This is a genomic window from Aquimarina sp. TRL1 (assembly GCF_013365535.1).
In the GTDB taxonomy this organism is placed as follows: Bacteria; Bacteroidota; Bacteroidia; order Flavobacteriales; family Flavobacteriaceae; genus Aquimarina; species Aquimarina hainanensis.
Genome location: NZ_CP053590.1, coordinates 4,709,500 through 4,767,170, shown reverse-complemented (window position 1 = coordinate 4,767,170; position 57,671 = coordinate 4,709,500). Strand labels below are relative to the sequence as shown.

Sequence of the window (57,671 nt, the reverse complement as noted above, 5' to 3'; positions counted from 1 at the left end):
ATTGCAATGAATTTTCATGCAGAATTTCCAGAAGTATGTATGGATTTTGATGATGATAAAATTCAAAAAATTATCAATAATCTATTGTCTAATGCCATTAAATTCACTCCGGAAAAAGGAACTATTAAAATAGAGGTAAAAGTAAGAGAAAATCAATTAGTACTAATTGTATCAGACACAGGTATTGGTATTAAAAAAGGACAATTACCTTTTGTTTTTGATCGGTATTATCGGGCAAATCAATTTACAGAAACCATGGGAAGTGGAATCGGCATGGCATTGACCAAAGAATTGGTGGTTTTATTAGAAGGAATAATTGAGGTACAAAGTGAGCTGGGACAAGGAACTACTTTTGTGATTTATCTGCCGATACGAAATGCATACCCCTCAGCGAAGGAAGCAGTACATACAATGCCGTTTATCAGTCGGCAAATGAAAGCAAAGGAAGAAGAGCCTTCTAATACTATCCGGTCAGAAGTATGCATTCTGGTAGTAGAAGACAGTGATGAAATCAGGTCGTATATGAAAGAACTATTGGGAGCAAAGTATACCATATTAACAGCGAATAATGGAAAGGAAGGACTCATAATTGCTCAAAAAAGAGCAATAGATTTTATCATTAGTGATATTATGATGCCGGTTATGGATGGTTTTGAGTTCTGTAAGCAATTAAAAAGCGATGTAGGAACCTCTCATATTCCTTTTGTTATTCTCAGCGCCAGAACAGAAGCATCGGACAAAGTGAAGGCATATCAGTATGGTATTGATGCCTATTTGCCAAAGCCTTTTGACGAGGAGGAACTAATGGCGATTATTGCTAACCTGATCAAAAAGCAAGAAGAAAGGAATCGTTATTTTGGAAAATTATTACAACTGAAAGAAACTGCTATTGAAGAGAAAGACATAAAAAAACAAGAACTTGATTTTATTAAAAAGGTACAGGAATATGCCTTGCAAAAAGATCAAAAACTAAGTATTGACCAGTTGGCTAAAGAATTGTATACCAGCCGTACCCAATTGCATCGAAAAATTAAAGGGCTAACAGGAAAGTCAACCACACATTATATCAATCATATTCGCATAGAAAAAGCCAAAGAATTATTACTGACTACTTCTTTGCATATTGCGGAAATCTCATTTGAGGTGGGTTTTGATACCCCAGCGTATTTTTCGAAAATATTTAAGAAGATAGAAGGAAGGTCCCCATCGGAGTATAGAAAAACGAAAGAATAACCCATCAGAAACAATAGTACTACTCATTGGAACAATAGCTATAGTAAAAAAAAAGGCAGTAATATAGGTTTGTATGGTACAATCAAAACTATGCAAGCTATATGTATTTTGACACAGATAACAAGCAAGGATTACTTCAGTTTTTTGAGGAAGAAATAGTAAAGACAATAGGGAAGGAGCATATACAAGCATTATCCATACTTAATTATTTTGCCACTTCCTTATTTGATAAACATTCGGTACATGAGGTATTGTGGAGCATTACAGAAAACTGTATCTCCCAACTCAATCTGGAAGACTGTGTTATTTATATATTGGATCATAAGTCGAATACATTGGTACAGAAAGCAGCCTATGGCAAAAAAAACAAAAAGGAAAGAAAGGTAGTAAGCCCAATTGTAATCCCGTTACGTCAGGGAATTGTGGGACATGTTGCGACGAGTGGAGTTCCAGAGATTGTAGATGATACAGAAGATGATGAAAGATATATTATTGATGATAAGCCCCGAAGTTCAGAATTAACGGTTCCTATTTTTTGTAATAACCAAGTGATAGGAGTGATTGATTCAGAACATTCTGAAATAGGTTTTTTTACCAAACACCATCTACAGATGTTTCAACTGATAGCACAGTTATTAGAAAAAAAAATGACCCACCTATTCGCACGTAAAAAAAACGTTTATACAGATGATAATTCTTATTTCCAGGCTTTTTTAACGCTTGTGGAAACAAAAAAAATATATAAAAATCAAGATGTGAGTTTATCCATGGTAGCAAATATGCTGGGAATCAGTGCTAATTACTTATCTCAGCTGATTAATAAGCTTACTCATGAGAATTTTACCCGATGTATTAATACTTATAGAGTAGAAGAAACATGTAAAATGCTTAGAAGAAAGGAATATGCACATTATTCTATTACGGGGATTGGTTTGGAGTCCGGATTTAAATCCAAATCTACTTTTTATAAAGCATTTAAAAGAATTAAAGGAATCACCCCCCGGGATTATAAGAACAAAAGTGCCATACGATCCTCTCATTTTTTAGAAGTATAACTTCAGCATGCTTTTTTATATAAAGAATACCAGTAAATATTGAATCTGATATTTCTACATATATATTACAGGATAGGTTTCACAGGGAGGTGACACATTTATTTTTTTATGACGTCTTTGTAGTATTAGTTAAAGGGAAAATCTATATATGAAATAAGATGAAATATTTCTTTTAGACCACTTTCGTAGTTTTATTCCCGAATCACAAATCAATCAATGGCCGTATGAAGGTTTACACTACATTTTTTATAGGATTAATCTGGGTATTTTTTTTAGGTTGTGACCGAATACATACGACTATGTTATTAGACTATGCTGAATATGCTGAATATACAATGCCAATTGCACCACTAAAAGAAGGAAGACATACAAGAATACTCAATACTACGATAGAACAATATGGTGAATCCATTCGATTAGATAAGAAAACAGGCATTATATCGCTATCACCAGGATCCTATAATATTAGTGTTAGCTCAACACTTACAGATTCTTCAATGCCAGCCATAGTATTAAAGAAAGGAGGATATTGTTTATTGCGGTATGTAGGAGTAAGCGATGATGAGCCTATTGCAATTGGATCGATATCAAAAACCACTAAAGAAGCGAGTACGATTGATACCTATTTTAATACAGATGTACCGGTTCGAATCTTTTTGTCATATGAAGTAGAAGATTCATTAGAAAAAATAAAAGAACAAGTAAAAAGAGAAAAGGAGCAAAAGATGACATTTTCTCATATAAATATTCAGCAATTATAGTTCTTTATCATCAGTATGGCCTAGATACTTAACTTTTTCTTTCCTAATTTTTATGACATGTTATTTTTTCTAGTTTCCACATGATATTTATCATATCTGAAATGTAAGAGAGATATTACTTTTGTTTATATATAATGGCTAAATAACCCCACTCTTTTCCTGACATGATTTCTAAGTCAAAAATAGCTAAGTAAACAAATTGTAAATCTTAAAACTTATATTAAATGAAATTAACACTCGCCCCAAACAAAAAAATACAATATCTGCTGATCATTAGCTTGGTGTTTTTAGGAACCAGTATTTCAGCTCAATTAAACACCAAATATGGTTCTTTAACATATCATAATGCAGTAAATGTAGCAGGAAAACAACGGATGTTAAGTCAAAAAATGTCTAAAGCATATTTATTTTTATTAAGTAAGCCGAATGCGCAACAAGCAAAAAAGGATCTACTTTCTAGTCAGATCATATTTGAAGAGCAAAATCGTGTATTATTACAAAATGCAAGATCTAAAAGAACTAAAGATCGAATAGAAGTAGTTAATCAGATGTGGACAGATTTTAAGAAGTTAATAGAATCTACCCCTAATTATGAAAATGCAAAAAAGATAATAGATACAAATACAGACTTATTACAGGCATCTAATGCAGTAGTGTTATCAATTATATCAGACTCTAAAGAGTCTCATAAAAATATTTCTAATGAATTAGAAAAAACATATTCTGTAGAAGATGAATTGGAACTAAATATGACTATAGATATATCGGGAAGACAGCGAATGTTATCCCAGCGCTTAGCTTTTTATTATTATGCAAATCAAATAGCTCTGAAAGATAAAAACTCCGATCAAATGCTTACCAATGTTTTCCATGAATTAGATGGCTCAATTAATAAGTTATTAATTTCGAAATTTAATACTCCACAAATAGATGAAAAGATAGGTTTAGCTTTTTCTAAATGGAATTCAATAAAAAAGAATAGATTAAAATTGATGGATCATGGTTTTGATGTGAATGATATATATAAAATTAGTAATGAATTAACCAGTGTATTTAATGAAATCACAGTTTTGTATGAGAAAGTAAAACTGTAAACTTTTAAAAAAGGATACAGCTTTAAACAAACATTTTTTAAGCTTAACAAAAAGAGCGCATGTAATGCGCTCTTTTATTTCTATGTTTCTAATTGTTTATTACAGTAACCTTCTTTTTAAAAGAGTAGGTAAAGAATGAATTATTTTTGTGATACATCGAATAAATAATTCTCCATTTTGCTTTATTATTAGTTCCGAATTTTGGAAATTTTAAGGAGGTAATATTCGAATCGACTTCAAAAGAATCAACAGGATCCCATTCTACGTCCGGTTTTGCAGGGTTTTTTACCTGAAAATAAATCTTATACCGTCTTTTATTAGGAGGAATATTATTCAATGCTGTTGGATGTCCGTGATATGCATACGTCACGTTTTTCAATGCTTTAACCTTTTTGGGACCATATAAACCCGGGGCAATTCCAATCACCAGATTTTTATTTTCTTTGCTATCTATGATTTCTACCTGTCCGGTTTTTTCATCTTGTTGGAAATCCATAGACTCGTTTACTTCATCCTTATTACAGGCGGTTAATGCCATGATTACGGATACTACGGATAGATACATTAATTTTTTCATTTTAGTTCGTTTTTAAATAATGATTTGCCTCTGTGTGTTTTTATACAGATAACAGAAGATAATCTGTTTTTAGAACCACTGATTCTAAACAAGTGTTGAGACAAATGTATATATGCCGTATAGATTGAGATTCCAGCATTATTGAACTTCAATATAATGGGAATCGTTAGCGTCTTTTTCCTCTAAAATACAGGGGGAAATCCCCTATATACGATATAAAAAAAGAGCATGATACATGCTCTGATATAGGAAGGAGGGTAGTAAGATTTGTTTTTTATTAGATCGTATTCATTTTTGTTAATTCACGAACCCATTTTAATTTTCCTTTTTTCGAATAACTCTCTGTACGAATGATACCGATGCCTTCTACGTACCATTCTACACCAGATCCTCGAAACTTAATAAAGCCCATTTCGAACAGGTAATCAAATTTCATTTTATATCCTTTAAAAGTTCCTGCAGGAGTTGTAAGGTCACTTCGTTCTATTACTTTTCTGTTTAGGACCTTCATTTCGGAAATAGAGAGAGAAGCATCGCTATCTCCAATTTGTAAAGAAATAGTCCCGTCTTTTAGTACTGTTTCTGTAGTCATATTAGGAGGAAATTCTAAAAAATCTCCCTTAGCATTGATACTAAATGACCCCTTCTGTCCGTTTTGGTTATGAGAGATATAATTAGCCATATCGATAAAAAAATTTCCATCTTCACATCGCAGAATATAGGTATTATTCCCCGCTTTATTTTTTCCTTTAAGCATGGAAGTTTCTATATGAATAGCTAGATTTCCACTAGTATGATTGACTTCTTTTATAAAATGTTTTTCAACAGAGGTAACTTTACCTTTTTTATTGTAATTCGTGTACTCTAATGACATCCCCTTTTTATAAGGAGAAATGGCTTCGCAGTTTTGAGAAAAAGAAAATTGGATACAGAACAATAGTAATACTGCAAGAAGAGAAGCTCTCTTTTTTTTCATAAAAGTTCGTTTTGTGATGTTTTGTTTTCCTTTGAATTGATTAAAGATAAAGATACATTAAAAATGAGTATTCAAAACAACAGATGTGAATTCACTATTAGAAGGTTAGGAATTACATGAATTTATATGGAATTTCATTTTATGTTTAAACAAAAAAACACTTAAAATTATCTAAGGTATTGGAAATTAGTATTGTGCTGGTTTTGCGCTGATAAGAAACAAGTATTACACATAAAAATTGTATGGATAAACTATTTTTGAGTCAGGATGAATATTAATACCTTAGAAGTATCATAAATGAAATCCTTTAAATGATACGTTTTTTACTTCTTTTGTTAGTGTCATTTAACTAAAAGAACATCACCGTAAAAAGTGGTGTTTTTTTGCTTTATAGCATACTAGAACTGTCAGTACACAGGGGCAGTGTTTATCGATTGTATCACGCGTAATTATATAAGAACCTGGTAGGGCAATAAATATGTACATGATAAGGTGCTCATTCTTTGAATAATATATTTTGTTTAATGTTTTTTGAAAAAGATTAAACAATTTTTGTAACTTTGTAATGAACGATTTAAAATAAAAAATTATGAGTCAGCATGTTGAGGTGTCGGATAAAATGAAAATAATGGAGCATTATATGGAATATGTGCTTACAAATGGGAAAGCTCCTGATAATGTATTTGTATTTGCAGCTCATTGTGATATTTCAGAAGCCACATTCTATGCTTCATATACTTCTTTTGAATCGATTGAAAAAAGTGCATTTTCTGCATTTTTAGAACATACGTTACAATTATTATCAGAAAATGAAGCATATAGAGATTTTCAGCTAAAGGATAAGTTACTCAGTTTTTTCTATACTTTTTTTGAAATTTTGACGGCTAACAGAAGCTTTGTGCTTTTTGTTTTAGACAAGCAAAAGACCCCGTTAAAAAGCATTCATTTTTTCTCGCAATTAAAAGAAGAAGTGAAAGCATATTCAAGAGACTTAGCGTTTAGAAAAATAGATTTCAAGAATAACAGACTCAATACGTTTCAGGATAAAGGCTTTGATGAAATGGTGTGGGGGAAGCTGGTTATGTTTATCAATTTCTGGAAAAACGACACTTCTCCTGGTTTTGAGAAAACAGATCTTTTTATAGAAAAGTTGCTAGTTGCTTATTTTGATTTGGTTCGTATAGAACCTGTTAAAAGTGTTGTAGACTTAGGGAAGTTTTTATGGAAAGAAACATTAAAAAAGTATTAGATGAAGACAATTAATTCTATTCCGATAGGGAAAATACAACGAGCTTCAAAATTACTTCAAACAGGCGCAAAAGTTGGTGTTAATTACATTAAGTATTATGGAGATCGCCTTGCTGGTGATGAAGACAAGGCAAAACAAAAGTTGGATAATGCAAATGCAGAAGATATTTATGATAGTCTGAAAAACTTAAAAGGAAGTGCATTAAAGGTAGCTCAAATGCTAAGCATGGAAAAAAACTTACTACCAGGTGCTTATGTAGAGAAGTTTTCATTATCTCAATTTTCTGTTCCTCCGTTATCCCCTCCATTGGTTATAAAAACGTTTAAAAAATATTTTGGAAAATCCCCCCAAGAGCTGTTCGATAGGTTTGATACTAATGCTATTAATGCCGCAAGTATAGGCCAAGTCCACCTGGCAGAAAAAAATGGAAAAAAACTTGCTGTGAAAATTCAATATCCAGGTGTGGCACAAAGTATTGTATCTGATTTAGCATTAGTCAAACCTATTGCTATTAAAATGTTTAATATTCAGGGGAAGGGGTCTGATCAATATTTCAAAGAAGTTAGAGAAAAACTAGAAGAAGAAACGGATTATATTTTAGAGGTTTCCCAAAGTGAAGAACTAGCCAAAGCATGTGGCCACATTCCCAACATTTCTTTTCCTACATATTACCCTGAATTTTCCGGGAAGCAGATTATAACCATGGATTGGATGGAAGGAGTGCACCTGTCAGAGTATACTGCATCAAATGTGTCTAGAGAAAAAGCTAATATTATAGGACAGGCGTTGTGGGATTTTTATATGTTTCAAATTCATGAAGTCAAAAAAGTTCACGCAGATCCTCATCCCGGGAATTTTCTGGTGACAAAGAATACAGAACTGGTGGTATTGGATTTTGGATGTGTTAAGGTTATACCAGATACTTTTTATGTGCCTTATTTTGAGTTAGCTAAAAAAGAAAATCTCAATAATGCTGATTTTTTTAGAAAAAAACTATTCGAACTGGAAATTCTAAAAGAAGACGATAGCCAGGAAGAAGAACGATTTTTTATATCGATGTTTCATGATATGCTCAGCTTATTTACACAACCCTTTCATGTTTCGCATTTTGATTTTTCTGACCCTGTTTTTTTTGAAAAAATAGCTTCTCTGGGAGAACGTTTTTCAAAAGATACCACACTTCGTAAAATGAATGGAAATAGAGGATCAAGACATTTTATTTATATGAATAGAACCTTTTTTGGGTTGTATAACCTGATGCATGATCTGAAGGCAGACAACATAGAGATCAATCGTTTCTCACAATTATAAATTTACAGGATGAAAAAAAAGATATCAAGAGCGGAAATCGATGCAATGGAACATCTGTATAAGATTAATCTGATTAATAGTTGTTCAGGTTTTAAATCAGCAAACCTTATCGGATCTGTTGCAGCAAATGGAGATACGAATGTTGCTGTTTTTAGCTCTGTTGTCCATTTAGGATCTAATCCCCCTTTATTAGGAATGATATTTCGCCCCTTAACGGTTCCGAGAAATACCTATGACAATATAAAAGAAGGGAGCTACTATACGATAAACCATATACATAAACCGTTGATTGAAGCAGCGCATCATACATCTGCTAAATACCCAAAGGAGATTTCTGAATTCGACAAAACAAACTTAACTCCTGAATATAAAAGTGGATGTATGTTGCCTTTTGTAGCAGGAGCTCCAGTACAAATGTTGATGAAGTATGTCGAAGAGTATACGATAAAAAGTAATGATACAATTTTATTAGTAGGAGAAATAAAAGAATTATTTGTCAATGAAGAATTGCTTACCGATGAAGGGTTTATTGATTTGTCTAAAGCACAAGTAGCAACCATTAATGGACTGGATGGATATGCGATACCCGAAAAGAGCAAAAGATTACCGTATCAGCGTGTTAAGGTAAACTAGAGGGATTTATTTGCGAACCACCTTGCAATCAGTAAGGATGTAATTAAAATGTTCTATATCATCTGCATTTAATTTTAGTGTGCCAGATATGGATAGGATATCGTCTGTTTTGAAGGATTGCTTTTTTTTGAATTGTACTTCTATAGCAGTCTCAGGACCTGCCATTCCACAAAAAAAACAAGAGGCCATTGGTTTTTGCGATAATATATACAAGTTTTCTTCTGGTACTATATTGAGAAAATATCCTCTGATAACGACCTGTTTGTTTTCTAATTTCTTCACGCTTTCCCCATAGGAGGGGTATAAAAAATATTCTCCATAAGCTGGGAAAAATTTTTCGGTAAAAGTAACATCAGCAAGATCTTTCCAGGTAATTTTTTGTTGACCGAAAAGCGTTGTGTGGCATAGGAAGGCTCCTACAATAAATAAACTAATTCTCATTATTTAAAATTTTAGAGATGTTCATCTTGAAAATCGGAAGAATTGAAAACAAACATGCAATTAGGATGACCAAAAAAATCATTCCGGTTATTAAAGCAATTTCTGTAATAGGAAGTGAAAATTCAATATGTTGTTTGTATGCTTGTTCTATGCTGTTTTGCAGGTAATATATCCCAATTTGAGAAATAAGTACGCCTATCATAGTAGCTGCAAGTGCTAGTATGATTCCTTCTAATAAAATTAATTGGATTAACTGCCAATGACCAGCTCCATAGGTTCTAAAGAGGGCAAGCTCAAAAGAACGGTCTTTCACCATTCTATACAGGTTGACAAATATGATAAGACATGAAATACCTAAAATACCATAAGCAATAAGGGTAATTGTCTTAATTCCGGTGCCTGTGTACTGATAGAGTTTCTCTAATTCATATTTAGGAATAGCAGCTTGCATATTCGTTTTTTTATTGATGTTTCGCGGAAGTGTCAAAAAAGCTCTTGGGTTTCTGAAGGTGATAAGCAAAGAAGTAATTTCTTGAGGTTCCTCAGTTGTAATAGAATCGTTTTGATGAGAGGGAAGATGTGCCTCTTTCTTATGAGGAGTATGTGAGTGATGACCTTCATGATCATGAATATCCCAGATGGTTTCTAAATTAGTAAGAATAAGACGATCTATGACATTATTAGTAGGAGCATAAATGCCGGTAATCGTCAGTGGGGTAGCGTGTATGTCTATTGAATTTTCTAATAATCCATGACTGCTAAAAAAAGTATCTCCTACCTGAAGCTGTAGTTCTGTTGCTACAGTATGTCCGAGTATTACTTGCATAGGCTTTTCTATGCGATTTCCTTCCTGTAGATGCGCATTGAACAGTTTTGCATAGTCCTTCGTAGTTCCTAAAATTCGATACCCTTTATAGTTATCACCATAAGAGATAGGGATGGCAGTGGAAATCATAGGGTTTTTAGCAATTTTTTTAGCTTTGTTATAGGGGATATTCCCGGTAGGAGTATCTATATGCAAAACAGAGGATAAAACAAGCTGTAAAGGGCTCCCTTTAGCACCTACAACAAGATCAACCCCGTAAGAAGTATTGAGCAATTGATGCTGTAAAGAAACATGTATTTGCTGAATCCATATAATGAGTGCAATACTCATAGAAAAAACAAAAACACTTAAAAAACTATGTAATGGTTTATCCGTAATTGAAGCCCATACTATTCTTAATAGATTCATAGGGTAATTGATTTGGTAAATAAGGGCTTAATCCGATCATCATGCGTGATTACAATTAGATTGGCATTATGTTCTTTAGCTTCTTCCAGTAAAAGTTGCATCATATTATTGCAGTTTTCAGTATCCAGACTAGAGGTTGGTTCATCGGCTAAAATTAATGTTGGTTGATGTATGACAGCTAATGCAATACTCAGTCGCTGTAATTGCCCCTGACTAAGTTGTCTGATTTTTTTGTGTTTATAAGGATATAACTGCACGCGTTTTAATAAAGCATTAATACGTTTTGAATCTATGGGTTTTTTAGAAAAAAAGAGACGAGCTTTAAGACTATCTAATAGAGATAAAGAGGGAATCGCCAGATTTTTTTGAAAAACCAGCCCTATTGAACTGCCTCGAAAGGTATCCAAAGCACGATTGGATAATAAAGAGATGTCAATATTCCCGATTTTTACAGATCCCTTGTTAGGTTTTAAAATACCAGCAAGAATATGAAGAAAAGTTGTTTTTCCAATACCGGATACTCCTAAAATGAGTAGGTGTTCTTGCCTTTCTAAATGGATATCAGGGAATCGAAACATTTTTTTTTCCTTTTTATATTGGAAGTGTATGTTTTGTGTTTGAATCATAAATTCAGATGTCAAATTTTGTTTTTAGAAAAAGAAGTACACTATATATCAGGGCATTTTAGAATGGTAAAGAATTCATTTCTTTCGTTTTGATTTTGGAAGACGCCACCATATTCTATAGAAGTTGTAAAGCTTTCCTTGTCTTTAATTCCCCGGGAAGATACGCATAGGTGTTTCGCCGTGATTACTACAATGACATCTTGGGTGTTTAAAGTGTTTTGAAGATCCTCTAATATCTGAGTACATAAACGTTCCTGAACCTGAGGTCTGTGCGCATAATAGTCAACCAGCCGATTGATCTTGGATAATCCAATAACCCGTTCTTTGGGGATATACCCTATATGAGCCTTTCCTACTATAGGTAAGAAGTGATGTTCACATGAAGAGTTAATTTCAATATCTTGTTCTACGAGTATTTTTTTGTAATTATATTTATTAGAAAAAGTCGAGATAGTTGGTCTGGCAATAGGATTTAGCCCATAGAACAATTCCTTAACGTACATTTTGGCAACCCGGTAAGGAGTACCCGATAGGCTGTCATCAGTAATATCTAATCCAAGCTCTTCCATTATCTTAGCAAAATGCTGTTGAATATTTTTAATTTTTTCATCATCCGATTTATCAAAAGCATCTTTTCGAAGAGGAGTTTGCGAGTTACTTGATATATGGTGTTCCCCCATAAATTCTATAGCATTTTTATCCATTGGTATTCATCTAATTTATTAATGCGACCTTGTTGCAAATATAGATAATATTTTAATCCCATGGGTGTAGGGAAATCCTAAAATAATTGGAGAGTTGGGTGTATATGGATCAGGATAGGAAGTATATACCAGAAGAGGAAAGGGAATAAAAGAGGAGAAAATAACCTATAGTGTATTCTCATATTACTTAATTGAGAGAGGAGGAGATGAGATAGGGCATAAAGTGTTATGAAACATAGAAACTTCAATTATAGAATGAACTTACGTATAAGAATGACTGACAGCCGTATAAATAATTTTAAAAAAGCGACAGGCAGAAACCTATACTAAATTGGTATCCAAAAGATGATTACTTTCGACAAGGGATTACAATAAGATTTCTTGGACAAGTTACAGATCGTTTAAAACATCCTTCTTTTAGATAGTTTTATCGAAACTAAAATATTTTGTTAAATTCAATAGCATGGTGTTATATTGTTAGCGGTAAAGAAAACAAAAAAATCGATGAAATTAATTCGAAAAATAAGACAAGAAATAATCGAAAATGGAAGTTTAAAAAATTACATAGTTTTTGCAATTGGGGAAATTCCTCTCGTGATGTTAGGAATACTATTGGCTTTACAAGTAAACAATTGGAATCAACATCGAATTGAAAGTAAAAAAGAAGAGAAAATTTTAATAGATTTACAGAAAGAGTTTACATTAAATAAGGAACGAATAAGAGAAAAACAGTTATTAAGAACTTCAATAGCGCCGAAATTAAAAAAATATATCGAACAAATTATCACAGGAAAAGCAGGCTATAGCTCCTTTGAGGAATTTCATTCGAATCAATTTATGTTTGGAATGACCAATCCTTCCAAAGGAGTCATTAACACATTAATATCTTCTGGTGAAATCGCATTAATATCAAATGATTCATTAAAATATTTTATAGCAGATTGGAAAAATCAGACTGAAAACCTCTATGAAAATGAGCAAATACTTTGGAATTCTGGACTTGAATATATTCAATCTTATTCAAATAAGATACCTATCCCAACTCACCAATGGCATGACTGGAACGATAAGAAATTAGCAGTAGCTTTTGGTCACTTAATTTCAGATATAGCATACAAAAACCACTTAATTGGTTTTGAAGGAGTTAATACCATTGTTGTTGAGGAGTGTAATGCAGTGATAAAATTACTGGAAAGGATTTTATCGCTTTTAGAAAATGAAATAAAGAAAAACAGATAATTGCCATAAACAAAGTACTAAATATCTTATTTCTTGATGGAAAAAGTAGTCTTATTAGATAATAGAATTCGTGTGGTGGCTCTGATAGAATCAGAAGGGAAAAAAGGAATAGAAAAATATAGACAAGGTAATACCTATTGATTTTCAGTAGGTATTACCTTGTTTACTAATTTTAAGTGTTTTGCTTTCTCAGCTTTTATTCAAAGATAAAAATCAGCTTAGAAATTTATGTATTAGATGAATTACTAATATACTAAGAGCTAATATATTTAGGATTATTGATAACCCCATATAATACGTAGAATTCTGTTTAAACTTCTCTAAATAGGAAATACTAGCATAAGAAGTTCCTCCCCAATGTTGATTTTTATAAACAAATATGCAATTAAGAACAAACAGATGACTTGCTGTTAAAATCCTAGCGTGAAAGAACTCTTCAGAATTGTACGCGACTATAAAGGAAGCAATATGAGCTAGTACAACGGTTAATTTAGGAAGTAAAGCACGATACTCCACCAGTAAAATGTTTAGTAACCATAAGAAATAAATCAATTGTAAATGTTTAGGAGCATTTCCGCCCCAAAACTGGATTTCATTATTTGCAGTGATTAGCACCCCGCTTCCGCTTAAGTTCCATAAAATAATTGAAATAGCTAATGCTATAGAAGCAGGAATACTGGTCCAGGTCTTTTTCTTAATTTGAGAAACGATAAACCCCATTATTTGTAATAGGAAAAAAACAGAAAAAGCAATGTCAAGCGTTTTTGACCATATAGGGATATCAAGAGGTGAAAATTTAGTAATTAAGCATAAAACATTAAATGTGGTTTCTAAAATTAACAACCTCCTGATCTCCGCAAAATTATCTGTTTTTTGAAAGAAAGGAAGTCCAATTAGAAGTATGAGAATCGTTATCGATAATTCAAACCATACACTTGCTTTAGCTAGAGATACAATCCCATGGCAATAGATAAAAGCCATAGAAAAGAAAAGTAAAGATGTTATGAGTGGATAATAACTGTTTTTTTGAAGGGTTATTTTTGTAATCATATAAGGTACAAGAATTAATTTATACTAGTGTTGCTTCTTTCATGACATCATTTACACAAAGTTGTGCGTTTTCCATACTCCTTTCTATTGTAGAAGGGACAGTCCATTTTTGCTGAGGATGATTAAGCCATTCTCCAGCAATAAAAACATTGGAAGCTAAACAAGAGTCGGTAGATACACCATTGGAACAAGTTGGGTTTTCTAACTGGTTTTGCACTAACCAATGAGCAGCATTTCCATAAGGGTCTACAATTTCAGGTCCTTTAAACCAATTTTTATATTTTGGGTTATTGGCTTCTTGTTTTCTGACAATTAATGCTCCTGGTCCGGCTTGTATCGTATTAAAAAAACAATCGTTAAATTCAGGAGAGAATAATCCCAATTGGGCTAAGATTTCATCATGTATTTCCTGTTGGTTACACTCTAGAAGTGTTTTGTGATACAAAATCCCTTTTGCGTGTTCCATTCTGGTAGCAGTTATAGAAAGTGTTGCCTGTATGTTTTCTGCAAAGACAGTATTATTGTATTTTCCGCTATGATATAGCTTGTAACTAAGTCCCCACGCCGAATCAATTATGATCCCAATTGATTTATTTTTGAAGGTACTAGGAATTTTTTTTAGATGCAGTTGAAAACCGTGACTTTTTACACTTTCAACCTTTAAAAGAGGTTTTAATTCCGGAAGGATATTTAATGTTTGATATGGAGGGATAGCAATAATAAAAAAGTCAGCCTGTACTGTGACTCCATTGTCTAGAATAGCATACTGACATTTTGAATTTGACAATTTTATATCTTTTAATGCCGTATTAAAATGAAAGTTTACTCCTTGTTCTTTTAAATATTGATACCAGGGAATAATTAGTGTGTCATTGATAGGTCCGTTTAGGGTGACACTATATGTTGCAGGAGATAAGGAGGAGGGAGGTATTTTTTTGTTTAAAAGTAATTGTAGAATATCTCCTGTTCTTGTATTGTCCGTTGCTGCAATCCAGGAAGAAAGCACCTTCCGTAAGAAAGAAGCTAATAAAGGGCGCTTGTCATACTCTAAATAGCTGGAAACTGGAGAATTCATGTCAGATTTCTGGATGACTTTAGCTGATAATCGGGTACGAAACCAATAAACATCTTTTATAGGGACCCCATCAACAAGCATGGACCATGCAGATTTTAAATTATAAATAAGCTCTGTAAATACATTAAAATGTTTTTGAGAAAAATGAACAGTTTTGTTTTTTTGAGCCCATACAAATTGAGCCTTAGGAAGTGGCTCGATTTTAGTCATTAAGTTGTCTCCTTCTGAAGTCGATATTTCTTTTAATGTATTTAATAGAACCGGGTTTGACGAAAACATTTGACGATGTGTCAATTCGTATGGTAATCCCGAATTCATAAAACCGATACACTTTCCTCCGGGTTGTTCTCTGGCTTCATATATTGAAACACGAAAGCCTTTTTTTATACATTCATGAGCAGTTTTTAATCCAGAAATACCTGCTCCGAATATAGCGACATGAGGTATAGGGTTACTGTTTGAATCGGTGTTTGTTTTAGGTAATGGTGTTAACATTTTTTGGTTTTTTGAGTAGAAGTATTCCTTAAAGTGAGTTCAGGGAATACTTTTTAATTAGTCTTAAGATTGTAAATTATCTGATGATAAAACCTGTTAGATTTGATTTTGGGGATTGTATTAATAAGCCTGTTTGAGATTGAGTAACTCCGTAAAAAATAGCTTATAGATAATAAGTAGAAAAAAGATAGTAATTCATGGTTTTGTCAGGTTTTTTTAGAGTGAATAAGAAGGCTAATATAGAAGGCTTTTTTGTTTTGAAATACCTAATAAGAATAGTTAACAATTAATTATATTTTTTTGCTATCCTTTAAGATATATGCAAATTGAATACTTCTGTCTAAAACTAACTGTGATACTCCAGATCGGGAGAAGGTAATCCAGCCTGTTTCTGTTTAACTAAAAATTAACAATAAGTAACAGGAACTCCGGAACTCTCTGAATACTAATGACTGTAATTATGGTCAATTCCTAATAAAATACTAATTTTTTAGGATAGGTCTTTATTTGATTTGAAAAGCTTTATTTTGGCACTACTTCATTAAAAAGCAATGATAAACCTGATGCAAACAGTAGTTTATCAAGAACTAAAATTCACACATAACATAAATAATATAATGGGTATACTTAATGTCATTTTTAGATATAAAGAAATTACGTATGAAAAAAATGAAATTACTAAACAACAGTGGAAAACGTTAAAAAAGATATTGAACCTTTCCGATAAATCAGAATTTGGAAAGAGATATGATTTTGAATCAATTGATTCAATTGAAGAATATCAAAAACGGGTTCCTGTGATGCATTATGAAGATATTGCTCCCTATTGGGATCGGGAAGGAGCCGGAGAAAAAAAAGTGATATTTAATAAAAGACCAGCATATTTTGTCGAATCATCCGGTACTACAGGTGTTAAAAAATTAATTCCAATAACGAAACATCTGATAGGAGCTATCCAGAAGTGCAAAAAGACGATGATAAGTATTGCTATGCAAAAAAGACGGCAATACAATTTTATCGCCAAGAAACATTTAATTATATGTTCTCGTATAGAAACAGGAAAAACCTCAGGAGGTATTCCTATTGGAATGATATCAGGTCTTATCACTCATAAAAAGACTCCTAAACTTATCAAAAAATTATTGATCCCTTCAGAGGAAACGGTGAATTGTATCGATTTAAAAGAAAAGTTTTTTCGATATAAACAAGAGGTGATTGGTCATAAGTTTGGTACAGTTGCCGGGATACCTGCTTCTGTTGTTGAACTTTTTACCTATTTAAAAGAAAACCTCTCGAAAGAGGAATATGCATATTGTTTTGATGATGTTGACCTCTTAATGACTTCGGGAGTTAATTATCGACCCTATAAGAAAAAGCTTGAAGAGTTATTGGGTAAAAACTTTTCTTACCTGGACTCATATGTTAGTAGTGAAGGTTTTTATGGAGGAGAAGCTGTAGAGAATCCAGATGTTTTTCAGTTTTTTCCAACAGTAGTATTTTTTGAATTTATTCCGGTTAAAAACTATTGGAATAATGACTATTCAAAACGATTACTTATGCATGAGCTTGAAGTTGAAGAAAAATACGTTATAGCTGTGACCACAGGAAATGGAACTTTTAGTTACGTCTTAGGAGATGTTGTGCAATTGTATTCTAAAAAGCCACTTCGTTTTAAAATTGCCGGACGTACTTTATTAACACTAAACCTTGTTTCTGAAAAAACGTCAATTACACAGGTAGAAAACGCTATTGCACAGTTTACGGCTGTGCACGGGATAGTTTTTAAGGAGTTTTTCTTAGCAGAGAATTATGATAGTGATAAACCTTCATATTGCTGGTATTTCGAGGAAACAGACTTTTTATCTAAACTCGACAAGTCTTCTGAAAAAGAGTTATGCATGGCACTTGATAAGGCATTATGCGAAGCAAACCCTCTTTATGACTATTTTTTAAATGAAATTCAAACAATGAACTCAAGTAGCCTTCATGTTGTTCCTGGTGCCGATATAGATCAGTGGTTTAAAGAAAAAAACAGTGATCCAATCCATAAAAAACTACCGAGAATTATTTTAGATAAAGAAATTGTTTATGCAATTGTCAAAAACAAAAAAACTATAGTTTAGAAGGGATTAGAGTTTTGTTAGAGCACCGTATTAAAACCGTTTTAAACAGCTCTTTATTTTTTTAGATTCATACAGGTTTTTACCTGGATACAGCATTGATACATGATCCATTATAAACGATGCATAGGGCGTATAACCTATCAAAGGCTTACTTTTTGGGTAAGTCTTTGTGATGAAATAGACTATATTTTTATTCATTTCTAATGTAATCAAAGAAATAGTTATTTTTTAATTTGTAAATTCTCATAGATGGGAGATATATACTTTTTTTTGTTGTTAGAAGTAATTAAATTATAAAAGGAAGCTGTTACATTTTTTGGTATTAAACGTCTGATAGATATTAAGAATACAAAAACGATAAGAAAATGAATAAAAAAACAAGTTTCGTAGTTGGATTGTTAGTTGGTTTTATATGCCTTTTAGTAGTAACGGTTTTTGTGTTCCTAATTTTTGGTAATCTCTCAATAAAATAAATTATGAATAAAAAATCATTTTGGATAGGGTTTACAGTTGGAGGGTTTTTGTTTGTACTTACGGTCATAGTTCTTTATTTTAAATTCGTTATTCAACCCGATATTTCTTTAAACCAAGTTGAAGTCTCAAACTTAAACGGAACCAAAGTTGAATTAAATGAATATTTGGGAAAACCTTTAGTTGTAAATTATTGGGCGACTTGGTGTGTTCCTTGCATTAAAGAATTTCCATATTTTGAAGAGGTAAAAAAACAAGTAGGAGAAAATGTGAATTTCATAATGATTTCAGATGAGTCTCTTGCTAAAATTACTAAATTTTCTGAATCGAAACCTTATAACTTTAAGTACCTAAAAAGTGTTAAAAAATTGTCTGAATACGGTATAAATACAAGACCAACTACTTATTTTTATAACGCTCAAGGAAAACTAATTACTAAACACACGAGTAATTTGGATAGTGAATCTTTAAAAAAAATAATTGAAAAAATAGAATAACTACTGGCAACGCGGCGTATAAGTAATAGCGATTTAAGTGATAAAAACGTACTTATAAACTAAGACAAAAGCCATTGAAAAACAGAAAGGTTGGGGAGTGAAATTTCTCAACTACTGATAGCTGATATCGTTAGTAATAAGAAGAACCCATCTATAAAACAACTAAATAACCGCTTAGGCAACTCATTGTAAGTTAATTTTTTAATCGTATTCATTGCAATTCATTATCTTTAGATAACGGCAGAAAATCAGCTATGATTTTCCGAAACGAGTCATACACAAAATCGTTGTGCCCAATTTCAGATAAAGATTCAAGCAAAAGAATAAATACAATTGAATAATAAAGAAATAATAGGATTACGAAGAGAACTTCACTCAAAAGCAGAGTTGTCTAATGTAGAGTATACCACAGCATCGATAATTAAAAATTTTATAAAAGGGCATAATCCAACCAAAATAATAGAGGGTATTGGAGGAACTGGTTTAGCGGTGGTGTATGAATATCCTGAAAAAGGGAAAACGATAACGATTCGTTGCGAACTAGATGCGCTTCCAATCCAGGAAGATACCCCGATGGATTACAAATCAATCTACAAAGGAGTTTCTCATAAATGTGGACATGATGGTCATATGGCAATTGTGACTAGTTTGGTGTATTGGTTAAAGAATAGTGAATTGAATAGGGGAAAAGTAATCTTATTATTTCAGCCAGCAGAAGAAACAGGAGAAGGAGCAGCGAAAATAATGAGTGATGAAAATTATAAAAAGCTTAAAACAGATTATGTATTCGCTCTTCATAATATCCCTAAAGAACCACTTCATAGTATTATACTATTAGAAAGCGGTTTTTCTGCAGAAGTACAAAGTTTTATAGTAAAAGTAAAAGGAAAGGAATCACATGCATCGGAACCAGAAAATGGGATAAATCCAGCATTATGTATGTCGGAGATGGTGCGTTTAATTTCAAAACTCAATGTTACGAATCCGGAAGAAAGTTCTTTTGCCATATTGACACCTGTTCATATCATTATGGGGCAAGAGTCTTATGGGATATCACCAGGAAGAGGAGAATTGCATTATACAATACGTACTTGGAGTAGTGAAAAAATGGATAGCTTAAAATCAACAATTAAAAAGATATTAGATGAGACAAGTGAGGATCATGGGATAGAATATGAGTTAAAATGGTTAGAATATTTTCCAGCCAGTAAGAATGATCAGGAAAGTAACATCTACGTAAGAAGAGCAGCTATAGAAAATGAATATAAAATAACAGAGAGAAAATACCCTTTTAAATTTGGAGAAGATTTTGGCTGGTATTCACAGTCAACTAAAACAGCGATGTTTGGTTTGGGGGCAGGGATATCAACCCCGGCATTGCATAATGCGGACTATGATTTTCCTGATGAATTAATTCGTACAGGATATTCGATGTTTAAATCAATAATTCTAAATATTTTAGAGGAAAAATAAAAAACAAACATAGTAAAAATTAAGATGTCAATGCTGCTATAACAGTCATTGCGTTTAGCAAGTTCCTGATATAAATAGTCTAAAATCAAATTCTCTAAAACTAAATGACCGCATTAACCCCGAACAGAATAATATTTAATACGGCTAAAAAAGTTTATGAAGGAGAATTGTCTAAATCTGAAGGTATAAATACGCTTGTTGGAGAATTGAATATCAATAAAGGCTCTGCACAAATGATAATTGTACAGATTTTCCCAAAACTTCTAGACGGGGAGCAGTTTACAAGGACTTTAAGTGTCGATTTATTCAATAGTTTTTTAAAATTCATCCTTGAAGATTATGGAGAGGATAGATTGAGAAACTCACTATCCGCTCTGAAAATGCATATCGATTACATTAAAGAAAAAGGAGATGCTAAAATAACTTTGCGTAAAATTTATCAAGGATATTTAGATAATTTAAAGACCGGTGGTACTTCTTCATTACAGGATGAAATTGAACAATCGGAAATAGTAAATCAACTTAAAGACAAAACCAAAAATGAACTAGCAAGCGAATTGGAAAATTCAGAAAATGATACTTCAGAAAAAGTTACTATTAATCATAAAAGTTATAAGAGAAACAATAAAATAATTGCATTAATAAAAATACTTAGGAATTTCGAGTGTCAAATTTGCGGAAAATATATTTTGAAAAAAGATGGTTTAAAATACGTTGAGGCAGCTCATATTATTCCAAAACATAAACAAGGTAATGAACACCCTAAAAACATACTATTACTTTGTCCGAATCATCATAAGGAATTTGATCTCGGGAATCGTGAAGTAATAAATCATACAGAAAAAGAAATTGAGTTTAAGCTCAACGGAGTTAGATATTTAATATCCCTGGAAATTTAATAAAATAAAAAAGCAATTGTATTTAATACATAATTAGGTTGGATTCGATTACATTCGGATTCCCTCTGGAATTGCTAAAGTCAGTTCTAAACCAAAAATAATCGCTAATTTAACCTGTAACAGACCATTGTATCAGGTTGTTAGCGAACTATTAAAATGATCACCAAAATATATGAATAATATGAAGTTAATACTTCTGTCGATACTTATTAGTTTATCATCTTGTAAAAAGGACGATAACAGAACCGGACCGAATCAAAACAGCGAACAATTGTACACAAATGGGCAGATTTACACCGTAAACCCAAATCAAGAATGGGCAGATACGATGTTGGTTCGTGATGGAATAATTATCGCAATAGGAACAAATAAAGAAGTAGAAAATCAAGCCTCAGAAAATGCAGAAATCATAGACTTGGAAGGTTTAATGGTAATGCCAGGAATCCACGATGTACACTTGCATCCCTTGGAAGCAGCTTCAGATAATTTTCTATTTGTCTTAGATGCTCAAGAAACAGCCCCTGAAAACTATGCCACTGATATCATACAAGCAATAAACCAGAATCCTGACTCAGAATGGATTTTGGGATGGGGTTTTGACATTTATACACTTTTTGATGCAACCCGAGAACCGATTAAAATTTTGGATGATATATCAACTACCAAACCAATTGCGATAATGGAACAAACGTCGCATTCTGTTTGGGTAAATTCTAAAGCCTTAGAACTTGCTGGAATTAATAAAAACTCTGCTAATCCAGTTGGCGGAATCATTATGAAAGATGATAATGGAGTACCCAACGGATTGTTAATTGACAATGCAGGAAATTTAATTATCGATTTAGCGATAGCGTCCATTCCTAATAATGAACAAAACGATTATGATGGATTGGTAAATTATGCTTTACCTGAATTAGGAAAAAACGGAATTACTTCCGTTTGTGATGCAAGAACGTATTGGAAACGAAATCATCATAAAACTTGGCAACAGGCAGAAAGTGAAGGCAAGCTAACAGTAAGAGCAAATCTTGGGCTTTGGTTATATCCAACAGAGGATGATGCAGCACAAATTAGCAGGATTCGATCATTATATTCAAACGATCCAAACAGTTTCCTGAAAATCAATCAAATCAAACTGTATTCGGATGGAATAGTCATTAATACCACATCAGCAATGGAGGGTGATTATCTTATCGACTTGTTTAACTTACCTACGAACAATGGTTTAAATTATGTCTCCCAAAATAGAATTTCTAAATATATTGCTGCATTAGAGCCTATAGGTTTTGATTTTCATATTCATGCTATTGGTAATCGGGGTGTTAATGAAGCTCTTAATGCAATAGAGCAAAGTAGTAATGGAAATGGGAGGCATAGGTTGACACATGTAGAATATGTTTTGCCATCTGATTATTCAAGATTTAGTCAATTAAATGTAACAGCAGATGCGCAAGTTGCCGGTGATTTTACACATCCAGAAAATTGGCACGAAACCGATTCTCTAATTGACTCATCGCTGAACAATGCTAATATTCCGATTAAGAGTTTGGTAGCAGCTAATGCAAGATTAACATTAAGTAGTGATTGGGATGTAAGTAAATTAAATCCTTTTATCGGAATACAAAATGCAGTAACCCGCGCACCTCAAAATATATCGCTGAACGAAGCTATTAAGGCATATACCATAAATGCAGCTTACATAATGAGACAGGAGCATAAAGTTGGAACACTGGAAGTTGGTAAAGAAGCAGATTTTATAGTTTTAAGTCAGAATTTATTTGATATTCAGCCTAACCAGATTAAGCAAACTCAGGTATTAAAAACATATTTGAAAGGAGAGTTAGTGTATAAACGATAATATTAATAATGACTTCCTAACGATGTCTATAGATAATTAAAACTCAAAAAATGAAATATCTGCAATTACTGGTATTGTTTTTTCTATCGAATTTTTGTTTTTCTCAAAATTTGGAATGTGGAGATTTGCTGGAGCAATATGGAATAGAACTCAATAAAGTTGAGTTCACTGGATGTACGCCCGGAACTGGGCAAATTATTTTAGAAGCTGATTATAAAGTTCTAGGAAAAGATTCCGGAGAAATTGAAAGAATTCTAATTGAGAAATTTGGAATGGGCAAACTGAAATTTATTTGTTGTGGTTGGGAACCTGAAAACGGAAAAAGGGGGTATGTTGATAATAAACAATTAAAAGCAATAAATCAAGATTACTTTTTTGAGATTTCAATGTTTGCCAATACAGAAAAGAAAAGTAAAAAAGGTGGAATTGAAATAGAATTTGACAGAAGTAAAATTGATTTCAATTTAAAAGTTAGCATATTAGAAATATAAAACACCCCAAATATTCCAGGGAGTAAAATAGTTTGTCTTTTATGATCGCTTTGTAAAGGATCGTATCTAAACAAGACGTACGTATTGACATCGATGTGATTAAATCAAGCAAGGGTAAAAGGAATAAAAAAGCCTATAAACAAAGAAACCTACTGAAAAAATCAGTAGGTTTTGCCTTGTGATCGCGACAGGATTCGAACCTGTGACCGTCTGCTTAGAAGGCAGATGCTCTATCCAGCTGAGCTACGCGACCAGAATATATTTTTAATCTTATTGTCGGGGTGGCAGGATTCGAACCTGCGACCTCCGCGTCCCAAACGCGGCGCGATAACCGGGCTACGCTACACCCCGAATTTTAGATTAAATAAACACTGCGGAGAGACAGGGATTCGAACCCTGGCAACACTTACGCGTTGACAGATTAGCAATCTGCTCCATTACCACTCTGGCACCTCTCCAAACAATTATTTTCTTAAGAACGGCTGCATTACTGTTTCAAATGCGGATGCAAATGTATAGGATATTAGGGTATGAAACAACATTTTTTAGGAATTATTTTTAAAAAAATGTGATCTTTTTTTTAAAAGATTGAAAATCAGTTTTTTTTAATGCAAGCTTTTTATCCTTTTTTTTAATTGAAATTTCATTAGAACCTAAATACTCCCAGAAGTATTATATATTTGTGTAATCTTGACCTAATTATAATATTATGAATAGCCCTAATAAGCAGTTTAAATTTGTAAAAGTTCTGGTAGTTATCGGTACTACTTTATTTGGAGGAACTTTGTTTGCACAAAAACCGGTATTGTCAGAAGATTTTGATTTTTCTATTGGAGAAAAATACAAACACATAAAAAACTATACGACCTACTACGTAGGGAATGGAAGCCGGTTTATGTCAATTAAAAAAGGAAGAAAAGACATCACTATTCAGCGTTTTTCTTTAAAAGACATGAAAGAAGATGTAAAAAAACGGCAGGTAATAGAAGATAAAGGGGATTTTAATGGTGCGATGAATCTGGATGGAAAAGCGGTTGTTTTCTATAGTAAAAAAAATAAAGCCTTTGCACAGGTAATCTCCCTTACAGGAATTGTAGCAGGAAAACCAGTGCAATTAGTAAGCGAAAAAGAAAATATTAGCGACGATTTTGGTTTTAAAAGTACTTATGGTTTTGATGCAGGAGGACGTATCAATAAGTTTGTTTTTAAAAAATCTCCGAATGGAGAAAAGTTATTGGTGCTATTTAGAGTAAAAACCCCATCTGATGAAGGAGATAAAATAGGGATTAGTGTTTTTGATTCTGAGCTGACCCGACTCTGGACAAGAAAAGTGACATTGCCCTATCCAACAAAGAAGATCAGAGCAGAAGACTTTCTTATTAATAATGAAGGAACGTTTTTTATGACTGCTTCGATTTTTGCAGAAGAGTCATCTGATAAAGATAAGCTGAAAGAAACATATAGAACAGAGTTCTTTAAAATAACAGCAGATGATAAAGAAGTTGTAAAAGCATCAATAGGAGTTCCTAATAGAGCAATTGCCGATGCAGTATTAGGGATTGATGCAGCCGGATTAATACGAGTTACCGGTTTTTATACAACCAAAGATAATAAGGCAATAGCTACGGGACTTTTTTCTACAAAAATAGATAGCCTGGGGAAAGTGGTAGAAACTATTTCCAGTGATATTCCTGGAGAGTTGAAGGAGCAATTTGCAGCTGCCAGAGAAACAAGAATTAATGAAGGTACCCAAAAGAAAACAGATAAAGATGATTTTGAAGATCTACATGTCAATTCATTGTCCTTTAATGCCGATGGAAGTGTTGTTATTCTTGCAGAACAACGATATGTTACTTCACAGACGACATCGAGTTCTTCAGGATCAAGAACAATATATAAGTATTATTACAGGAATATAGTGGCTTCTAAATTGATGACTTCTGGTAAAATAGAATGGATGCATATTCTGCCTAAATATCAAATGGGAACAAGAGGAAAATCAAGTATGTCCTATTTTACATTCAAAGAGTACGGAAAACATTACCTGTTTTATATAGATGATTTTACAAATCTAAAAAGAGGGTTTGAAGAGTTTCCGGCAAAATATTACGATCGAAAAAAAGAGTTTTTATACCTGACAGCATTTGTGATTAATGATGGGACAGGAGAGGTTGTTAAAGAACCGATTCTTACCGGAAGCGATATTAGAAATTCACGCCTTGATTTCCTGAGAGTTAGTCAGGCGGTACGTTTAAGAAATCGAGATATCATTTTTGAAGCTTTTGATGGAAAAAAGAATAATTTATTATTAAAAATCTCTGATACAAAAGAATAATTTCGTTCTCCAGTCATCCGAGGTTTAAATACCTCGTGTATTTGTATCTGGGAGGTATACTTATACAAACATAAAAAAGCATTTTATAAGACCTTATAAAATGCTTTTTTATGTATTTCTCAAAAGTGTTAAATATAGCTAAATTTTAAAATCTTCTTGTTTTTTACGGAATAACAGTAATGTTTTGATGTTAAGTTATTTATTGTTTAAATTTTAATATTAAAGATGTGTTTTTATAGGTATAAAATGTTAAATTTATCAAGACTTTTATCTAACTGACATATCAATGAATATTAAAACTACACGATTAACAAGTGTACTATTATGTACCTATCTTTTTATTTCATGCAAACCAAGTAATTCCGTAGCTGTAGAATCTGAAATAGACAATATTTTTTCTAATAATTGGCAAAATGCCGATTTGACAAATTATTTTTTAGAGGAAGAAATAACATATCAACTAACACCAGAACAACTTTTGACACTGATTCACGCCAATGGGAAAAAAGAATTTAGAATTGTTCCGGGTATCCTGGATGAAGATATTTATCTAAAATTTCACGCAATTGATAAAAAAGGAGCTATTACAGAAGAAGAATGGGCTAAGAATACTATTGAGGTTTCTCCTATAGCATACCTGAATCTTTTACAACAAAAAGAAAGAGATACAATTGTAGAAAATATGACCGATACACCATATAGGATAACAATAGAAGAAGCCAGAAAGTACAAAGATGCCTGGTATAGAAAGAAGAAAGAAGAAATCAATGAAATAACAAAAGTAAATGGAGAAAGAGTAGCGTACTTTACCTTATCCGAAGAACTCGTTCTGCACCTTTCTAATTTAGAAATTGATCATATCAATATATCATGGGGAATAAATAATACTAATACATTAGTAGGGGTTCTTATTCCTATCGGAAAAGATAAAATAATGAATCGAGAAGATGTATACATCATCAATACCCCTACCTCCTCAAGATACGCAAGTAAAAAAATATAGAAAATAATAGTTTATCATACTCAATAGAGAGTAAGCTATTCATAAAATTTTAAAAAGATCACACTACTAGGTGTGATCTTTTTTAGTTTATACAAATCCCCTTTGACTCTAACAGGAAAGCTTTGTTATGAAATATAATGAAATATTTTTGTTGGTTTAGCTACTTACCTTTGTAATATCAAAATAGAATAGACAAACTGTAAAATTTCAAGACGTATAGATTTTTCATTTCTTTTTTGACTCGAAATCTTCGGCCGAAGATGAGATATCACGAATGCTTACTAAGCATTATTAGATCGCATTAAAAGAACATGGGGGGCATTTTCTTTTACTACGCTGTAATGTAAAAAAACATCCGGGATCTCTTTTTTTAAACATGTTTACATACCGATGTGGCCCATAAACATGGGTACATAGTTAGCTGCCTTTTTTAGTAAAAAAGGGAAAGGGGCTTCTTTCTAGTGCTAACATCTTAAGTAGTATTAACCAATTTGTTGTTAAAGGGCTTATTAATGCATCTAAGGTTGATTTAGGGTCCATAACATCAAATTAAAAATTAGCAGATTATGGATAAGGTTATAAAAACAATAATTATTTTATTCAGTACACTTTTTATTTCATGTAGTAATGATGAAACAGTAGTAATTGATTCAGAAAACAACAAAGAACAAACCACCGATTTTGGATGGAATTATAATGATATTTCAACAGTATTTGATCCGCAAAAAGGATACTATATACCTACTAAAAAACTACAAGAAATTGTAGCTTCAGACCAGGTAGTACAAGTTCGGTTTATTCCGGGAGTAATAGAAAATAAGTTGTGGGTCAAAATAGTTAGTTTAAACAGTAAAGAAGAAATTATAGGTCAGTTTTTGGTAGCTCCAAAAGGAACCGATGATATAAAATCAAAATTAGTAAGTATACAGTCCAAACGCTTTAATAAAAATAGTGAAGCAAATAAAATTGTAGCAAGTCATATCTTACAACCTAATGAAGCGATTGATTACCTGAATTCCTGGGGAAGAAAATCTACAACAGATATTGATGATGTAACCATATTAAATGGAGAAAGAATACGGCATTATAGTTTGTCTCCTGTAGTCGTACGACATATGGCAAATCAACCAGTATCCACAATTTATCTGTCGTGGGGAATTAACTACGAGAATAAATTAACTACTGTATTTACTCCCATTGAGAATCATAAAATAAATCTATTTTCAAAAGGGAGTAATGGAGAAAGAGAAAATGCATATATCTATGATTTTTCCCGTCCGTGTCCAACCATGTGTGACATCGGAGGAGATGATAGAATAGGAGGGTAGTGGGCTCCTTTGTATCAATAGATATTGTATTGTATTAAATTGATCAAAAAGGCTTTTATCTCTTGTTTGAATAGGAGCCTTTTTTTTATGTAATGAAGTACTTTTTTGTCAATACATAAATACAATCATAAATAATTATTATACATTAGTAGTAACATAACCCCTAAAAATTGCATATGTTTAAAAGATTGAGAAATTCTTTAGAATTCCCTTTAGAGATTGATAATGTATTAATACTTACTAGCAGTGATTCTCTAAAAATAGAAATTGATGTTTGAGAATTTAGTTGTCTATTTTGGGTATTTGTTATTGATTAGTAATATCTGCCTGTTTTCCTTAAAAATATCAAAGTTAAAAACGGTTTATAAAATTTTTTATGCGTACTTACTTCTCACATTTATAATTCAACTGAGTACCGAAATTTTATTTTTAAATGGAAAAAACAACCTGTTTTTATCACACTTTTATTTAGTAGGACAATTTGTATTACTGAGTTTATGTTATAAAATGCTATTTATACGAAAAAGATTAAAACAATGGGTTTTTTGGACCACACTACTTGTTTTGATAATATTATTTATACAATATATACTGAGTCCTGAACTATTTAAGGTTTTTAACCTTACTGAGGTTCTAATTACTGCGTTGGTATTGACTACCTATGCAATCTTATTTTTGTTTAGAAGCCTGGATAGTTCTACTGAATTTATTTATATTAATATAGGCACCCTGATATACATACTTTGTAGTGCCTTGATATTTGCTTCAGGAAATTTAATGACAGAATTAGACCCGATGGTCAATAAGGTAGTTTGGGTGGTTAATGGAGTCTTATATATCATATTTCAAATTTTTATTTTTATAGAATGGAGAAAAAACTGTTAGCAGAAGATTCACAGATTATTGTCATCATTTTGGTGGCTATTACAGTACTATTATTAATGGCTGTAGCATTGATTATTTTCTTTTTCTTTTCAAGAAAGAAAATTGTAGCTGTAGAATTGGATAAAGCTAATCTGCTAATATCCTATCAGAAAGATGTACTTCATGCTACCTTAGAAACCCAGGAAGAAGAACGAAAGCGAATTGCACAAGATTTGCATGATGCAATTAGTGCAAAACTCAATGTAGTTAGTCTAAGTACGAATATGTTAATTGATGGGAGCTTGAACGAACAAGAACAAAAAGATATGATGGAACATATTCTTACTGTGACGACCAATACCCTTGAGAGCTCCAGAAGACTAGCTCATAACTTATTACCTCCAATATTAGAGAACTTTGGATTACAAGCAGCTTTAGAAGAGTTATGTGATGAATTTATACAGAGTAAGCAACTAAAAGTAGATTATAAAATCACGTATAATAACTCGTTGGAAAAGAAGGAAGAACTCCATATATTTCGGATTGTTCAGGAGTTTTTGAATAATGCCGTTCGTCATGGAGAAGCTACAGAAGTCTCATTGATAATGGAAGATGGCAAAGAGGGAATCAAAATCAAGTTTACGGATAACGGAAAAGGTTTTGACCTAAAAGAAATAAAAAAGAGAAAAGGAATAGGGCTTAAAAATATAGAAAGCCGCATTGAAATATTAAAAGGCGCTATCGAATACTTTAGTGAAAAAGGAGAAGGAGTCACTTTTAATATTACAATCAAAAAAATATAGATCAGAATAACCAACTTATATTGATACACGATGAAAAAGGAAAATATACGATTAGCCATTGCAGATGATGAGACGTTGTTTAGACAAGGAATCGCTTTTATTTTAGATAAAGAAACCAATATAGATATTTGTTTACAGGCAGAAAATGGAAATGATCTTATCCAGCAACTTAATGATATGAGAGAATTGCCGGAAATAATCCTGATGGATTTAAAAATGCCTTATTTAAATGGGGTAGAAACGACTAAAGAAGTACGAAAAAAATTCCCGGATATTAAAATTATCGCCTTGACGAGTTACTATTCAAAACCATTTATCAGTAATATGATCCGTCAGGGAGCCGTTGCGTATTTAGCCAAAAATGCATCACCAACAAAAGTAATAGATACAATTAATCAGGTGGCTTTAAAAGGCTTTTATTACGATGATAATGTGATGAGCATTATACAGGAAGCATCGCTAAAAGCAGATAAAAGCAAAAAGTATGATGAAGAATTTCTGACCAAAAGGGAACGAGAGGTATTAAAACTAATTTGTGAGCAGAAAACAACCATAGAAATAGGAGAGCAGCTTTTTATTAGCCCGAGAACAGTAGATGGACATCGCAATAATCTTATGATAAAGACAGGATCTAAAAATATAGCAGGTTTGGTTATTCACGCAATAGAACATCAGATTTTTATGAGTAATCTGGAGTTGTAAACAGCTAGCTAATTACGCTTTTTTGCAATGAATACTAATTTTTGCTCCGGTAGCATCTGTGGTAAAAAATAAATAATCTGTTCCTCCGTCTTTTATTTTTAATTTTTTACGAAGGTTAGCGACTGTTTCATTAAAATTCCGCACAGTAATATTTGCTTTGGTAATGGCATTAGCTTTTAAATTTTTCTTATGATAGGGAGCATGTGATATAATTTCAAAACGCCTTCCTGGAAAATCAATGAGCATGTCAGATGTATACAAGTGAGAATGCGGATGAAGTTTATCCAGTCCATAACGAGTTGCAACACATTTAAATGCCCCGCTTTTTAGGATTGCAGCATTAGGCTCATATAAGTATTTTTTAGGAGAACTAAAGGAGCAAGAAGCAGTGACTTCTTCCTCTATGGAAAAAGAAAATAATTTCTGTTGGTCATTAGTAATATTGCAACTCGTAATGTGTACTTTTCCTATATAATCTTTGGACAATACCCATATTAACTCCTTGACTTCATTCTTAACAGCAACACAGTGAATTTCTTTTACGAATTGTAGTGACTTAATTCCGGTTTGAATATCCAGCAGAGGAGATGTTTTTATTAAAACGTTGGTACTTCGCGAAAATAACAAATCAATATGTTTAGGAACATCTGGTAAACAATCTTCCAGAAAAAAAACCTTTCCTTTGATATCATTTCTTCTCGAGGGATCAATATAAATCCAGTCATATTGATATTCCTGATTTTGCAAATAGGAAATAGCATCTCCTGTATGAGTAACAATATTTGAAGCACCTAAAGCACTAAAATTATGAGTAGCGATAACACTTAGTGATTCATTGAGTTCACAATGGGTTACTTTATTAATGACTTTAGAAAAATAATAATCATCAATACCCAACCCCCCTGTAAGATCAATTAATCGCTCCCCGGAAACTAATTTGCTCTTATACAGCCCTGTCAGTTCTGAAGAAGTTTGTTCCATATTAATGGAAGGGGGATAATAAATCCCCTTTGTATGATACCAAAGCGAAAGCTTATCCTTCGCCTTTAAACGCCCTTTTATCTGTTGTGCTAACTCTTGACTAGAAATGTCTGAGAAGGGACTACCGGAAAGAATAAGTTTACTAATATCAATCGGCTTAGAAGATTTTTCATGTATAAAATCTTGCACTTCTCGTTGTAGAATAGCAGCATTCACTGGCGTTTTATTTTTTGATTAGAGGAAATTACTGATTAGGATTATAGTCCTTTTGTTAGTTGCTTAACGATTTTGTATTCGGATAAGAATTCTTTAGAAATAACCTTAATAGCAGTATAAAAAGGAACAGCGACAATTAAACCGCTGATCCCGAATAAGGATCCGAATATGAGTATAGCAATAAAAATTTCCAAAGGATGTGATTTAACACTGTTTCCGAATATAAGAGGTTGATTGGCAAAATTATCGATCAGTTGAATGATAAGATACCCGATAAGAATGTATGTTAGTTTAGGAAGAATCACTGTAGAAAAATCCATACCCAGATTACTTGTTGTAGCAAGGATTAACACCAATATACCGCCAAATAAAGGACCTATATATGGTATTAAATTAAAAATGGCAGCTATAAGTGCTACAGCAATAGGATTGTGTACTCCAAATATCAAAAACAGAATTGTATATAGGGTGAATAATATCAATACTTGTAATAACAGTCCGACAAAATAACGAGATAATAAATCTTTAATCTTGGTAAAGGCTCGCATAAATTTTGTTTCGTCTTCTTTTTTAGCAAAAACCAATAAACTATTTTCTAGCAATTGGCTGTCTTTTAATAGAAAAAAAGAAATGAATAGTATGGAGAAAAGACCTATTAAAACAGCTCCAAACCCACTTAAGAAAGAATTGATAAGATTAGGGATGATTTTTAAATCCAAATATTTCATCAAATCAGTCTGCTTCAGTACTTCTAATAAATTAAGTTTATTTATGTTGAAATAATTACTCACTTCCTCATTTAGTCTGTCGAGATCATCTCCGATTTTATTAATATTTATTTCACCTATCAATTGTCCTTGTTCTGTAATGATAGGAACAAATAGTAAAAATATACTTAGAAACAGGGCAATAGTAATAAATAGGGTAAAAACTACAGCAAGTGTATTATTAAACTTTAATTTTCTTTTGAGAAATAATACCAAAGGTCGCCCCATTAGAGAAATTACAGCAGCAAAAGCGATATATACGAGTATGGATTGTATTTTATAAAGAAACCAGAGAAGCAATAGAATCCCTATAAGTATGCTTACTGCTCTAAGGATACCATACGCAATCGTTTTTGAATTCATAAGTAAGGAGTTATTTACTTTTTAATAGTATTAGTAAGGATAAAAATACAAAAATGTAGGAGATGTCGGTAAGAAAAAAGATTCCGAAATATCATGGTACTGTAGATTTGATATTTCGGAATCAGAACTCTAATAAACCGTTTTAGTGGTTTATTAGTCGTAAGTGTAAGTGAAAACTTTCTTTTTGTTTCATTTATATATAGATTTTTTTATAAAAAAATGAAGAAAACCCATTGTTTGCAGGGGATGGCAGCTTCATAATGAGCTGTTTTTTTCTGGGATTTTTTTGATATGTTCCAAAGAACCGACGCCAGAACCTTTTTTCTAACTTAGTATGCTGATCAAATTAGGAAAAGTTCTTACTAAATGCTCAATATAATAGTTTTAGCATGTGCAATGGATTGTTGTTCCTTCCTGTTTTCGGGTGCCTTCTGTAGCATATCCGTCAAATTTCCACCATTCTATACCTCCCAGAAGTTCTTTTACAGCAAAACCTAATTGTGCCATTTTTAAAGCCCCTTTTGTAGAGGCATTACACCCAATTCCATCACAATAGCAAATGTAAGTTGTTTTTTTATCCAGATGGCGCGTTGTTATTTCATTCATTTCTGCATGAGGAATATTAATAGAATTAGGGAGGTGTTCCTGAGTGTAACCAGAAGCCTTTCGAGTATCAATGATGATTATATTATCTTTATTCTCAATAGCGAGAAATAAATCAGCAGCATCTATTTCATATGCAAGTTTGTCCTGATAGTATTTAATTTGTTCTTTCATGATAATTATATATTGAATGTGTAGTAAAACTACAATCAGTAGATCGGTCTGTCTAGAAAGAACGATGAATTAAAATACACCTAAGCTGATTATTTTTCAGGCATCAGTTTTTTAGTAATTTCATGAAGGGCAATTGCTGTGGCAGTTGCTACATTCATACTACTGTTATTACCATACATGTTGATATGAATACTGCTATCAGAGATATTGAGTACGCTTGGAGATACTCCCATGTTTTCCTCTCCGATCACTAACGCAATTTTTTGATTTTTTTGGATAGAGCAGGTTTGAACAGGGATGCTGTTTTCTGTAATTTCTAAGGATAAAATCGTATATGCCTGTTCTAATAAGGTATCAATAACTTCTGTGATAGTATCTGCTTGTTCATATGCTATATATTCATGGGTGGATCTGGCTGTTCGTTGCATCCGTTTACTGATAATAGTAATATCTTCTCCACAGAAATATATTTTTTCGATACCAAAACTATCTGCAATTCTGAATAAACTTCCAATATTAGCTGGAGAATTTACGGCATCACAAACAAGAACAATTGGAAATCTTTTTTTGATGAAGGTAGTTTCTGCACGATGGTGTTGTAGCTGAGAATTCATAGGGAGGTACTTTTGTTTAAATAATAAAAAAAGAGGAATGCTTAGTTTTCAAAAGCATATTTAATGATATTAGCGCCCATTTGTAGGGCTTTTAACCGTACTTCCTCTGGGTCATTATGAATCTCCGGATTTTCCCAGCCATCTCCCAGATCACTCTCGTAAGTAAATAAGAGAATTAATCGATTTTCATGTATAATTCCGAATGCCTGCGGTCGTTTTCCATCGTGTTCATGAATTTTAGGGAGTCCTTTCGGGAAGGTATAAACGGTAGAGAATATAGGATGTGTATTAGGAATCTCTACCAATTCCTTATCTGGGAATACCTTGACTAATTCTTTTCGGATGTATGGATTCATCCCGTAGTTATCGTCAATATGTAAAAAACCACCACTGAGTAAATATTTTCTAAGGTTTTCAGCATCATTTTCTGAAAAGAAAACATTACCATGTCCTGTCATATGTAAATAGGGGTACTGAAAAATATCAACACTCTCCGGTTTTACAGTTTTAGGCTTAGAGGCAATGGTTGTTTGTATCTGTCTGTTACAAAAAGTAATTAGATTAGGTAAAGCAGTAGGATTGCTATACCAGTCTCCACCTCCTTTGTATTGTAATATGGCAATATCCTGACCAAAAGAAAGAAACGAACATAAAAAAACAATAAAAAGAGCTGTAAGTTTAGTCATTGTTGACGTCTAAATTTATAGAAATAAAAGTAGTAAAATTAAATAAATACTGCGAAAAAAACGGAATATGTATATAAAGAAGTTGTTGATTTGTATAGGAAGTATTGTTTTGATGGGTTATCAAAGTGTTGCACAGGAAGAAAAACCATTTGTTTTGTTAGAGTTATTCACTTCTCAGGGGTGTAGTAGCTGTCCCCCTGCAGATGACCTGCTTAAACAAATAACCAAAGTCTACAAAAATGAAAATGTATACGCATTATCATATCATGTAGATTATTGGAATCGATTGGGGTGGAAAGACCCTTTTAGTAAAGAAGTGTATACTGATTATCAACGGGAATATGCATATGAATGGAATAGTCGATCCGTGTATACTCCGCAATTGGTTGTCAATGGAACAATGCATTTTGTCGGGTCTGATAGTAAAAAGGCAGAACAGTCTATAGCACAATTTTTATCCAGAAAACCGGATACTGGGATAGACTTAAAAGTTACAAAGTTATCAGATGAGGAAATTAAAGTTACTTATTCTACAGTTAATACTACTGATAAAGATAAAATAGCTATCGTATTAGTGGTAGAAAATAGAACAACAACTGTAGTTCGCGGAGAAAACAGAAATAGAACATTGGAAAACAGCAATATTGTAGCTTATAAAAAAACAACTTCAGAGTTAGAAGGAGAATGTATAATAGTGATTCCAGATTGGGTGACAACAAAAGATAAACTGGCTATTGTCGGGTTTACTCAGAATCCGAAGCTGAAGATTACTGCTGCTACCAGAGAACAATTACAATAGGTTCAGGAATGAAACTGTATGAGTAGCCACAATGGCAGCAGTTTCAGTTCGCAATCGTGTTTCACCGAGTGTAATAGGAGTAAAGTTATTTGTAAGCGCAAGGTCAATCTCTCTGGGAGAGAAATCTCCTTCCGGACCAATAAGTATTAAAGTGTTTTTACCGGATTTTAAGGTATCTTTTAAAGATTGTTTATTCGTTTCCTCGCAATGAGCAATAAATAATTGATCTTCATCTTTAGAACGGGTTATAAAATCAGTAAGTGAAATTGCAGGATTTAATGTAGGAAGATGCATCTGTAGGGATTGTTTCATAGCACTCTGAATAATGCGTTCAAATCGTTCAGCCTTGATCACTTTTCTTTCACTGTGATCACAAATAATAGGGGTGATTTCATCAATACCAATTTCAGTAGCTTTTTCTAAAAACCATTCATAGCGATCGTTCATTTTTGTAGGGGCTACAGCCAGGTGTAATCGATAGGGTTTTGAAGGATATTTTGTTTCTTCAGAAATCTGAACAACACATTTATTGGGAGTACAGAAAGTGATTTCTCCGGTAAATAAAGATCCTTTTCCATTAGTGATTTGTAATATATCTCCTTCTTTTTTTCGCAAGACTTTGGTAATATGTTTGCTTTCTTCTCTAGAAAAAGTGTATGTCGAAGAAGCTAAAATATCTGCACTAAAAAATAATTGCATAAAATAATAATAAAAAAGTGTTACAGTTTGCTTTTGGCATGTTCTAATCCCAATTCAATCCATTCCTGAAGTTGCATTTCTGTAATGAACCCTTCTTTAGCGACATAAACAAATTCTTTCATAGGTCGTTTAGTAAAGTCCATTGGTCTTACGAATGGAAGAGATAGTTGTTTTTCCATTTTATCAGCTAAAACCCTCACAGCGAGCTCTTCTTTAATAATTCCCAGAGTCATTTTTCCTTTGTATAAAAAAGCGAGTCCTCCAAACATTTTCTTCTCACTGAATTCTTCAGGGAATATAGATAAGGCAGTTCGAATGCGAGTTGCTAAATGTTCGTTGTAGCTCATAGAGTTATATTTTTATACGGGCTTGTGCAATAGCACTCATATCAGTAAAATCCTTCTTCAGGTATTTCAGGTACCCCACAATTGCGATCATAGCCGCATTGTCTGTAGTGTATTCAAATTTAGGGATATATGTTTTCCACCCGAATTTATGTTCTCCGCTTTTTAGCGCAGCTCGTATTCCGGAGTTAGCAGAAACACCTCCACCAATTGCTATTCTTTTAATTCCAGTTTCTTTAGAAGCTTTTTTTAATTTATCAATTAGGATATTAATAATAGTATATTGGATAGAAGCACAAATGTCTTCCAGGTTTTTCTCAATAAAATCAGGGTCATTTTTTGTTTCCTTTTGAATGAAATAGAGGATGGCTGTTTTTAGCCCGCTAAAACTGAAGTTGAGACCATCTACTCTGGGTTTGGTAAAAGAAAATGCCTTAGGGTTTCCTTGCTGTGCGTGTTTATCAATCAAAGGTCCTCCCGGATAAGGAAGTCCGAGAATTTTAGCACTCTTGTCAAAAGCTTCTCCTACGGCATCGTCAATAGTTTCCCCGATAACCTCCATATCAAAATGGCTGTTCACTTGTACGATTTGTGTATGCCCTCCACTAATGGTCATGGCGATAAATGGGAATTCAGGAATGTCATATCCCTCTTCTTTTATGAAATGAGCTAAAATATGTGCCTGCATATGATTAACATCAATTAATGGGACATCTAAAGCTAATGCCAAAGATTTAGCAAAAGAAGTTCCGACAAGTAAAGACCCCATTAACCCGGGACCTCTGGTAAATGCAATTGCATCGATTTGCTCTTTGTTAATATTTGCTTGCTTGATCGCCTGATCAATTACGGGAACGATATTTTGCTGATGTGCTCTTGAGGCCAGTTCTGGAACAACCCCACCATATTGTTCGTGTATTTTTTGAGATGCAACAACATTAGATAATATCTCGTCATTATGAAGTACAGCAGCTGATGTATCATCACAAGAAGATTCTATTCCTAGAATGTAAATATTTTGTCTGTCCATTATGAGGAAAAGGGCATAGAAATTGTTAATATTGTCAGCAAAGTTAAAAAATAATACGGATCAGAAAATCAGGGAAAATATTGATCAGGGTCTTTTTAGGCCTATTACTGTTTTTTATAGCAATAATTATATTGTTTTCTATTCCCCGTGTCCAAACTTTTATAGCAAAAAAAGCGACAAATTACCTTAAGGATACTTATGATGTAGAGCTGGAAATTGGGCGAATCGGTATTGGGTATTTAGGGAGTGTTGATCTAAAGGAAGTTCTGGCATTGGATCATCATGGCGATACATTGCTTTATGCCGGAAGCATACAAACCTCTATTCTCAATCTAAGGGAGATCAGTAAAGGACAACCCGAATTAGGAGAAGTCGCTATAAAAGATTTATTTTTTAACATGAAAATTTACAAAGGGGAGGATAGCGATAATCTCATGACCTATATACGTAAATTTAATACCGGGAAAAAGAAAACATCCAATGCTAAATTTATATTGACCTCTGGTCGTGTCACTATCCAGAATGGACGATATTATTATACGGATGAAGATTTACGATCCCCAGAGGTAATACGATATGATGATATCATATTAGATTCGGAAGGGATTCGGATAGATGACGGAGATTTTTATATCACTACCAATGTATTGTCTTTTAAGGATAGGAGGGGGCTTGTTGTATCTAACTTGCAAACGTCATTTTCTATCAAACCAGATCAGATGCATTTTGAAAACCTGATACTGGAAACCCCTGACTCAAAAGTAAAAGCCGAAATTGATTTTTCTTACCAACCAGAAGACTTGATTGATTTCGAAAACAAGGTACAAATTAAGGCAGATTTTAAAGAAGGAACAGTGTCGACTAATGATTTGATTCCTTTTTATGGAGAGTTTGGCAAGAATCAGATGCTGAATATCAAAAAGACAAGATTAACAGGAACTCTAAATGATTTTAGATTACATAAGGCATTTATAAAAGGATTGGACCGATCAGTCATTAAAGGAGATATCCATATAGAAAATGCACTATCTGATGATGTTAGTAAATTTAAATTAGAAGGAGAATTTACAGAACTCGCCACGAATTATTATGATTTAATAAACCTATTGCCGGAACTACTGGGAACTTCACTTCCCAAAGAGCTATACAAGTTTGGGAATGTACGGGCAGAAGGGAATGCTATTGTTACCAGAAATGTAGTCGATGTAGATATGGATCTGTTTTCTCATTTGGGGAAAGTCAATGCTTTTGTATTATTAGGAAAACTAAATGATGTAAAGAATGCTACATATAATGGAAATATAATCTCTTCTAATTTTAATATAGGAAAACTAATCGGTAGAGAAACAGTAGGGAAAGCTGCTTTTAATATCCATGTCGATGGAAGTGGATTCGAAATGGCAACAGTAAATACCAAAGTAGAAGGAGATATAAATTCTTTAGTAATAAACGGATATGGATATTCCAATATCAAAATATTAGGAAGCCTGAGAGATCCGGTTTTTGATGGTAAATTAACGTCTAATGATCCGAATGCAAATTTTAGATTTAATGGGATTATAGATTTTTCTGAAACGATTAACACCTATGATTTTGTAGCCAATGTAGACCATCTTGATTTGCATAAACTCGGTTTTATCAAAAAAGATTCAACTTCTATTCTCAAAGGGGACGTGATCATGGATGTCAAAGGGACAGGGATTGATGATGCTTTTGGAACGATCTCCTTTGCACAGACCTCATATGAAAATAAAAATGGGGCGTATTATTTTGAAGATTTTGATATCACTTCTAAATTTAATGAAGAAGGAGTGAGAACAATTTCTATGAATAGTCCGGATATTATTGAAGGAAATGTAAAAGGCGTTTTTAGAATAGAAAATGTGTATGATTTATTCCGTAACTCTATCGGAAGTTTATATACGAATTTTGAAGCAAATGAGATAACAGACAATGAATTCATGGAATTCAATTTTAATATCTATAATAAAATCATAGATGTTTTTATTCCCGAAATAGAATTTGCTCCCAATACATTTATAAAAGGAAAAGTAGAAAGTGACGATGCCGAATTTAAACTCACTTTTAAGTCTCCCTCGATACAACTATATGATAATACGATGCATATGGTCGATATTCAGGTAGATAATAAAAACCCGATATTTAATACGTTTGTATCTATCGATAGTGTTGACTCAAAGCATTATAAAGCCTCTGAATTTAATTTGGTGAATGTAACTCTGAATGATACACTCTTTATTCGTTCTGAATTTAAAGGAGGAAAAGGAAATGAAGATAGCTTTAATCTCGAATTGTATCATACGATTAATGAAGATAATAAATCTGTTGTAGGATTTAGAAAATCAGATCTAACATTTAAAGGTTATACCTGGTATGTCAATGAGCGAAAAAGCAAGCGGGGTAATAATGTAATCTTTGATAATAAATTTACAAAGGTGGATATTAACTCTATTGTCTTAACTCATAAAGATGAGCAGATACGTGTCAATGGAGTTATTGATGGAAAAGACGATAAAAATGTAGAAGCGTCTTTTATCAAAGTTGATCTCAATAAAATTATACCTGATATAGAAAATCTATTACTTAATGGAGAAGTCAATGGGAATGTGACGATTTTTCAGGAAGGCGGAAAGTATTTTCCTTCTTCTACCATTAAGATTGATAGCCTGGAAGTAAATAAACATTCTCTAGGAGAGCTGAGAATGAATATTGCGGGAAATGAATCACTAACCCAGTATAGAATCAATAGTAGATTACTCGATAAAAGTCATAAAAAGACATTCTCAGCCTTAGGGATGGTAGATGTGCAGGAATCAGGTTCTGATATGAAGATAAATGTTGATCTTAATGAGTTTGATATCTCGTGTTTTAGCCAATTAGGGGGGATTGTTTTTGAAGATTTAAGAGGATTGGTTTCAGGAAAAGCAACCATTAATGGAAGTTATAAAGATCCTGCGATTGATGGCATGGTTACACTTAAAAAGGCAGGATTAAAAATTCCGTATCTCAATGTGGATTTTGATTTTGAAGAAAATGCAAGAATGCTCCTTCAAAAGCAACGTTTTGTTTTTGATGAGATTAATATCATGGATACCAAGTATAAAACCAGAGGTATTTTAGGAGGCTATATTGAACATAAACAATTTTCTGATTGGTATTTAGGGTTAAATATTTTAGCAGATAGGATGGTTGCGCTGGATACAGAAGAGGAAGAAGAATCCTTGTACTTTGGAACAGCTTTTATTAGTGGAGATGCTTCTATAAAAGGACCAATTAATGGATTAGTTATCGATGTTAATGCCCGGTCAGAAAAAGGAACTATCTTCAAAATTCCATTAAAAGACTCAGAGTCATTAGGAGATAACTCCTATATCCACTTTCTCAGTCACGAAGAGAAAAAAGCACGATTAGAAGGCAAAGATATCATTGTTGAAGACCTGAATGGATTAGCGATTAATTTTGATCTTGATGTAAATGATAACGCCGAGGTAGAAATCGTAATTGATAAAAAGAATGGAAGTTCTCTAAAGGGGAGAGGTGCAGGAAACTTATTGATTGAATTAAATACAAATGGGAAATTCAATATGTGGGGAGATTTCCACGTATATGAAGGAACTTATAACTTTAGATATGGCGCTTTAATAGAAAAAGTATTTACAGTTAGTAAAGAGAGTGATAATAACAGTATCAACTGGGATGGGAGTCCTACACGTGCGATTCTGGATCTGAATGCTATTTATAAAACAGAAGCCAATCCCGTAGCATTGCTGGAAAATTCAACGATTAACAGAAAAGTACCTGTTGAGGTAGTTGTTTATCTAAAAGGAGAATTGATACAACCAGAATTGAATTTTGATATCCGTTTTCCGAATTTGAGTTCTGTTATAAAAAGTGAATTGGAATATAAATTAGAAGATAAATCTACAAGAGATTTTCAGGCACTGTCACTTCTTACACAGGGGCAGTTTTATAACGAGTTAAACCTGGGACAAAACTTAATTACAGGAAACCTGGTAGAACGCGCATCCAGTTTAGTAAACGATATTTTTGCAGGCGAGGATGATAAGTTCAAAGTGGGACTAAATTATGTGCAGGGAAATAGGGGGATCGATAGTGAAACTTCTGATAAGTTTGGAGTTACCTTATCTACTAAAATAAGTGATCGAATCTTGATTAATGGTCGTGTTGGGGTTTTAGTAGGAGGAGTAGACGAATCTGTAGTGGTTGGTAATGTAGAAGCCGAGTATTTGTTTAATGAAGAAGGAACCCTGAGAGGAAAAATATTTAATCGGGAGAACGAAGTACAATATGTAGGAACTCCACAAGGGCATAAACAAGGGATAGGACTTTCTTATTCTGTAGACTTTGATAATTTCAATGAATTGTGGAGAAAAATTTTTAAAAATAAAAAACAACGGGATTCTATTCCTAAAATTAAAGACTCTACAAAGATAAAAGCCCCAGATTTTATTAATTTTACTAAAAAAGACGAAAAGTAGAACGAGATAGTAACTGTTTTTTTAGAAGACAGATGCATATTGACGAAATATAATATATGGCTAAAAGTATTAAGACAATTGGAGTAATGACATCGGGAGGAGATTCTCCCGGAATGAATGCGGCAATACGTGCAGTAGTGAGAGCATGTGCCTATTATGGGATTAGGTGTGTAGGGTTTTATAGAGGATATCAGGGAATGATCGAAGGAGACTACACAGAAATGACTGCCAGAAGTGTTCAGAATATTATTAGCAAAGGAGGAACCATATTAAAATCAGCACGTTCGGAAGAATTCAGAACCAAAAAAGGGAGAGAAAAAGCAGCAGCACAATTAAAAGAAATTGAAGTAGATGCAATGGTATTGATTGGAGGAGATGGGACCTTTACTGGAGGGCGAATTTTTAGTAAGGAATATGAAATACCTGTAATAGGTGTACCAGGTACAATTGATAATGATATTGCCGGAACCAATTTTACGATAGGATATGATACAGCCTTAAATACGGTGGTTGATGCAATTGATAAGATCCGAGATACTGCGAGCTCTCATAATCGATTATTTTTTGTAGAAGTAATGGGGAGAGATGCCGGCTTTATAGCATTAAATAGTGGAGTAGGAGCAGGAGCAGAAGAAATTTTGATACCAGAAGAAGACTTGGGACTCGAACGCTTGTTAGAATCTTTAAAAAGAAGTAAGCGTTCAGGGAAATCTTCAAGTATTGTAGTAGTAAGTGAAGGAGATAAAACCGGGAAAAATGTGTATGAACTGGCAGATTATGTGACAGAACATCTTCCAGATTACGATGTAAGGGTAACTGTATTAGGGCATATGCAGCGAGGAGGAAAACCATCTTGTTTTGACAGAACCTTAGCAAGTAGATTGTGTGTCAAAGCAGTAGAATTACTCTTGGATGGTAAAGAAAACCTGATGGTTGGGTTGGTCAATAATCAGGTAACTACAAGTGAATTTGATAAAGATTTCAAAGAAGGTCATGGGATTAATAAAGAATTATTGAGGATATCAGATATTCTATCCGTATAGGAACCCCTTCATAAGAATTTTTTTAAAAAAAGTGGTAAAGGAGCAATCTTTTATCACTTTTTTTGATTCCTGTAAGTGTCCGTACCTTCCATATGATTTAGATCATAAATACATGGTGTTTTCAGCATATAATTTTGTGATATAACATAAAAACAAAAATGATTATGAAGAAAATATGGATAGGATTTATAGCCGTTGTAGCACTATCTTTTATGATATTGATATGGGTGGGCGTTAAGATTTATCAGGAACAACCACCAATACCGGAACAAGTCATAGTAGAACAAACAGAAGAGGTGCTTTTTACGAAAGCACATATTATGAGAGGACAAAACGTATGGGAGTCCATTGGGGGAATGGAAGTAGGTTCCATATGGGGGCATGGGAGTTATGTAGCTCCGGATTGGAATGCAGATTGGATTCATAGAGAAGCTGAATTTTTATTAGAGCGATGGGCAAAACCGTTAGGAAAACCATATAAAGAATTATCTGAGGAAAAAAAAGGAATGCTCAAGGGGAGGTTAGTGTCTCAGATAAAAACCAATACCTATGATACCATAAGTAAGACGATCTCTATATCCCAGGATAGAAAAGAAGCTATTGTAGCTAATATGCAGCATTATTCGTCTATTTTTTCAAAAGGGCATGAGGAATATGCAATCCCCAAAGAAATGCTTACGGATGCCTCTAAATTACATGATTTGAACGCTTTCTTTTTCTGGACCTCTTGGGCGGCATCTACAAATCGAATGGAGGATGTTATCACGTATACTTCTAACTGGCCATATGAACCACTCATCAATAATACAGTATCCGATGATTCACTAATATGGTCCGGTTTTTCAGTTATATTACTCTTATTGTGTATTTCTCTTATGGTGTGGTATCATATAAAAAGTCAACATGCCAATGAAGAACAAGTAGAAGTTCCGTCAATTAATCCTTTAAGCTCCATTGTTTTAGTCAGGTCCCAAAAAGCAGTATTGAAATATTTCTTTATTGTTACACTTTTAATTGTTTTACAAGTAGTATTAGGAATCGTAACCGTGCATTATGCTGTAGAAGGACAAGCATTTTTTGGTTTCGAATTATCTAAATTTTTGCCCTATACAATCAGTAGAACCTGGCATACACAATTAGCTATTTTCTGGATTGCTACCGCCTGGTTAGCAACAGGGTTGTTTATCGCTCCTATTATAAGTGGAAAAGAGATGAAATTTCAGGTTTTTGGAATTAATTTTCTGTTTATAGCATTACTTATCATCGTAGTAGGATCCATGATAGGAGAGTGGCTTGGAGTAAAACAATATTTAGACTTGACACTTAATTTCTTCTTTGGTCATCAGGGATATGAGTACATGGATCTGGGACGATTTTGGCAAATATTTTTGGCAATAGGTTTGATCTTGTGGATGTTTTTAGTCGGGAGACATATTGTGGTTGGAATTAAACGTAGAGATGACTCCAGAAACTTATTGATTCTTTTTCTTATTTCAGTAATTGCGATTGGTTCCTTTTTCTTCTCAGGTTTGATGTATGGAGAAAACTCTTCTTTATCAGTGATTAATTATTGGAGATGGTGGTTAGTACATCTCTGGGTAGAAGGTTTTTTCGAAGTATTTGCCACAGCTGTGATTGCATTATTATTCACTAAAATGAAATTGTTACATGAAAAAACAGCGGGACGGGTAACAGTCTTATCAGCCATTATATTTTTGGCAGGAGGGATTATAGGAACCCTACATCACATTTATTTTTCAGGAACACCAGTACATGCAATCGCTTTTGGGGCAACTTTTAGTGCCTTAGAAGTAGTACCTCTGACACTTGTAGGGTATGAAATTTGGGAAAACTGGAGCTTGTTAAAATTAAAAGATTGGGTAAGACAGTATAAATGGCCTATTTATTTCTTTCTATCGGTATCATTCTGGAATATGCTGGGAGCGGGGATTTTCGGTTTCTTGATTAATCCCCCGGTAGCGTTATATTACATTCAGGGATTGAATACAACGGCAGTTCATGCACATACAGCTTTATTTGGGGTGTATGGAATGTTGGGAATGGGATTGGTCTTATTCTGTGTGCGAATCGTCTCAAAGACCGTATGGGATGATAGATTATTGAAAATAGGATTCTGGTCATTAAACATAGGATTATTGGCAATGATGGTTTTTAGTGTACTACCACAAGGGATTATACAAGCCATTGCTTCTATGAAACACGGATATTGGTATGCCAGAAGCTCAGAATTATTATACTCACCATCAGTTCAGATAATTAAATGGTTGCGAATGATAGGAGATATTATTTTCTCTGTCGGAATAGGGTGTTTTTGTTGGTTTGTAGCAAAAGAAACACTATTTAGTATGTTAGGAAGAAAATCATAAATATAATGAAAAGAGCATCGCTGTATTTTTAGACAGTGGTGCTCTCTAAATAAGTTAACAATGAAAAGAATTATTCCCTATTTAGTAATTATCACTTTTATTTGGTTAGGATTTGTACTGGCCATTAGTTTTATGGAAGCTCCACTGAAGTTTAAAGCTCCTTCTGTTACTATGGCAATAGGAGTAGATATTGGTCGCTTGGTATTCGGGGCATTAAATAAGGTAGAAATCGTATTTAGTTTGGCATACCTTTTTGGAATTAGGTACTATTATATCATAGAGAAAAGAATAGGATATATTATGCTTGTAATACTTGTAATTGTACTAATTCAAACAGTTTACTTACTCCCGGTTTTAGACAAGTATGCCTTGTTAGTTATATCAGGAAAAGAATCTCCTTCTTCAATACCTCATATTGTATATGTGGTTTTCGAAATAGGGAAGATAGTATTACTAGCACTGATAGGATATAAACAATTACTAGTATTTAGAAATGTTGGAAAGAAGAGGATCTATCAGCATTAAGATATAAAATAATATCTATATAAAAATGAAAAAGCAGTTATGATTTTACTGGCTAAATGAAAAGAAAAATCTGGAATATTAAGCTTGTATTAAGAACAGAAGTAGTCGTTTTTTAATTGATGAATTCCTATAGTTTCGCGGAATTATTAATTAAAAATTTAATAAAATGAAACAAAACTTCACACTAATTGTTTTTTTATTGTTAAATGTGTGTTTTGGGTATTCCCAGGATATGAACACATTTCTGACGAAAATCGAACGAGATAATTCAGACCAGTTAGAAACTTATTTTGATACTCGTTTAGCTCCTTTTTATCATGGGGTAGCTTCTGGAGACCCACTAGAAAATGCAGTAATAATTTGGACTAGAATTACTACGAATAAAGAAGCGGTTTCGGTAGGTTGGAAAGTAGCTACAGATCCTGAAATGAAACAAATCGTTAAGAAAGGAGAAATTGTCACAAATCAGGAAAAAGATTATACGGTTAAGATAGATGTAACAGGTTTATCTTCATATACAACTTATTATTATCAGTTCGAAGCGATGGGAGTGTCGTCAATTATAGGAAAAACAAGAACTACTCCAGCAGCAAATGAATTAGTCGATAACGTAAGATTTGCAGTGGTATCTTGTTCTAATTATCAGAATGGATACTTTAATGCATATGATAAGATTGCTGATAGAAGTGATATTGATGCAGTGATACATTTAGGTGACTATATTTATGAATATGAATCAGGAGGGTATGGATACAACAGCAATTTAGGTAGAGGACATCTGCCTAAACACGAAATTATAAGCTTGCAAGATTACAGAGTGAGATATTCGTATTACCGATTAGATCCAATGCTCAGAAATATTCATCAGCAACACCCATTTATCAATATTTGGGATGATCATGAGTTTGCCAACGATGCAAATAAATATGGAGCACAGAACCATAGCCCGCTGACAGAAGGAGACTGGGAAATAAGAAAAAATAATGCATATAAAGCATACTTTGAATGGATGCCAATACGTGCGAATTCAATAGATCAGTACAGATTATATAGAAAAATTTCATATGGTAAGTTGATGGATCTCATCATGCTGGATACAAGAATTGAAGGAAGAGATACACAGATTAGTAGTTCCAAAAATTTAATCAGTGCAGCAAGCTCAAATAAAGAGTTTAAATCATATGCCAAGAATGTCATAGCTGCCAAGGATATTACGAATGAATCAGATGTTAGAGAGATTTTGTCTAATGTACTTCCTTTACTATTAGAGATCTCAGATGCGCCATCTAAAAAAAACGGTCTGTCAGAAGAGGAATTCGAGAGAGTAGTAACACTGTTTACAAAAACAATTCTCCAGCGTAAAAAATTAGACAGATCCGATAGAGAAGTAATAGAATTAGATGGTTTGCTTAAAAAAGGTATTAAATATGATACATCATATAATACCGATAAAAACACTAGAAATTATAAGTCAATCTTAGGGAAAGAGCAATTTGATTGGTTAGTAGAAGAATTAACCGCATCTAAGGCAAAATGGAGAATAATAGGAAACCAAGTAATGGTGATGCCATGGAAAGGAGTTCCTTCTAATGATGCATGGGATGGCTATAAAGAAGAAAGGAACCGGTTGCTAAAAAAACTTAAGGAACATCAGGTGGATAATACAGTAGTCCTGACAGGTGATATTCACAGTACGTTTGTTGGAGAAATAGCTTATGAAGGAGAATGTCAACTGTGTGAATTTGTCGTTCCTAGTGTAACTTCTCAAAATCTGGATTTTCTGGGAAATATTATTAGTGCAGCTGCAGAATATTATACCAAATTAATAAACAAACATATCAAAGATGTAGATATGGACAATCATGGATATTTTATTTTGGACGTAAAGGAAGATAAGGTACAGGCAGATTGGTATGATATTGAGGAATTGAAAAAGCCGGTATCAAAAGAAAAAAGATCCAGAAGTTGGTATGTAATAGATGGAGTGTGCAAATTACAGGAAGCAAGGACTTCAGCAGTTGCTATAAATGGGGTAAAGAGGTATCCGGATATTTTGGAAAATAAAATAGAAAAAAATCATAAGCAAGAAGGAGATTTTACGGTCATTGGCGTATATCCTAACCCGATGTATCGCGAAGGAAATATCCATTATATCGTACATAAAGAAGGGCAGGTGAAAATTTCTTTGTATGACACTTCAGGAAGGTTACTGCAACTATTATCCGATAGAAGAACAGTGGCAGGAATTTATAATTTATCTGTTGATATCAATGCAATTCAATCAGGACAATATATTCTCAAATTCGAATCGGGAAAAAATATTGCTCAAAGAAAAATCATTATAAAATAAATTTGCAGTATATGAATTACTTCAGAAAAGGAGATTAAATATCATATATGGAAGAGAATTTTAATTTTGAGACTCATTCCGGTGTATGTAGCTCTCAATTATCTAAAAAAATATAATTAAAAAGGTTTTTTATTTATAAAGATAAAAAACCTTTTTAGCTCTGTTATGTAAGTTATTGATATGTAGTAATATAAAATACATATAAAAAGTATGTTAAAACCTCAATAATAGATTTTTCTTATCATGGTATTTGTAATTAATAGTATTAAGCAATTGTCGGGCGAAGTGATTATGTAATTTTGTAATGTAAAATGATCATTTACATTATTTATTAACCCTTATTAATAATATTACTTATGTTTTCACACTCTAAGATTTATGTACTAATATTTCTTGGTTATTTAGGATTTTTTCAGGGCGTTTCTCAAACAATGACAACAAATGGGGGAGTTCCGGTAGGAGATAATCAAAATTCACAGACTTTAGGACATAACGGTCCTGTATTACTTCAGGATATTCACCTGATAGAAAAATTAGCAGCTTTTGACAGGGAACGCATCCCGGAAAGAGTTGTACATGCAAGAGGAACCGGAGCTTTTGGGTATTTTGAAGCGACAGCTGATATGTCTGCATATACCAAGGCAGCTCCATTTCAAAAAGTAGGAAAAAAAACAGATTTGGCAGTTCGTTTCTCTACGGTAGCTCATGGAAAAGGATCTTCTGAGACAGCGAGAGACCCTAGAGGTTTTGCTGTGAAATTTTATACAGAAGAAGGGAACTATGATATTGTAGGAAATAATCTTCCGATCTTTTTTATCAGAGATGCAATTAAATTTCCAGATTTTATTCATACGGTAAAGCCTTCTCCGGTAACAAATAAACAAGATCCGAATCGCTTTTTTGATTTCTGGAGTTTATCTCCCGAGGCAACTCATATGGTAACTCGCCTATATACGGATTTAGGAATTCCTAAAGGCTATCAGTATATGGATGGAAGTAGTGTTCATGGATTTAAATGGGTAAATAAAAAAGGAGAAGTTGTTTATGTCAAATATACCTGGAAAACAAAACAAGGCATTAAAACAATGACTCCCGAAGAAGCTTCTATGGTACAAGCTAAAAATGTAGGACATGCTACAGAAGATCTTCGTAATGCTATAGAAAGTAAGAACTATCCGAAATGGGATTTATATGTACAATTTATAAAACCAGAAGATTTGGATAAGTATGATTTTTGGCCTTTGGATGCGACAAAACACTGGTTTGAAGATGAATTTCCTTTGGTAAAAATAGGAACGATGACACTCAACAGAAATCCGAGAAACTTTTTTGAAGAAGTGGAGTCAATAGCAATGGCGCCGGGTAACCTGATTCCAGGTGTAGAAGCTTCAGAAGATAAAATGTTACAAGGTAGATTATTCTCATATTTTGATACACAGCGACATAGACTGGGGGGGAATTTCCAGCAATTACCAGTGAATCAACCTAAAAACAAACCAGTAAACTACAATTCTGATAGTTGGGGAAGTCAGGGTAATGACAGGTACGCTAGTGCAGAAATTAATTATGAACCGAGTAATCACGTAGATGTAAAAGAAGATAATGAGTTTAGAATGGCTCCTTTTACAGCCTCTAAAGAAATGAAAATTGTACAGGCACCGATTAATAAAACGAATAATTATGGACAGGCAGGGCAATTTTATAATTCACTCACCGAAACAGAAAAAAAACATTTGATTGCTAACCTGGTAGGAGATCTTAGTCAGGTGAAAAATCAACGAATTCAAAAAAGAATGATTACACATTTTTATAGAGCAGACAGAGACTATGGAATGCGTGTAGCAAAAGCATTGGGTTATTCAGCAAAAGATTTTATGTGATAGTAAAATCTCTTCCCCCAATTTGAGTATTGTTTTAAATTGAAAATAGGAAATTATGAATTAAACATTCATAATTCCTATTTTCATATATGTGTAATCATCTTATAAATAAATCAGTATGAGATTATTTAGAGTAGCAATAATTGTATTGATCTGTGGTCTGGGATACGGGCAACAAAATTTTGAACTTTTAGAAAATGTTGTCAGAACAGGAAAACTAGAGGTTTTAAAACAGGCAATTGATAAAAATCCTGATTTATTGACCTACGAAAATCATCACGGATACACTTTATTGATTTTAGCAGCTTATAACGATCAACCGGAGATTGCCACCTATCTACTGAGCAAAGGAGTAAATGTAGATGAGGCAGATACATCTGGAAATACAGCATTAATGGGAGCCGCTTTTTTGGGAAATACAGCAATGGTTGCACTATTACTAAATGCAAAAGCGAATGTAAACTTGCAAAATTATAATGGAGCAACTGCTTTGCATTTTGCTTCTACTTTTGGGAAAGTAGATGTCGTCAATACATTGCTGGCAGTAAAAGCAAATCCGTTTTTAAAAAATAACCTGGGTGATACGCCTTCAATGTCTGCTATAAAACAAGGAAATAAAGAAATGGCGGATTATATAGAGAATTATAAAGTAGAGTAGTTTAGTTTGTGTAATTTTTTTTACATGGATTACTAAAAAAAGCCCTGAATTCTTAAATTCAGGGCTTTTACTATTTATTTTTATGACTCTTATTTAATGGCAATAGTCGATATTTCTACGTTTACTGATTTTGGTAATGTTTTTACGGCAACAGTTTCCCTGGCAGGTGCTGTATCCTCATTTAAATAACTGCCATACACTTCATTAACTTGTGCGAAATTATCCATGTCACTTAAAAATATAGTTGTTTTAACAACGTTTTCAAAAGTCATACCAGCAGCAGCCAATACTTCTTTTAGATTCTCCATAACTTGTTTCGTTTCCGTTTTAATATCATCTAAAACCAATTCACCAGTTTCAGGATGCAAAGCGATTTGCCCTGAAGTATATAAAGTATTACCATGCAAGATAGCCTGATTGTATGGTCCGATTGGAGCAGGAGCTTTTTTTGTCGTTATGATTTGTTTCATTTGAAGAAGTTTTTGTTTTTTCTAAAAAAAAATTTAGCGTAAAAATAGTGTAAATTAATGGAGAACTAAAAGGCACTATTTTATAAGTTCCTATCCGGTTGGCTTCGCTTATCATATTTAATGTCGCTAAGAACAGAAGATTTAATTCCAATAAAGAAGCTCCAGGAAGCTTGTTGGCTAAATGGAATCCAGTTAAAACTCATTCGCCAGCTTTCCAGATCTCGTTGAAACCTGAGATTGGTGTATGTAAATCCGGGATTTTTAAAATCATATCCAGAAGAAACACCGACAGACCATTTTGGAGAGAATTCCACATCTCCGGAAAACATAAGGGAGTGCGAAGATATCTCATTTTGCCTTCTGTTATTAGAATAGTTTACGGTATAAGATAAGCGCAAATTCCAGGGGATTTTATAATTGTAATTTTCAAAATCACTATTAGAAGAACTTTTCCGTTCCCGGTGAACATCCTCATCGTTGACAATGTCTAGCGTACTACCAAATAAATTATCAGAACGCCCTCCATTCCTCAGGGTTTCGTTTTGGAATGGGTCATCATTTTTCTTTGTTCGTTTAAAATCCTTACTGGAAAAAGAATATCCAAAGTTGGCACTGGCACGAGTTAAACGAAATAAACTTCCTCCGTTATCAATATTCCAGACATCAATTTTAGTGTTGTTATTATCCAGAGCGTAGGGATCTAGTTCCGCGTTAAAGTTAATATCTAACTTATTTTGAATAATAGGGATATTACCACTAACAGCTAATGGACTTAGCTTAAGAGAATCTCCCGCAAGATTATAAGCAGTTCTAAACGATAAGTTATTTAATATTTTAATTTTTTTGGCCTCTGTAGCAGTAGAGTCTTTACTTTTTACTTTGGCTTCCAGATTATTACTCAATGAAAAACCAATACTACTCGAAAAGGTGTTATTAGGAGCTCCAAAGTAGCCACCTGTAAATCTGGAGTACGAAACTTCTTTAGCTTCGTCTTCCGGAGTCTCTGGATTATCAGGGATTGTATAAGAATCGTAATATTGATCAAATGCAGGATTGATATTATAACTTATAGAAGGGCGCATGGTATGCCGTATCGCTTCAATTTTACTTCCTTTTTTGAACTTAAAAGTACCGTATATTGTCGTTCCTACACTTGATGAGAAATTGTAAGTTCTAAATGCATCAAAGCCTTTAATAGTATCATTCACAACATCTCCGGCTCCATTATTAGCATCCTGATCATAGCTTTGCCTAATCGTTTCAAAAACCCAGTTCTCCTGAAAGTTCGTTCCTGCTGTAACACTTAAATATTTAAGTATTTTGAAATTGGTTGTCAATGGAATGGTATGCTGCATTCCCATTTTACTGTTTTCAAACATTCTGGAAGTAAATAAATCATCATCAGTAGTTTCGATTTTATTTTCCCCTCTGAAAGTGTATTGCGTATTAATATTGTGAATAATTCCTTTTTTAACACCAACTTTTGGAGCAAAAGGAAAAATTCTTGCCACATTGATATTAGCGTTAGGAAGTGATAAATTAACCACCCCAGTATTGGTATTGGAGTTATGAGTAGCAGCTAAACTAATATTTACCTGTGGATCCCCTGGAATCGTTTTTGAATATGATACAGAAGAACTCAATTGGTTGTTCAGGAAATTTCCAGTATTGTTCTGGTTTGTAGATTCTTTGTAGTAATTACTACTACCAAAATTTACAGATGCAGAAAACCTGGAATTAGGATTAGCTTTTGCATCTTGGCTATGCGACCATTGTATATTATAGGTAGTAGAACGAGAGTAGTCAGGGAAACCTCGCTCACTCTGTAAGTTGTTCTGATACCTGAATCGCAAAGAACCTCTATAGCGATATCGAAGTGCATAAGCAGACTCCAAAGCAAGATTGTAACTACCATTGGTATAATAATCTCCCAGAACCGTTAAGTCGATATAATCACTGATGGCAAAATAATATCCTCCGTTTTGTAGAAAATATCCACGATTACTATCTTCTCCGGGATTAGGTATGATAAAACCAGAAGTTCTGTCTTCCGTTAATGGGAAATATCCAAAAGGAAGCCCTAGGGGAGTAGGAACATCCGCAATATACATATTTACCAATCCTGTAATGATCTTTTTTTCGGGAACAAGCTTAATTCTTCTGGCATAAAAATAATAGTCTGGATTATCAATATCTTCAGAAGTAGTGAACTTTACATTACGCATGTAGATTACCGAGTCGTTTACCCGTTTAGAAACCTCATTCTTAATTTTGATTTCTCCCTGTTCTGTTCGGGAATTATAAATTAAAGCTTTTTCTGTATCGAAATTAAAACGTATGGAGTCCGGCTCAACAACATTTTGTCCTTGTTTAAAAATAGGAGTCTGCACATATTCTCCGAGAGAATCCTTAATACCGTAAGCATATACTTCACTTTTATTATTATCCAGAATAATAAGACCGGCATTAATTGTCATATCTCCATAAATAACTTCTGCTTCATCGTGCAGATACATCTTGTTTTCCTTTCTGCTAAGGCGCATATAGTCCGTAGCCTTATAGGTCACTTTATCTGTCAGGAAAGAAGATTCGGCAACAACGGAATCCTTTTTAGTGGTGTCTTGTGCTTTTTCAGATAAGAGCTCTTCGGGAGAGATTGTAATCTGATCCTTATTTTGTTTTTGAGAAATAGAAGTGGAGTCCTTTTCTGCAGGAATTGGAATACCTGAAGTTTTGATCGTTTCTTGTGCTGTCGTAAAACAAATACAAAAAAGTGAAAAACTTAGCGAATAAAGTATGTTTCGTACCGTTGTTTGCAATGGTTTATATCCTATTTTTGTGTAACTATGGCTTAGTTTTTGAAGTGCCAAAATTACATATATTTTTTATCTAGAGATTAGTATTATCAAAAAAATAAAAAATTATAATACATACTGCTCTCTTTTTAATTAGTATTGCACTAAGAATTAGTGTTATTTTTACAGTTATCAAAAACTATACTAAATACGGTGGTGAAGGGACAATGTTTCAAATTATAGAAATTTTATTAGTGTTAATGAAAAGAATAAATAGGTATATTGTTGTTTTGGGAGTGATACTTTCTTTCATTTTATGCTCACAAACAACCGCTCAGGAGAGCAAGAAAAAATTTGTAGTAGTTTTAGACGCAGGGCATGGGGGACATGACTCTGGGAATAGGGGAAATGGCTACATAGAAAAAAATATTGCTTTGAAAGTTGTATTGGGAATCGGAAAAGAATTAGAAAAAGATCCTCATTTTAAAGTAGTGTATACCCGAAAGACAGATAAATTTATAGAACTTCACGAAAGAGGGAAGATAGCGAATAAGGCAAAAGCAGATCTGTTTGTATCCATTCACTGTAATGCACACCACTCTCAGGCATCAGGTACAGAAACCTTTGTATTAGGACTTCATGCGAATGATGAAAACTTTAATGTGGCAAAAAATGAAAACTCTGTAATTTTATTAGAAGATAATTACGAAGCAAATTATGACGGTTTCGACCCTAATTCCCCCGAGTCGATTATCGGATTAACCTTGATGCAGGAAGAATACCTCGATCAAAGTCTCACATTAGCGAGTTATGTACAAAGCAGATTTAAGAAATCATTAAAAAAGAAAAGCAGAGGAGTAAAACAGGCAGGTTTTGTCGTACTTCATCAAACATATATGCCCAGTGTATTAATAGAATTAGGTTTTCTTACTAACATAAAAGAGGGAAAATACCTGAATTCCAAAATCGGGCAAAAAGAAATGTCAGCTTCTATTATTAAATCGATAAAAGATTATAAGAAAAGCCTGGATGCGGTTTATTTTGTAGAAGACCCCGTTAGTGATACACCGGAAACAACTACAGCAAGTTCTGCAAACGGGATTGCCTTCAAAGTTCAGATTGCAGCAGGTACAACAGCCATTGCATTACAGCCGCAAAATTTTAAAGGATTAAAAGAAATATCCAAAATTAAAAATGATCGACTGTATAAATATTACTATGGAAATACGCCCGATTATAATGAGGCTCAGGAACTTCGTAAAAAAGCAGTAGAAAAAGGGTATGACTCTAGTTTTATTGTCGCTTTTAAAGGAGAACAAATAATTTCCATTAAAGAAGCTTTAAAAGCTAATTCTTCTTCGAATTAGTCTAAATAAAATCTGATAGTTCATTGAATAATTATCAGTAAAAATGTATTTTTTATCATAAATTTGTCATTAAAACCTCAATATTTTGAAATTTACTCGAGAAGTCAAGACAGGAATCTTAGCAGTTTGCGCGATTGCTCTTCTTATTTTTGGATATAGTTTTTTAAAAGGAAAGAATCTTTTTGAAAATAATAGAACTTTATACGCTATCTACGATAATGTAGAAGGATTGATACCTTCCTCACCAGTAACAATTAATGGATTGGTAGTAGGAAAAGTGGTAGCCATCGATTTTTTTGATGCTTCGGGAAAACTAATTGTTAAGTTTAGTGTAAACAACGATTTTAAATTTTCTAAAAACAGTTTGGCTAAAATATCAGGGAGTGGACTTATTGGGGGAAAATCATTAGCAATTATCCCCACCTATCAACAGGGACTGGAAGCAAAAAATAAGGATACGCTAAACGGAAAAGTAGAAGGAGGGATTATAGATCTAATGACTTCTAAGTTAACGCCTCTTCAGCAAAAAATAGAATTAGCAGTAATGAATGCGGATTCATTGTTAGTATCAATTAATAAAGTACTATCAGAAGACACGCAAAATAACATTAATACTATTTTTAGTGATTTAAGTACTACTGTACGAAATTTTAAACAAGCCTCAGGTTCTTTGAATGCTATGTTAAGTGGTAATGAACAGAAATTGAATAATACATTTACCAATTTAGATCAGATGTCTACTAACCTAAATAAGTTTTCGGGTTCATTATCGCAGGTAGATGCGGCTAAATTGAGTAGAGAATTAGAAGCGGTGCTAGCGAATTTTAATAAAATTTCCAGTGATATCAATGCAGGGAAAGGAACCGTAGGAAAACTGCTGAAAGACAAGAAATTGTATACGAATTTAGAACAGGCCAGTAAGCAACTGGAGACATTGTTAGAAGACCTGAGACTAAATCCAAAAAGATATGTTCATATTTCCGTATTTGGAAAAAAGAACACTCCTTATGTAAAACCAACAGATTCAATACAGTAAACTAAATAACACATGCAATATATACCGAACATACTTTTTGTACTTGTTTTAGTAGCAGGGATAGGATATTTTACTTTGAATATCCGAAAAGTTATTAGAAATGTACGATTAGGAAGAAGTGTAGATCGATCTGACAATAAAAAGGAACGATTTAAACAAATGGCGATGGTGGCGATGGGGCAGACCAAAATGGTAAGACGCCCGGTAGCCGGAATATTGCATTTGGTGGTATATATCGGATTTATCATTATTAATATAGAAGTACTGGAAATTATTATAGATGGTATTTTCGGGACTCATCGTATTTTTAGCTTTTTAGGAGGATTGTACGATTTTCTGATTGGGTCTTTTGAAATTCTTGCATTTCTGGTCTTGGTAGGAGTTATCGTTTTTTGGATTCGAAGAAATGTGATCAAACTAAAACGTTTTTGGAATCCGGAAATGAAAGGATGGCCCAAAAACGATGGGAACCTTATTTTGTATTTCGAAATGGTTCTTATGACATTGTTTTTAGTAATGAATGCAGCGGATTTACAATTGCAAGCACTAGATGCAGCGCATTACGTAAAAGCCGGAGCATATCCAATAAGTCAGTTTATCAGCCCGTTATTTAGTGGGATGTCAGAAACAGCATTAATTGTTTTGGAAAGAGGAGCCTGGTGGTTGCATATTGTAGGGATACTAATCTTTCTGAATTATTTGTACTACTCAAAACACCTGCATATAATGTTGGCATTTCCTAATACCTACTATGCCGACCTAAA

At 33.2% G+C, this 57,671-nt stretch carries 49 protein-coding genes and 3 tRNA genes (2 of these 52 only partly in view); 30 read left to right on the top strand and 22 right to left on the bottom strand.

The window, feature by feature from the left end:
• The 4 genes from HN014_RS19680 to HN014_RS19665 all read left to right on the top strand — a co-directional run.
• Positions 1-1,233 carry the final stretch of an ATP-binding protein gene (locus tag HN014_RS19680; RefSeq protein ID WP_176030542.1) on the top strand. It extends 2,610 nt beyond the left edge of the window, so 1,233 of the gene's 3,843 nt are visible here — the last part of the coding sequence; its start codon lies off the left edge, out of view; its stop codon occupies positions 1,231-1,233.
• Positions 1,234-1,334: 101 nt separating this feature from the next.
• Positions 1,335-2,288 (top strand): helix-turn-helix domain-containing protein, encoded by a 954-nt coding sequence (locus tag HN014_RS19675; RefSeq protein ID WP_176030541.1) that lies wholly within the window; start codon positions 1,335-1,337, stop codon positions 2,286-2,288.
• 224 nt (positions 2,289-2,512) lie between these two features.
• A complete protein-coding gene (locus HN014_RS19670) occupies positions 2,513-3,049 on the top strand; it encodes a hypothetical protein (RefSeq protein ID WP_176030540.1) in 537 nt (178 codons plus the stop codon).
• A gap of 224 nt (positions 3,050-3,273) precedes the next feature.
• Positions 3,274-4,143: a type IV pili methyl-accepting chemotaxis transducer N-terminal domain-containing protein gene (locus tag HN014_RS19665; RefSeq protein WP_176030539.1), complete on the top strand. Its 870-nt coding sequence runs from the start codon at positions 3,274-3,276 to the stop codon at positions 4,141-4,143.
• 88 nt (positions 4,144-4,231) lie between these two features.
• Here HN014_RS19665 and HN014_RS19660 read toward each other — a convergent pair whose 3' ends face one another.
• Both HN014_RS19660 and HN014_RS19655 read right to left on the bottom strand, forming a co-directional pair.
• Entirely contained in the window at positions 4,232-4,720 is a 489-nt protein-coding gene (locus HN014_RS19660) for a hypothetical protein (protein ID WP_176030538.1), read from the bottom strand.
• 277 nt (positions 4,721-4,997) lie between these two features.
• Positions 4,998-5,696, bottom strand: a complete 699-nt coding sequence (locus tag HN014_RS19655; protein WP_176030537.1) for a hypothetical protein — start codon at positions 5,694-5,696, stop codon at positions 4,998-5,000.
• A gap of 589 nt (positions 5,697-6,285) precedes the next feature.
• Between HN014_RS19655 and HN014_RS19650 the strand changes: the two genes are divergently transcribed.
• Genes HN014_RS19650 through HN014_RS19640 form a run of 3 tightly spaced genes read left to right on the top strand, consistent with a single transcriptional unit; the run spans position 6,286 to position 8,889 of the window.
• Complete coding sequence (locus HN014_RS19650) at positions 6,286-6,945, top strand: TetR family transcriptional regulator C-terminal domain-containing protein (protein ID WP_176030536.1); 660 nt, start codon at positions 6,286-6,288, stop codon at positions 6,943-6,945.
• Positions 6,946-8,256 (top strand): AarF/ABC1/UbiB kinase family protein, encoded by a 1,311-nt coding sequence (locus HN014_RS19645; protein WP_176030535.1) that lies wholly within the window; start codon positions 6,946-6,948, stop codon positions 8,254-8,256.
• A gap of 9 nt (positions 8,257-8,265) precedes the next feature.
• Positions 8,266-8,889 carry a flavin reductase family protein gene (locus HN014_RS19640; protein WP_176030534.1) on the top strand — a complete coding sequence of 208 codons (624 nt, stop codon included), beginning with the start codon at positions 8,266-8,268 and terminating at the stop codon, positions 8,887-8,889.
• Positions 8,890-8,895: 6 nt separating this feature from the next.
• Here HN014_RS19640 and HN014_RS19635 read toward each other — a convergent pair whose 3' ends face one another.
• The 4 genes from HN014_RS19635 to folE form a co-directional block, all read right to left on the bottom strand.
• Complete coding sequence (locus HN014_RS19635) at positions 8,896-9,330, bottom strand: hypothetical protein (RefSeq protein ID WP_176030533.1); 435 nt, start codon at positions 9,328-9,330, stop codon at positions 8,896-8,898.
• Entirely contained in the window at positions 9,320-10,564 is a 1,245-nt protein-coding gene (locus HN014_RS19630) for an FtsX-like permease family protein (protein WP_176030532.1), read from the bottom strand. The genes HN014_RS19635 and HN014_RS19630 overlap by 11 nt, the downstream gene beginning before the upstream one ends.
• The gene (locus HN014_RS19625; protein WP_254884046.1) at positions 10,561-11,142 is read right to left on the bottom strand and encodes an ABC transporter ATP-binding protein; all 582 of its coding nucleotides are present in this window, start codon (positions 11,140-11,142) and stop codon (positions 10,561-10,563) included. Before HN014_RS19625 ends, HN014_RS19630 begins: the two co-directional genes overlap by 4 nt.
• Before the next feature lie 89 nt (positions 11,143-11,231).
• Entirely contained in the window at positions 11,232-11,894 is a 663-nt protein-coding gene (gene folE / locus HN014_RS19620; RefSeq protein WP_176030530.1) for a GTP cyclohydrolase I FolE, read from the bottom strand.
• A gap of 504 nt (positions 11,895-12,398) precedes the next feature.
• Here folE and HN014_RS19615 point away from each other — a divergent pair.
• Positions 12,399-13,133: a hypothetical protein gene (locus HN014_RS19615; RefSeq protein ID WP_176030529.1), complete on the top strand. Its 735-nt coding sequence runs from the start codon at positions 12,399-12,401 to the stop codon at positions 13,131-13,133.
• A 213-nt stretch (positions 13,134-13,346) separates the two neighbouring features.
• On the opposite strand, the gene HN014_RS19610 is transcribed toward HN014_RS19615, so the two are convergent.
• Both HN014_RS19610 and HN014_RS19605 read right to left on the bottom strand, forming a co-directional pair.
• A complete protein-coding gene (locus tag HN014_RS19610) occupies positions 13,347-14,183 on the bottom strand; it encodes a hypothetical protein (RefSeq protein WP_176030528.1) in 837 nt (278 codons plus the stop codon).
• Between the two features lie 19 nt (positions 14,184-14,202).
• Entirely contained in the window at positions 14,203-15,753 is a 1,551-nt protein-coding gene (locus tag HN014_RS19605) for an FAD-dependent oxidoreductase (protein ID WP_176030527.1), read from the bottom strand.
• Positions 15,754-16,370: 617 nt separating this feature from the next.
• On the opposite strand from HN014_RS19605, the gene HN014_RS19600 reads away from it, so the two are divergent.
• From HN014_RS19600 to HN014_RS19575, 6 genes are all read left to right on the top strand, one after another.
• Positions 16,371-17,876, top strand: a complete 1,506-nt coding sequence (locus HN014_RS19600) for a GH3 auxin-responsive promoter family protein (protein ID WP_176030526.1) — start codon at positions 16,371-16,373, stop codon at positions 17,874-17,876.
• Positions 17,877-18,352: 476 nt separating this feature from the next.
• The gene (locus HN014_RS19595) at positions 18,353-18,844 is read left to right on the top strand and encodes a TlpA disulfide reductase family protein (protein WP_176030525.1); all 492 of its coding nucleotides are present in this window, start codon (positions 18,353-18,355) and stop codon (positions 18,842-18,844) included.
• Between the two features lie 333 nt (positions 18,845-19,177).
• A complete protein-coding gene (locus tag HN014_RS19590) occupies positions 19,178-20,317 on the top strand; it encodes an amidohydrolase (protein WP_254884045.1) in 1,140 nt (379 codons plus the stop codon).
• A 104-nt stretch (positions 20,318-20,421) separates the two neighbouring features.
• The gene (locus HN014_RS19585; protein WP_176030524.1) at positions 20,422-21,216 is read left to right on the top strand and encodes an HNH endonuclease; all 795 of its coding nucleotides are present in this window, start codon (positions 20,422-20,424) and stop codon (positions 21,214-21,216) included.
• A 181-nt stretch (positions 21,217-21,397) separates the two neighbouring features.
• The gene (locus HN014_RS19580; RefSeq protein WP_217704350.1) at positions 21,398-23,074 is read left to right on the top strand and encodes an amidohydrolase; all 1,677 of its coding nucleotides are present in this window, start codon (positions 21,398-21,400) and stop codon (positions 23,072-23,074) included.
• Positions 23,075-23,124: 50 nt separating this feature from the next.
• Positions 23,125-23,565, top strand: a complete 441-nt coding sequence (locus HN014_RS19575; protein ID WP_176030522.1) for a DUF4952 domain-containing protein — start codon at positions 23,125-23,127, stop codon at positions 23,563-23,565.
• Between the two features lie 179 nt (positions 23,566-23,744).
• Here HN014_RS19575 and HN014_RS19570 read toward each other — a convergent pair.
• The 3 genes from HN014_RS19570 to HN014_RS19560 all read right to left on the bottom strand — a co-directional run bounded on the left by HN014_RS19570 (position 23,745) and on the right by HN014_RS19560 (position 24,023).
• Positions 23,745-23,818: transfer RNA gene (locus tag HN014_RS19570), tRNA-Arg, on the bottom strand.
• A gap of 23 nt (positions 23,819-23,841) precedes the next feature.
• Positions 23,842-23,916: transfer RNA gene (locus tag HN014_RS19565), tRNA-Pro, on the bottom strand.
• A 23-nt stretch (positions 23,917-23,939) separates the two neighbouring features.
• Positions 23,940-24,023: transfer RNA gene (locus HN014_RS19560), tRNA-Ser, on the bottom strand.
• Positions 24,024-24,274: 251 nt separating this feature from the next.
• On the opposite strand from HN014_RS19560, the gene HN014_RS19555 reads away from it, so the two are divergent.
• From HN014_RS19555 to HN014_RS19545, 3 genes are all read left to right on the top strand, one after another.
• On the top strand, positions 24,275-25,900 hold the full coding sequence (locus HN014_RS19555) for a hypothetical protein (RefSeq protein WP_176030521.1): 1,626 nt from the start codon (positions 24,275-24,277) through the stop codon (positions 25,898-25,900).
• Between the two features lie 286 nt (positions 25,901-26,186).
• Positions 26,187-26,903: a hypothetical protein gene (locus HN014_RS19550; RefSeq protein WP_176030520.1), complete on the top strand. Its 717-nt coding sequence runs from the start codon at positions 26,187-26,189 to the stop codon at positions 26,901-26,903.
• A 566-nt stretch (positions 26,904-27,469) separates the two neighbouring features.
• The gene (locus HN014_RS19545; RefSeq protein ID WP_176030519.1) at positions 27,470-28,231 is read left to right on the top strand and encodes a hypothetical protein; all 762 of its coding nucleotides are present in this window, start codon (positions 27,470-27,472) and stop codon (positions 28,229-28,231) included.
• Between the two features lie 710 nt (positions 28,232-28,941).
• Here the strand turns inward: HN014_RS19545 and HN014_RS22760 are convergent.
• Positions 28,942-29,073 (bottom strand): hypothetical protein, encoded by a 132-nt coding sequence (locus HN014_RS22760; protein ID WP_303246385.1) that lies wholly within the window; start codon positions 29,071-29,073, stop codon positions 28,942-28,944.
• A gap of 24 nt (positions 29,074-29,097) precedes the next feature.
• Between HN014_RS22760 and HN014_RS19540 the strand changes: the two genes are divergently transcribed.
• Together HN014_RS19540 and HN014_RS19535 are read left to right on the top strand one after the other, a co-directional pair.
• On the top strand, positions 29,098-29,898 hold the full coding sequence (locus tag HN014_RS19540; RefSeq protein ID WP_176030518.1) for a sensor histidine kinase: 801 nt from the start codon (positions 29,098-29,100) through the stop codon (positions 29,896-29,898).
• A 30-nt stretch (positions 29,899-29,928) separates the two neighbouring features.
• Positions 29,929-30,600 (top strand): response regulator transcription factor, encoded by a 672-nt coding sequence (locus tag HN014_RS19535; RefSeq protein ID WP_176030517.1) that lies wholly within the window; start codon positions 29,929-29,931, stop codon positions 30,598-30,600.
• 12 nt (positions 30,601-30,612) lie between these two features.
• Here the strand turns inward: HN014_RS19535 and HN014_RS19530 are convergent, their stop codons facing one another.
• From HN014_RS19530 to HN014_RS19510, 5 genes are all read right to left on the bottom strand, one after another.
• Positions 30,613-31,797 carry a class I SAM-dependent methyltransferase gene (locus HN014_RS19530; protein WP_176030516.1) on the bottom strand — a complete coding sequence of 395 codons (1,185 nt, stop codon included), beginning with the start codon at positions 31,795-31,797 and terminating at the stop codon, positions 30,613-30,615.
• Between the two features lie 41 nt (positions 31,798-31,838).
• The gene (locus tag HN014_RS19525) at positions 31,839-32,927 is read right to left on the bottom strand and encodes an AI-2E family transporter (RefSeq protein WP_176030515.1); all 1,089 of its coding nucleotides are present in this window, start codon (positions 32,925-32,927) and stop codon (positions 31,839-31,841) included.
• Between the two features lie 384 nt (positions 32,928-33,311).
• Positions 33,312-33,704: a rhodanese-like domain-containing protein gene (locus tag HN014_RS19520; protein ID WP_217704349.1), complete on the bottom strand. Its 393-nt coding sequence runs from the start codon at positions 33,702-33,704 to the stop codon at positions 33,312-33,314.
• 89 nt (positions 33,705-33,793) lie between these two features.
• On the bottom strand, positions 33,794-34,318 hold the full coding sequence (locus HN014_RS19515; protein WP_176030514.1) for a TrmH family RNA methyltransferase: 525 nt from the start codon (positions 34,316-34,318) through the stop codon (positions 33,794-33,796).
• Positions 34,319-34,359: 41 nt separating this feature from the next.
• Positions 34,360-35,004 (bottom strand): DUF4159 domain-containing protein, encoded by a 645-nt coding sequence (locus HN014_RS19510; protein ID WP_176030513.1) that lies wholly within the window; start codon positions 35,002-35,004, stop codon positions 34,360-34,362.
• A 67-nt stretch (positions 35,005-35,071) separates the two neighbouring features.
• Here HN014_RS19510 and HN014_RS19505 point away from each other — a divergent pair, with 67 nt between their 5' ends.
• Positions 35,072-35,803 (top strand): thioredoxin family protein, encoded by a 732-nt coding sequence (locus HN014_RS19505; RefSeq protein ID WP_176030512.1) that lies wholly within the window; start codon positions 35,072-35,074, stop codon positions 35,801-35,803.
• On the opposite strand, the gene HN014_RS19500 is transcribed toward HN014_RS19505, so the two are convergent.
• Genes HN014_RS19500 through tsaD form a run of 3 tightly spaced genes read right to left on the bottom strand, consistent with a single transcriptional unit; the run spans position 35,795 to position 37,876 of the window.
• Positions 35,795-36,502, bottom strand: coding sequence for a 16S rRNA (uracil(1498)-N(3))-methyltransferase (locus tag HN014_RS19500; RefSeq protein ID WP_176030511.1), 708 nt, complete (start codon positions 36,500-36,502; stop codon positions 35,795-35,797). The genes HN014_RS19505 and HN014_RS19500 overlap by 9 nt on opposite strands.
• Before the next feature lie 20 nt (positions 36,503-36,522).
• Complete coding sequence (locus HN014_RS19495) at positions 36,523-36,849, bottom strand: TfoX/Sxy family protein (protein ID WP_176030510.1); 327 nt, start codon at positions 36,847-36,849, stop codon at positions 36,523-36,525.
• Between the two features lie 4 nt (positions 36,850-36,853).
• Positions 36,854-37,876, bottom strand: coding sequence for a tRNA (adenosine(37)-N6)-threonylcarbamoyltransferase complex transferase subunit TsaD (gene tsaD, locus HN014_RS19490; protein WP_176030509.1), 1,023 nt, complete (start codon positions 37,874-37,876; stop codon positions 36,854-36,856).
• Positions 37,877-38,007: 131 nt separating this feature from the next.
• On the opposite strand from tsaD, the gene HN014_RS19485 reads away from it, so the two are divergent.
• From HN014_RS19485 to HN014_RS19455, 7 genes are all read left to right on the top strand, one after another.
• Positions 38,008-42,396, top strand: coding sequence for a translocation/assembly module TamB domain-containing protein (locus HN014_RS19485; RefSeq protein WP_254884044.1), 4,389 nt, complete (start codon positions 38,008-38,010; stop codon positions 42,394-42,396).
• 56 nt (positions 42,397-42,452) lie between these two features.
• The gene (gene pfkA / locus HN014_RS19480; RefSeq protein WP_176030508.1) at positions 42,453-43,439 is read left to right on the top strand and encodes a 6-phosphofructokinase; all 987 of its coding nucleotides are present in this window, start codon (positions 42,453-42,455) and stop codon (positions 43,437-43,439) included.
• 164 nt (positions 43,440-43,603) lie between these two features.
• A complete protein-coding gene (locus HN014_RS19475) occupies positions 43,604-45,826 on the top strand; it encodes a nitric-oxide reductase large subunit (protein ID WP_176030507.1) in 2,223 nt (740 codons plus the stop codon).
• 60 nt (positions 45,827-45,886) lie between these two features.
• A complete protein-coding gene (locus tag HN014_RS19470) occupies positions 45,887-46,351 on the top strand; it encodes a hypothetical protein (protein WP_176030506.1) in 465 nt (154 codons plus the stop codon).
• Positions 46,352-46,517: 166 nt separating this feature from the next.
• The gene (locus tag HN014_RS19465) at positions 46,518-48,701 is read left to right on the top strand and encodes an alkaline phosphatase D family protein (protein ID WP_176030505.1); all 2,184 of its coding nucleotides are present in this window, start codon (positions 46,518-46,520) and stop codon (positions 48,699-48,701) included.
• A 431-nt stretch (positions 48,702-49,132) separates the two neighbouring features.
• Positions 49,133-50,581, top strand: coding sequence for a catalase (locus HN014_RS19460; RefSeq protein ID WP_176030504.1), 1,449 nt, complete (start codon positions 49,133-49,135; stop codon positions 50,579-50,581).
• A 118-nt stretch (positions 50,582-50,699) separates the two neighbouring features.
• The gene (locus HN014_RS19455) at positions 50,700-51,239 is read left to right on the top strand and encodes an ankyrin repeat domain-containing protein (RefSeq protein WP_176030503.1); all 540 of its coding nucleotides are present in this window, start codon (positions 50,700-50,702) and stop codon (positions 51,237-51,239) included.
• Positions 51,240-51,328: 89 nt separating this feature from the next.
• Here the strand turns inward: HN014_RS19455 and HN014_RS19450 are convergent, their stop codons facing one another.
• Both HN014_RS19450 and HN014_RS19445 read right to left on the bottom strand, forming a co-directional pair.
• Positions 51,329-51,709, bottom strand: coding sequence for a RidA family protein (locus HN014_RS19450; RefSeq protein WP_176030502.1), 381 nt, complete (start codon positions 51,707-51,709; stop codon positions 51,329-51,331).
• A gap of 80 nt (positions 51,710-51,789) precedes the next feature.
• Positions 51,790-54,579: a putative LPS assembly protein LptD gene (locus HN014_RS19445; RefSeq protein WP_176030501.1), complete on the bottom strand. Its 2,790-nt coding sequence runs from the start codon at positions 54,577-54,579 to the stop codon at positions 51,790-51,792.
• Between the two features lie 185 nt (positions 54,580-54,764).
• Between HN014_RS19445 and HN014_RS19440 the strand changes: the two genes are divergently transcribed.
• The 3 genes from HN014_RS19440 to HN014_RS19430 form a co-directional block, all read left to right on the top strand.
• The gene (locus tag HN014_RS19440; protein ID WP_176030500.1) at positions 54,765-55,871 is read left to right on the top strand and encodes an N-acetylmuramoyl-L-alanine amidase; all 1,107 of its coding nucleotides are present in this window, start codon (positions 54,765-54,767) and stop codon (positions 55,869-55,871) included.
• Positions 55,872-55,956: 85 nt separating this feature from the next.
• Positions 55,957-56,907 (top strand): MlaD family protein, encoded by a 951-nt coding sequence (locus HN014_RS19435; RefSeq protein WP_176030499.1) that lies wholly within the window; start codon positions 55,957-55,959, stop codon positions 56,905-56,907.
• A 12-nt stretch (positions 56,908-56,919) separates the two neighbouring features.
• On the top strand, positions 56,920-57,671 hold the 5' portion of the coding sequence (locus HN014_RS19430; protein WP_176030498.1) for a (Fe-S)-binding protein. It continues 592 nt past the right edge of the window; the window shows 752 of its 1,344 coding nt (coding positions 1-752); it begins with the start codon at positions 56,920-56,922; the stop codon falls past the right edge of the window.

Excerpts from the sequence above, each read along its gene's own strand:
- HN014_RS19675 (WP_176030541.1), top strand. The coding sequence starts at position 1,335 with ATGTATTTTGACACAGATAACAAGCAAGGATTACTTCAGTTTTTTGAG.
- HN014_RS19670 (WP_176030540.1), top strand. The coding sequence starts at position 2,513 with ATGAAGGTTTACACTACATTTTTTATAGGATTAATCTGGGTATTTTTT.
- HN014_RS19665 (WP_176030539.1), top strand. The coding sequence starts at position 3,274 with ATGAAATTAACACTCGCCCCAAACAAAAAAATACAATATCTGCTGATC.
- HN014_RS19660 (WP_176030538.1), bottom strand. The coding sequence starts at position 4,720 with ATGAAAAAATTAATGTATCTATCCGTAGTATCCGTAATCATGGCATTA.
- HN014_RS19655 (WP_176030537.1), bottom strand. The coding sequence starts at position 5,696 with ATGAAAAAAAAGAGAGCTTCTCTTCTTGCAGTATTACTATTGTTCTGT.
- HN014_RS19650 (WP_176030536.1), top strand. The coding sequence starts at position 6,286 with ATGAGTCAGCATGTTGAGGTGTCGGATAAAATGAAAATAATGGAGCAT.
- HN014_RS19645 (WP_176030535.1), top strand. The coding sequence starts at position 6,946 with ATGAAGACAATTAATTCTATTCCGATAGGGAAAATACAACGAGCTTCA.
- HN014_RS19640 (WP_176030534.1), top strand. The coding sequence starts at position 8,266 with ATGAAAAAAAAGATATCAAGAGCGGAAATCGATGCAATGGAACATCTG.
- HN014_RS19635 (WP_176030533.1), bottom strand. The coding sequence starts at position 9,330 with ATGAGAATTAGTTTATTTATTGTAGGAGCCTTCCTATGCCACACAACG.
- HN014_RS19630 (WP_176030532.1), bottom strand. The coding sequence starts at position 10,564 with ATGAATCTATTAAGAATAGTATGGGCTTCAATTACGGATAAACCATTA.
- HN014_RS19625 (WP_254884046.1), bottom strand. The coding sequence starts at position 11,142 with ATGTTTCGATTCCCTGATATCCATTTAGAAAGGCAAGAACACCTACTC.
- folE (WP_176030530.1), bottom strand. The coding sequence starts at position 11,894 with ATGGATAAAAATGCTATAGAATTTATGGGGGAACACCATATATCAAGT.
- HN014_RS19615 (WP_176030529.1), top strand. The coding sequence starts at position 12,399 with ATGAAATTAATTCGAAAAATAAGACAAGAAATAATCGAAAATGGAAGT.
- HN014_RS19610 (WP_176030528.1), bottom strand. The coding sequence starts at position 14,183 with ATGATTACAAAAATAACCCTTCAAAAAAACAGTTATTATCCACTCATA.
- HN014_RS19605 (WP_176030527.1), bottom strand. The coding sequence starts at position 15,753 with ATGTTAACACCATTACCTAAAACAAACACCGATTCAAACAGTAACCCT.
- HN014_RS19600 (WP_176030526.1), top strand. The coding sequence starts at position 16,371 with ATGGGTATACTTAATGTCATTTTTAGATATAAAGAAATTACGTATGAA.
- HN014_RS19595 (WP_176030525.1), top strand. The coding sequence starts at position 18,353 with ATGAATAAAAAATCATTTTGGATAGGGTTTACAGTTGGAGGGTTTTTG.
- HN014_RS19585 (WP_176030524.1), top strand. The coding sequence starts at position 20,422 with ATGACCGCATTAACCCCGAACAGAATAATATTTAATACGGCTAAAAAA.
- HN014_RS19580 (WP_217704350.1), top strand. The coding sequence starts at position 21,398 with ATGAAGTTAATACTTCTGTCGATACTTATTAGTTTATCATCTTGTAAA.
- HN014_RS19575 (WP_176030522.1), top strand. The coding sequence starts at position 23,125 with ATGAAATATCTGCAATTACTGGTATTGTTTTTTCTATCGAATTTTTGT.
- HN014_RS19555 (WP_176030521.1), top strand. The coding sequence starts at position 24,275 with ATGAATAGCCCTAATAAGCAGTTTAAATTTGTAAAAGTTCTGGTAGTT.
- HN014_RS19550 (WP_176030520.1), top strand. The coding sequence starts at position 26,187 with ATGAATATTAAAACTACACGATTAACAAGTGTACTATTATGTACCTAT.
- HN014_RS19545 (WP_176030519.1), top strand. The coding sequence starts at position 27,470 with ATGGATAAGGTTATAAAAACAATAATTATTTTATTCAGTACACTTTTT.
- HN014_RS22760 (WP_303246385.1), bottom strand. The coding sequence starts at position 29,073 with ATGATATATAAGACTCCATTAACCACCCAAACTACCTTATTGACCATC.
- HN014_RS19540 (WP_176030518.1), top strand. The coding sequence starts at position 29,098 with ATGGAGAAAAAACTGTTAGCAGAAGATTCACAGATTATTGTCATCATT.
- HN014_RS19535 (WP_176030517.1), top strand. The coding sequence starts at position 29,929 with ATGAAAAAGGAAAATATACGATTAGCCATTGCAGATGATGAGACGTTG.
- HN014_RS19525 (WP_176030515.1), bottom strand. The coding sequence starts at position 32,927 with ATGAATTCAAAAACGATTGCGTATGGTATCCTTAGAGCAGTAAGCATA.
- HN014_RS19520 (WP_217704349.1), bottom strand. The coding sequence starts at position 33,704 with ATGAAAGAACAAATTAAATACTATCAGGACAAACTTGCATATGAAATA.
- HN014_RS19515 (WP_176030514.1), bottom strand. The coding sequence starts at position 34,318 with ATGAATTCTCAGCTACAACACCATCGTGCAGAAACTACCTTCATCAAA.
- HN014_RS19510 (WP_176030513.1), bottom strand. The coding sequence starts at position 35,004 with ATGACTAAACTTACAGCTCTTTTTATTGTTTTTTTATGTTCGTTTCTT.
- HN014_RS19505 (WP_176030512.1), top strand. The coding sequence starts at position 35,072 with ATGTATATAAAGAAGTTGTTGATTTGTATAGGAAGTATTGTTTTGATG.
- HN014_RS19500 (WP_176030511.1), bottom strand. The coding sequence starts at position 36,502 with ATGCAATTATTTTTTAGTGCAGATATTTTAGCTTCTTCGACATACACT.
- HN014_RS19495 (WP_176030510.1), bottom strand. The coding sequence starts at position 36,849 with ATGAGCTACAACGAACATTTAGCAACTCGCATTCGAACTGCCTTATCT.
- tsaD (WP_176030509.1), bottom strand. The coding sequence starts at position 37,876 with ATGGACAGACAAAATATTTACATTCTAGGAATAGAATCTTCTTGTGAT.
- pfkA (WP_176030508.1), top strand. The coding sequence starts at position 42,453 with ATGGCTAAAAGTATTAAGACAATTGGAGTAATGACATCGGGAGGAGAT.
- HN014_RS19475 (WP_176030507.1), top strand. The coding sequence starts at position 43,604 with ATGAAGAAAATATGGATAGGATTTATAGCCGTTGTAGCACTATCTTTT.
- HN014_RS19470 (WP_176030506.1), top strand. The coding sequence starts at position 45,887 with ATGAAAAGAATTATTCCCTATTTAGTAATTATCACTTTTATTTGGTTA.
- HN014_RS19465 (WP_176030505.1), top strand. The coding sequence starts at position 46,518 with ATGAAACAAAACTTCACACTAATTGTTTTTTTATTGTTAAATGTGTGT.
- HN014_RS19460 (WP_176030504.1), top strand. The coding sequence starts at position 49,133 with ATGACAACAAATGGGGGAGTTCCGGTAGGAGATAATCAAAATTCACAG.
- HN014_RS19455 (WP_176030503.1), top strand. The coding sequence starts at position 50,700 with ATGAGATTATTTAGAGTAGCAATAATTGTATTGATCTGTGGTCTGGGA.
- HN014_RS19450 (WP_176030502.1), bottom strand. The coding sequence starts at position 51,709 with ATGAAACAAATCATAACGACAAAAAAAGCTCCTGCTCCAATCGGACCA.
- HN014_RS19440 (WP_176030500.1), top strand. The coding sequence starts at position 54,765 with ATGAAAAGAATAAATAGGTATATTGTTGTTTTGGGAGTGATACTTTCT.